This is a genomic window from endosymbiont of Lamellibrachia barhami, assembly GCF_011947365.2.
Lineage (GTDB): Bacteria > Pseudomonadota > Gammaproteobacteria > Chromatiales > Chromatiaceae > QGON01.
Genome location: NZ_JAAVSH020000001.1, coordinates 2,756,117 through 2,804,747 on the forward strand (window position 1 = coordinate 2,756,117; position 48,631 = coordinate 2,804,747).

The window sequence follows — 48,631 nt, forward strand, 5'->3', positions numbered from 1 at the left end:
AAGTAGTACTTCGTTCCGGTGCGTATTGCTGTTTAAGCAGCCACCTCCTGTTGCTGTCCGGCGTTCCCGGTTAAATGGAACTCACGGGTCCGAGTAGCCTGAATAGCTCACTCTCCCTTGGGCCCTGTTCAAGGGCGGCCATTTATCAATACCTGGATATCGATAACGCGCCCGCAGGTCGATTTTCCATCGATTCTTGCCGGTAGAGAGCTTCAGATCGAGTTTGCCTCTTGCCACTGCTATCTGTTTGAGTCCAGCCTGCAGGTTTAGCGTGTCAAGATCGAGTCTGAAATGCACCTGCATATCGGGTTTATCCAGTTTCAACCCGGTCACATGCAGTTTTCCGTTATCGCACTGGATCGATTGGTCAGTGACCAAGCCTCTAAGGCAATCCAGTGTAAGGTTTTCAATAGGCTCAGCCAATTGCGGCAGTTGAATCTTGCCGATCTCAAGCCGGTAGGCACTCTTTGAAGACGGGAACCATTCGAGTTGCAGATCGATGTGTTCAGCCTGCCAGGTAGCGCCATCGATTTTTTCAATGCTGAGAGTGAGCTGATCAACAGCCAGTGCAGAAAAGATAGCGCTGAGGAGAAACAGACCACCCAAAAGGGCAGTCTGTATCGATAAATATCTAGCTCGCAGGAAAGACATCGGTGGAGAGATAGCGATCGCCCCGGTCGCAGATGATCGCAACGATGACTGCGTTCTCCACTTCACGGGAGAGCTTCAATGCCGCCGCCACCGCACCACCGGAAGAGATGCCGGCAAAGATCCCCTCTTTTGCTGCCAGTTCGCGGGTGGTCTCCTCTGCATCCTGCTGTGAGACATCGATGATCCGGTCGACCCGTTTTGGATCATAGATTTTTGGCAGGTATTCCTCTGGCCAACGACGGATTCCCGGAATATTGGAGCCCTCCATGGGTTGCACGCCAACAATTTCGATAGCTGGGTTCTGTGCCTTGAGATAGCGGGAGGTGCCCATGATGGTGCCGGTGGTGCCCATGGCGCTGACAAAGTGAGTGACCTTGCCTTCGGTATCGCGCCAGATCTCCGGTCCCGTGCCTTCGGCATGAGAAGCCGGGTTGTCCTGATTGGAAAATTGATCGAGAACAATCCCCTTTCCTTCTGCCTCCAGGCTGCGCGCACGATCGATCGCCGCTTCCATACTGCCTGCCTTTGGCGTCAGAATCAGTTCGGCCCCATAGGCCTTCATAACAGCCCGACGCTCCAGACTCATGTGCTCGGGCATTACCAGAAGCATGTGATACCCCTTGATGGCGGCCGCCATCGCCAGCGCAATGCCGGTATTGCCGCTGGTTGCCTCTATCAGGGTATCCCCCGGCTTGATCGTGCCACGCTTCTCCGCATGTTGGATCATGCTCAGGGCCGGGCGATCCTTAACGGAGCCTGCCGGATTGTTTCCCTCAAGTTTCACCAATAGGGTGTTGGATGTTTCGCCAGGGAGCCGTTGCAGACGCACCAGTGGGGTGTTGCCGATATAGTCTTCGATTGTTTTGTAGTTCATGACAGGAGTTTAGCGCGATTTCTCTGTCAAGATCAGTGGTGAATCTCAAGGTAGGCCGGTTCAAGCACGGCGGAACCGGCAACCCCAGATTTTCTGTCTGGCTGGGGATGCCCGATCCGCTGTGCTTGACCGGGCCTACTTCTTGAATATTCTGAGATCAGAAATTAACCACTTCTGATGATTTCCAGTTTCCGTCCCCATCTTCGTCGATTGAGAGGGTGTATTGGGCATTGTTGATAATGTCGATCTGGGCGATTGAACCCGCAGAACCGGTCAAAAGCATTGTTCCAAAAAAGGGCCAGACATCGAACGGATTCATCAGCATTGTGACCGGTGTCGTGATCTCCACGTAACCTTCCACCGGATGATAGTATCGACCGGAAATCGCTAGAGAGTTATTCCCTCCATAACCATCGGTAAATACCAGGGTGAAATTTTCCAGCATTTCGACGCTGCCGTCACCATTTATTACCAGCAGATTGGTAACAGTGGTTGTCGTAGCACCATTAAAATGCATTGCCAAGGTGCCGATGAAGGTCACGGAATCAGCGCCGCTGCTGACCACCAATGGCGATGCATCTTTCATAGTCAATGTCATTGAGCCAATGTCATTGATAGTGAGAATGCCGCTGATATCCACTCTGCCGTCGATCATTACGCCGGCTTCGTTACATCCGATGAAGTCCATATAACCGGAGAAACTGTCCTCACTATCTGGTATGTCGAGGAGAAATTGGACAGACCCCGATGAGCAGAAAAAAGTGTCAGATACAATGCGCTCCTGCGAAGAAGCCCGCGAAGCGGTCTTTCCCAGAGAATGGTTTACGACGTTGGTAATAACATTAATGGTACCAAGTATGAATGAACCATTCTCTCCACCCTGAGGACGCCCCGTTGCATTGGCCAGACTACCAACCGATTGGCTTGCACCAAGCCCACCGCTGGCAAACGTTTCGCCGTTCACAACAGTCACATCGGCAAGCGTTCGGCTGCCTGTATAGGCTGTGGATACGCCACCATCATCATCACCTCCGCCGCCACAAGCGCTGAGGACCAGCGAAGCACCCAAAATCATCCCTAAATATCCTGCTTTCATTCCTTTCTCCTAATCAATCTCAAGTAAATTCCCTTATAAAGGCGCGGCATTATACTCAGAATCAAGAAGAAATGGGAAGGCTATTCCCTCAATAGGTTTTTCATCTCACGTACAGCAGCATCCAGGCCCGTGAAAACTGCCCGGCAGATGATCGAGTGGCCTATATTCAGTTCACGAATGCCACCGATCTGTAAAATTGGCTGGATGTTGTGGTAGTCGAGTCCGTGGCCCGCATTGACCTGCAGACCGATCTGGTTTCCATACTCTACAGCCTGAATGATCTTTTCCAGGGCTTCATCCCGGGACCGGCCCAACGGAGCATCTGCGTAGTGTCCGGTATGGATCTCCACCACTGGCGCACCAACCTCCACAGCGGCATCCAATTGCTTCTGGTCTGCATCGATGAAAAGGGAGACCCGAACGCCTGCATCCCGGAGTTCCTCACAGTAATCCCGCATATAGTCGAGGTTCCCCGCTACATCCAACCCCCCTTCAGTGGTGAGCTCCTCTCGTTTTTCAGGTACAAGGCAGCAATCATGGGGACGAAACCTGGACGCAATGGCGGCCATTTCAGAAGTTGCAGCCATTTCGAGATTCATGCGGGTCTGTAGAATATCCGCCAACATCTCTACATCACGATCCTGGATGTGGCGCCGGTCCTCCCGCAGGTGCAGCGTGATCACATCTGCCCCTGCCTGTTCTGCAACCAGCGCAGCCTGGACAGGTTCCGGATAGCGGGTTCCCCGTGCCTGGCGCAGCGTGGCCACATGATCAATATTGACGCCCAGCAGAATCTCTTGTCTGTCACTCATCTCTTTTCCTGTTTTTCTAAACAAAATATATCGTGTTCTTCGTGGTGAGCTACGATTTCTGTGCGAACACTAGTTTGGTCCACGAAACAGCTCGCGGCTTTTTAAAGGCTTGTCTCCAAGGTAAAACGCCAGGATTCGCCTCATTAGTCCGCGCGCCTCACTCCTGGCCTGCGGCGCCAACGGGGATGCCTGTTGCAGACTGAGCAGTGTGCTGCCATGCACAATATTCTGATTATCGGCAGCATTTCCCTCCACCCTAACCGGGCCATGCTCGATATGATAATCGTAGAGGTCATCCGGTTGCACTGCATCGCCGTTTTCCGCCTCGCGATCAAGCAGCAATTCATAACCGGTCTCCCTTAACAGAGAAACCTCGAAGCTGCGTAGCGTATCCTCCAGAGAGGGATTTTCACTCAGTGCTTGCAGTGCTTTGATGTAGTGCAAAAAGAGTGTGGGATGAGGATCATTACGTTCCAGCAGGCGCATCAGCAGCTCATTCAGATAGAAACCGCAATAGAGTGCCTTACGGGCAAGTGTATAGATGTTTCCCTCGGCCTCCGCCTGTCGCAGTGTCTTTATCTCACCCCGTCCACTGACGCCGACCAGCAGTGGCCTGAAAGGTTGCAATAGCGCGCTCTTGGATGAACGCCCGGATTTTACGCCTTTGGCAATAGCGGCAAAGCGTCCATCCTGAGGAGTGAACAGCTCCAACAGAAGACTGCTGTTACGATAGTTACGCCGGTGGATAACAAAGCAGGGCTGAAGTTCCAGTGCAGACAAGGTGAAAAATCCAGCCTAATCTCCATAACCAAGGCGTACCAGCGCCGATTCGTCACTGGACCAACTTCGCTTCACTTTGACCCAGACCTCCAGATAGACTTTGCAGTCAAAAAAGCTTTCCATCGCCTTCCTGGCCTGAGTAGCCGCACTTTTCAGCGCTGCCCCGTTTTTGCCAATTATTATTGCTTTCTGTCCCGGTTTTTCCACCCACACCACAGCGCTGATTCGGTAGAGTCCGTTATCCTCTTCGAAACGCTCAATCTCGACGGAGACAGCATAGGGAAGCTCTTTTGCATAGCGTCGGGTAATCTGCTCGCGCACCATCTCAGCAGCAAAGAATTTTTCCGGCCTGTCGGTTAGTTGATCTTCAGGGAAAAAATTATCTCCGGGCGGCAGTTTTTTCAGGACGCGCGATTCAAGCGTTTCAACATTGCTTCCGTTTTTTGCTGAGATCGGAATGACTTCAGCAAAAGCATAACGCTCTGCCATTTCAGCAAGATAGGGCAAAAGTTCTTCTTTTTTCTTTATTGTATCGACCTTATTGATGGCAAGAATGACGGGCATGGAGCACTCTTGCAAGATCTTCAAAACCTTGCTGTCCTCGCTTGTCCAGCGCAGTGCTTCGACAACAAATATGATGACATCCACATCCGTCAGTGCGGACTTTGCCGTACGATTGAGGTAGCGATTCATCGCATGATCGGCCCGCTCATGAATGCCTGGCGTATCTACATACACGACCTGCCCACCATCCAGGGTCTTGATACCCAGGATACTATGCCGGGTTGTTTGTGCTTTGTGGGAGGTAATTGCCAGCTTGAGACCAATGATTCGGTTCATCAGCGTGGATTTCCCCACATTGGGACGCCCCACGATGGCTGTATAACCACAACGATTGTTGTTGTCAGGCATCTTTCAGTCCCTGCAGCATCTGTTGTGCCGCATCCTGTTCCGCTCGACGCCGACTGGAACCTTCACCCAGGGTTTCATGGCCGGTCTCAGTAATCTGGCATCGAATCTTAAAATTCTGGTTGTGAGGATCACCGCTGATCGACACGACTTCATAGCTTGGAAGGCCATGTTTTCTGGCCTGTAAAAATTCCTGCAGGCGGGTCTTCGGATCTTTCTGCTGTGCAGTGAGATCTATCTTCTCAAGACGTTCCGCAAAGAGATCCAAAGTCACTATTCGGCTTGAATGATAACCACCGTCAAGATAGACCGCAGCAATAATGGCTTCCACGGCATCGGCCAGGATGGAATCTCTTGATTGACCCCCGCTGCGTAGTTCGCCTGATCCAAGATGAAGATAGTCGCCAATCTGATGTTGCCGGGCGATAATTGCCAACGTATCCCGCTTTACCAGACTTGAACGTAAACGACTCAATTGGCCTTCACTGGCATGCCCGAAATGTTGGAAAAGCACATCCGCGATAACGAAACCCAGTATCGCATCACCCAGAAACTCAAATCTTTCATTGTTGAGACCGCCGGCACTTCGATGAGTGAGTGCCTGCTCAATAAGCGCAATATCACTGAACGAGTAGCCTAACGATCTGCAGAGGCTGTCAATTGAGGGTCTCAATTGGCGTTCAGCATGACAGATTCATTGAATGTCATCACCACATCCAGGTTGGCAAAAAGGTGTTCACGCACTTCATAATTTACATCAATGGTTGTACTGCCGCCTGAGCGCTTGATTTTGATGTGATCTTTCTTGACGTTGGTGACATAGTTGATCTCCAGACGCCGCATAAACATCTTGCGTATCGCTGAGACGGGTTTCTGGCCAATGAACGGTTCGCGCTCCAATGACTCAAGAGCAGTTTTTATCGTGTAATGCTCCATATAAACCGGCGCCATCTTTAACCCCATGAGCACAAAGAATCCAATCAAACAGAGAACAAACAGCCAACCGATGCCAGACAGCCCACGTTGTTTTTTGATGGAAAGCATGTATTTCAAACCTCAATATTTATTACGGGGGCGGAATCAAATTTGATCGGAGCAATGGGCCATTCAATACCCTGATACACATCAAATCCGACTCCGAGTCCTTTACATATTTGGCAGACAGAAATAAGTATTGGCTACGAACCTTTGGTCTCTTAATCGATTCCTCTGCCAATCCTCTCCCAGGCAATTGGTGGGAAGCCCTCTTTCATGGAATCCCAGTTCATCCAGATTCCGAAGGCCTTACCGACAAGGTTCTGATCCGGCACCAGTCCCCAACAGCGACTGTCATTACTGTTGTCACGATTGTCACCCATTGCGAAGTAGTGGCCCTCAGGTATGGTAATCGGTCCCCTGATCAATACATTGCAGCCCATGGCAAAGTCACCAGCCATCGGATGCGCCAGAATCGCATGCTCAACGCCGGCAAGGTTCTCCACCGATTTCATAGATCCGGTCTCACGCGCTCCTCCACCAGAGCCGGAATAGACTCCGACGGGTGTCTGCTGCATGGGTTTGCCATTGATGTATAAGGTCTTCATCCGATAATAGATGGTATCTCCGGGGACTGCCACGACCCGCTTGATGTAGTCGATAGCGGGGTTTTTAGGATAGCGGAATACCACCACGTCTCCCCGTTCCGGTGAACCCAGGTCGATAACCTTTTTATTCAAGACCGGCAGGCGTATTCCATATGCAAACTTGTTGACCAGGATAAAGTCACCCACCAGCAGCGTCGGCATCATGGAGCCTGATGGAATGCGAAAGGGCTCCACCATAAAGGATCGCAGGATCAGGACAGCGAAGATAACAGGAAAGAAAGAGCGGGCATATTCAACCATCAGCGGTTCGCTTCTGGTCTCCAATGCTGAAGCCTCTGCTACGCGGCGTCGCTTTCTTGCAGGGGCAAAGAAAAGCGCATCAATCAGCCATATTCCACCAGTGACAGCACTTGCCAACACCAAAAAAGCAGGGAAATCAAAATTCATGGTTACGAAGGAGTTCCTGATTATTAATTATGGAGAGATGCAGATTTCATATTTCCTACTGATATCTGCAATCAATTATCTTTTCCCACCTGCAGCACGGCAAGGAAGGCATCCTGAGGGATCTCCACCCGTCCTACCTGCTTCATGCGTTTCTTGCCCGCCTTCTGCTTTTCCAGCAGCTTGCGTTTACGGGTAATATCACCGCCATAACACTTGGCGGTAACATTTTTGCGTAACGCCTTGACAGTGGTGCGGGCAATGACTTTACTGCCGATAGCTGCCTGAATTGCCACCTCGAACATCTGTCTGGGAATGAGTTCTTTCATCTTTGAGGTCAATTCGCGGCCCCTGGTCTGAGAATGGTCTTTGTGAACAATCAGCGAGAGGGCGTCAACCATCTCACCATTGATCAGAATATCGAGCTTGACCAACGGTGCCGGTTGAAATCGTTTGAACTCATATTCGAAAGACGCATAACCCCGACTCACGGATTTCAAGCGGTCAAAAAAATCGAGCACCACCTCATTCAATGGCAATTCGTACTTGACCGTAACCTGCCCTCCAAGGTACTGCATCGATTTTTGCACACCCCGTTTTTCTATACATAGCGTGATCACGGCCCCCAGATGCTCCTGAGGCACCAGGATAGTGGCGCTGATGATCGGCTCCCGAACTTCATCGATCTTCATTGGATCAGGCAGATTTGCCGGATTCTCGATGCGTATCAACTCCCCATTGTTGAGCAATATCTCATAAACCACTGAGGGAGCAGTTGTGATCAGGTTGAGGTCATACTCACGTTCCAGACGCTCCTGAACAATCTCCATATGCAGCATACCGAGAAAACCGCAGCGAAAGCCGAACCCTAAAGCTTGGGAGGTTTCGGGTTCATAGTGTAGCGAAGCATCATTCAGGCGCAGCTTCTGCAACGCATCACGGAGATTTTCGTAATCATCCGAGCTGACAGGATAGAGGCCGGAAAAGACCCTGGGTCTTATCTCTTCAAATCCCGCCAGTGGCGCTTCTGCTTTGCGTTTTTCGAGGGTAATCGTGTCGCCCACCGGCGCGCCATCGATCTCTTTGATCCCGGCGATGAGATAGCCTACCTCGCCGGTGCCCAGCACAGATTTGTTGAGCCGCTTGGGCGTAAAAACACCCACTTTTTCCACTTGATAGGTCCGCTCCGTGGACATTATGAACATCTTGTCCTTGGGTTTGATGGAACCATTCACCACCCGGATCAGAGAGATAACCCCCACATAGGGGTCGAACCAGGAGTCAATGATCAGTGCCTGTAGCGGAGCATCCAAATCGCCTTCTGGTGGAGGAATCCTCTTGACCAGATCATCCAGCAGATCAGTAATGCCAAAACCGGTCTTGGCGCTGACGTTGAGGGCTTCGGATGCATCGATGCCGATGATCTCTTCGATCTCGTTGATCACCCGCTCCGGCTCCGCCGAGGGCAGGTCGATCTTGTTTAGTACCGGCATCACTTCGAGTCCCTGTTCGATGGCGGTATAGCAGTTGGCCACGCTCTGGGCTTCCACCCCCTGCGCGGCATCGACCACCAGGAGAGCCCCTTCGCAAGCTGCCAGGGAACGGGAAACCTCATAGGAGAAATCCACATGACCAGGTGTATCGATAAAGTTGAGTTGGTAGGTCTCGCCATCCTTCGCCGTATAATCCAGCGTGACGCTCTGGGCCTTGATGGTAATGCCCCGTTCCCGCTCCAGATCCATGGAATCAAGCACTTGCGACTCCATTTCGCGTTCGCTCAGTCCACCGCACACCTGTATGAAACGATCTGCAATCGTGGATTTGCCATGATCAATATGGGCAATGATGGAAAAATTCCGTATGTGTCGCAAATCAGTCATGGAGTCGATGATATCCGGGCCGGTGATAGGAACCTCCGTTCCTGAAACCAGCCCAGGTGAGCGCAGATGCCGCAAAAGGCGACAATCATACCAAATCAGACTCCCTGCAAATAGCGCCGCAGTCCGGCTTCATCGAGAAAATATTCACTCAACCGGATTCCCTCACCATTTTCGAGCACCGGCACAAAGTCGTTATATCTGGCCCGTGTCGCTGGATCGCGGTCTATATCGACCAAATCCAGAGGAAACATCTGCTCCCTCTGGAGCTGCTGTAGTTGTTCCAGCATATCTTCACATAGGTGGCAACCGTCACGATAGAACAGTTTCAGTGGTGTCATTCCTTCGGGACACGCAGAGCCAGGAACATGGGGCCGGAAGTACGGTGTACCAGCAAGGCGACCGTCTTGCCTTCAGGTAACCTTTTGACCAACTGCCCGAACTGCTTCGCATTCTCAACATTATTGTTATTCAACATCATAATGACATCACCTTCCCTGACGCCTGCCTCACGCGCCTCATTACCCGTCACCGAATCGACCATTACCCCCTGACCTGGTGGTAGCGCCAATTGACTGAGATGCTCTTCGGTAAGATCGGAGACAGTCACGCCAAGCCGGTTTTTCGCAACTTTTGGTTTCACCTGCCGGGCCAGTTGAGCACCCTCCTCAGGTGGCAATTCGCCTATATTGACCATGACAATGATATTCTTTCCGCCACGTAATATCTCCAGGCGTGCAGGGCGATCGACGCGACTGCTGCCGACTAGCGGCGGCAATTCGGATGAGCTGCGCAATTCGGTACCATTATATTTGAGTATTACGTCACCCACTTGCAGGCCCGCTTGGGAGGAGGGACTGTCGGGCAACACTCTGGCAACCAGGGCGCCGCGCGGACGGGACATGTGGAAGCTTTCCGCCAGCTCCCCCGTGACATCCTGAATCAGCACCCCCAACCAGCCACGACTCACATGGCCACGGGTTTTTAGCTGATCCGCCACATTCATCGCCACATCGATGGGGATTGCAAAAGAGAGTCCCATGAACCCACCGGAGCGGCTGTAGATCTGAGAGTTCACCCCAACCACTTCGCCCTTGAGATTGAAGAGCGGACCACCTGAATTGCCTGGATTGATGGCAACATCGGTTTGAATGAAGGGTACATAGTTTTCGCTCGGCAGACTTCGCCCCTTTGCACTGACGATACCAGCGGTAACTGAATGGTCGAAGCCAAAAGGAGAGCCGATGGCCAATACCCATTCACCAACTTTCAACTCTTTTGAACTGCCGACCTTCACTACAGGAAGATTGGTGGCTTCGATCTTGATCAGCGCAACGTCACTGCGTTCGTCTGTGCCAATCAGCCTGGCGACATATTCACGCCGATTGTGCATTCTGACGATGATTTCGTCCGCTTCCGCAACGACATGGTTGTTGGTGAGAATATAGCCATCGGGAGATATGATGAAACCTGAACCGAGAGACTGTTTCTCCACCTCGTCCTCTTGCAGATTTCCATGTTCATCGAGAAATCGCCTGAGCAATTCGCCAAAAGGGTTGCCATCCGGGATCTCCGGGATGTTGAATTGGCGCATCTGCTGACGGATGCTCTGCTGCTGGTGAGTACTGATATTGACTACCGATGGCGCATTTTTCGCGGCAAGGCCTGTAAAATCCGGCAGCTGTGCCTGTGCCGGGATGCTCAGCAGAGCAACCATGACAAGAACCGTCCACTGCACCAGAGGGGAAGTAAGGGATTTCATAAACTAACTCCTTGCATAGCCGGGGCACACAAACTTAATTTGTAGTAATTTGTAGGGTCGGAGTCAAATTTGATCAAAGCAACAAGACATTCAATATCGGATGCCCATCAAATTTGACTCCGCCCCCTTCGCCTAAAAATGTACTGGACTAATCGATGCCTGCCGGAGGATAACCGCCTGAAAAGCGCTGTCACGTTCTCCCCCCAAGGCATGCCGTTGAGCCAGAAACAATCCAAGAATCAGTCCCAATAGACCACATAAAATAGCGATGAGTTCCCCGGCAGATTGGAAGTACTGCCCCATCAACTCCTGCCCGGCAAGGGCGAATGAGATCATGAAAAACAGGGGCAACAGGTAAGCAACAAGTGATGCGTTCACCAGTGCCCTCTCCTGCAGGCCAATAACGACTCGTTCCCCGGGTTTAGCATCTATAGCATTGAGAACCCGCAATTGATTGTGTTTGCGCTTGAAGAGTCCGGAGATCACGGAAGTGCCGCAACTGTCTGCAGAGTGGCAGGAACCACAAGCCGCCTTTTGCTGGGTTTCCACCACTGCGTGATCACCTTCGCAGGAGACCACGGTTGCATTTTCCTCAATCATTCTGTGCGCGCAGTATTATGAACACGACGCATGGATTTCACCACACTGAGAAGCGTCACAGCAGGGACTTCTCCTACAGCAGTGACCTGATGGTCGTCCACCTGTCCGCCCCATGCGTTGATTGCGCCTAGGCGTGAAACGCCCTCCAGGGCAGTGGTCTGACCACTCGGTTCGATAAACACCGAGAGAGAGGCAAGACCGTCACTCAATACGTAATGTTCGACCATCTCGCCATCCGTTGAGTTGGGCAACAGATCCTGCACTCTAAGGGTAAAACCAGCCGGTAAATTACTGAACGACCAGTTTGCGACACTGCTTGTGGTTCTTTCTGGCGTATTTGAATTTGCATCGATAGTTTTGCGGGGGCTTTTGTGCACCACAACACCCAACTCTGCAGTACCCACTTCCAGTTCGGTGAACATCGTCTGTTCCACCGCCTCCCCTTCTTCATTCATGAGGTCGGACTTAAGCGGAAGTGCACTTTCCTGATCCAGATAGAAGCGGTAACCGTAACGAAAACCGTCTCGCGGAATGATCGCCACGACCTTGACCTGACGATCAGCGACTCTTGTCTCACCAAGCGTGCGGAACGCATAGCTCAATGAGAGTTGCTCCAGATGCTCAGGTAACAGGTCGAGGAATTTATTCGTTGGTGGCCGCTTGTCGATAGAGACCTGTTGCGATTCCGGCATGACACAAGTAACAGAGTCCCGATCACGTATCACTTCACGGGGCGCACCATTGAGCGAGATCAATCTTTCATGGGGTTGGCCATCGCTTATCGCATGGATGATGCGCATTGTCTCCAGTTGATTGTCATGCAGATAGATGAATGTCCCTTGATATTCGAGAACCCTGACAGCCTCCATCATGCGCTCCAACCACTGGCGCGCTACATTTTCATCGTCAGATGCCGTGACTGACCCGGCAAAGAGGAGCAGAAAGAGCGCAAATCCGCAAAATGCAGTCATGCCAGACTGAAGAAAAGAGGAAACCCCCGTGGGCCGGGAGAGACAAGGAGAACGACATCCCAAACCATTCATGAAGCAATCACCGTGCTCCGTCATAACTCACGAAAGTTGCATATGGCATGATTCCTTTCATGTTGCCGGCTGGAGCATACTCCTGGTGATTTACCAGATAACTGTTCAGACGGGATTCAACTTCAGGTTTGGCCAGCAACTCCCAACGCGTACCTTTCTGACTGGCATAGGTACGCTCATTGGGTGATTGATTTACCGCGACCTGCGGCAGGGGGGTTCCTCCCTGCTCCGGGTTGATAAACTGCGGCGCAACCATCACGGCCATCAGCGCCACTGAAGCAGCGATTGCCGCACCGGCAACGGGTTTAACCCATCTGCGACCGATATTACCCGGAGCGAGTACGACTGGCTCATCCTCCAGACGCTGTCTGATTGAAGCTGCCAGGTTCGGCATCACAGCCGGACCTGTTTCCCGACGCATCACATCACCAATCAGATAGTAACGACTCCAGGAAGCTTGTTGATCCTCGCTGCGAATAAGCTCTTTTAGCGCACCGGGAATTTCAAAGGCGGATAGTTCATCATCCGTCAATGCGGACAGTTTTTCTCGCTCTTTTTCTGTCATTGCCGTAACCACTTATTATGGGTTAATCAAGGGTTGTAAACGTTTATCGATTGCCTCGCGTGCCCGGAATATACGGGAACGCACTGTGCCGACTGGACAGGACATGGCCTCGGCAATCTCTTCATAACTCATTCCTTCAAGCTCACGCAGAACGATGGCTGTGCGCAGATCCTCCGGCAAGGCATCAAGCGCATGCTGTACCGTTATGGTGATCTCTTCAGTCAGCACATGGTTCTCTGGCGTCCCATACTCCTTAAGACGCGAACCTTCATCCAATTGTTCCGCCGTTTCAGGTTCCACATCCCACGAGGGTGGGCGTCGACTCTGGGCTACGAGGTAATTCTTAGCCGTATTGATAGCAATGCGGTACAACCAGGTGTAGAAGGCACTCTCGCCACGGAACCGGGGGAGCGCCTTGTAGGCCTTGATAAAGGCCTCCTGCGTGACGTCCAACACCTCGTGGGAGTCCCGGATGTAACGGGAGACCAGATTGGCGATCTTCTGCTGGTATTTGAGCACCAACACATCGAAAGCCTTCTTATCGCCCTGCTGTACACGGATGACCAGTTCCTGATCGACTTGCCGCTCGCCCATCCGGGCTTTACCCTCCTCGTGACTCGCGCTTCCTTGCGCTCAGTCTCATTGACAACCATAGGATGAATTAGTTCGTGCGATCCCATACTTTATTGACTTGGTTCAATGAACCTTCGATTTGCGCTAGGATGCAGTCTGATTTAAGTGCGCATTATCACTGTATCCACCCCGCCTCGCAAATATGACTAAAGATCACCTCCACGACGTATTGATCATTGGCAGCGGCGCTGCCGGACTCAGCCTGGCTTTGCGGCTGCGAAAAGACCTGAAAGTTGCGGTCATCTCCAAACGGGAGATTGAAGAGGGCAGCACTTATTACGCCCAGGGAGGTATCTCGGCAGTACTGGATGAGGGGGATACCCTCTCCTCCCACGTCGAAGATACCCTTGATGCCGGCGCAGGGCTCTGTGATGAGGATACCGTCCGGCTGGTGGTCGAACACGGGCCCAAAAGCATCGACTGGCTGATGTCCAATGGCGTCCACTTTACCCGCGACGACTCTGCTGTCAGCAGTGGTGGTTACCACCTGACACGGGAGGGAGGACACTCCCACCGGCGAGTTATTCACGCTGCGGACGCAACGGGGAAAGAGGTGGAATTGACCCTGGAATCCCAGGTGATGTCACGCTCAAATGTGGAGATATTCGAACACCACATTGCTATCGATCTGATTGCCGGTGGTGAAAACGGCACCCAAAAAGCCAAACGTTGCCTGGGTGCCTACATTCTCAACCAGAAAAACGGCAAGGTGGACACATTTCGTGCGCGCTTCGTCATACTCGCAACCGGCGGCGCCAGTAAAGTCTACCTCTACACCAGCAATCCCGATGTCTCAACCGGGGATGGCATTGCCATGGCCTGGCGAACAGGCTGTCGGGTCGCGAATATGGAGTTCATTCAATTCCACCCCACCTGCCTCTACCACCCCCAGGCGAAGACATTCCTTATTACCGAGGCGGTTCGGGGAGAAGGCGGTCACCTACTGTTGCCGGATGGCAGTCGTTTCATGCCCAACTTCGATGAGCGTGCCGAGTTGGCTCCAAGAGATATCGTTGCCCGAGCCATCGACCACGAAATGAAACGCATCGGCGCCGACTGCCTGTTTCTCGATATCAGTCATAAACCGGCTGACTTCATCAGGGAACACTTTCCAACCATCTATAAGAGTTGCCTTGATTTCGGCATCGACATCACCCGTGAACCCATTCCCGTTGTGCCCGCCGCTCACTATACCTGTGGTGGGGTAATGACCGATCACCAGGCACAAACGGACCTGCCGGGTCTTTACGCCATAGGAGAGACTGCCTACACCGGGCTGCACGGGGCCAACCGCATGGCCAGCAACTCACTGCTTGAGTGTCTGGTGTTTGCCGAACTGGCTACTGAACATATCCATAGGAATGTAGATAAAACACCCTTCCCGCCGGAACTCCCCCCTTGGGATGAGAGCCGTGTTACCGACTCTGACGAAGAGGTGGTGGTCTCACACAACTGGGACGAGCTGCGACGCTTCATGTGGGACTATGTGGGTATAGTACGCAGCAACAAAAGACTGGAACGCGCCAAACGCCGGGTCGAACTATTGAGAAGGGAGATCGGCGAATACTACGGCAATTTCCGTGTCAGCAACGATCTGCTGGAACTACGTAATCTGGTTGACGTGGCAGACCTGATCATTCGTTCTGCCCAGAGCCGCAGGGAGAGTCGTGGGCTACACTACACCATCGATTTCCCCTACCGGGATGATCAGGTGCAACGCAAAGCCACGGTGCTGATTCCCGACAACTACTCGCCAAAACGAAAAAACTAAACAGTCCAGACCAAGTCACAGAAACATCGTGGTATAATCGTTAAATTGTATATCCTGGATGTCAGAAATTGGGGGCCGTAGCTTTTTTGCCGCCACCGAAACCACGGCAGCCGCGGCAGGCACCAATAAACCCACTGGAGACCTGAAGAACATGGACCATCTCGAATGGACAAAAGACCTGAATACCGGGGTCAATGTCATCGACAAACAACACAGGCGCATCGTTGATTATATCAATCAACTGGTGGATGCCACAGAGACTGGTGATTATGAATCAATTTCCGATGTCTTTGACGGGTTGATCGACTACACGATTACCCATTTTACCTTTGAAGAGGGTCTCCAGGAGAAGGCTGGATACGAATTTCGATCCGCGCACCAGCGGGTTCACAAAGTCTTCATAAAAAAACTCGGCGAATATAAGAAGGATTTCGATGACGGTAATGTTGATGCAGTAAAACAGGTCAACAGAATGCTGCGCAACTGGCTCATCAACCACATCAAGAATGATGACGCAGATTATGTACCCGCTGTGCAGAAGATGCTCGGTACCGAAAAGAAAAGCGGTTGGCTATCCCGTAGTCTGGGCAGGTTCTTTGGTGGTTCTGACGCCTGAATGAGTAAATACAACCCGGTTTTTCATACATCCCCTACTGGATAAGATTTAGATTTCTTTATCGTCGGAAAAATTGACACCTTTCATTTTTCTGACGCCTGTCTTTTCTCGTTTTACCGCCTTTTCCCCTCCACAAATTCCTGATCCTCTGAAATAACGAACAACTTTCCCCAAACGGGAATAAATCGCTGGATGTTGTCAGTGGATTTTACAGTTACCACTTCGATTCCTGGGAAGTTATTGCCTAGCGAGTTAATTTTGAATCTACTTCCCAAAATAATCATTGGGGAACTCTGTTCCTCTTATATTTTTTTGTTTTATTTCAATAATATATACGTTATTCATGGATCCTTTCCAGGGAAACCCCGCCACTGACCTAAAACAAAAAACAAAGATTGGCCCACCCTTTGCAATATCAGTGATGTAAATCAATTTTTTGAGATCACTCAATATGGCAAAAGCAAATTCTTTACTCTCTAAATCCCTGCAAGTGGCTGCGGGGGCTGTGCTGCTTACATTCGCAGGCACGACGCAGGCAATCACAGTTGACGGGGATATCAACGACTGGCTCAGCGCACCGCAGGGGCAGGCTTCAGACTGGGGCAATATATTGCGCAGCTCCATATTCCATGTCGACGAAGATCAGAATAGCTACTATCTCGATCCTGGATATGGCGGTCAGGCCTATGATGTAGAGGCCATATTTGCAGAACAGATGGGAACAAGCCTGAGTATCGCCATCGTGACCGGCCGTGACCCGAATGCGAGCGGCTGGGCTGGCGGCGATATCTCCTTCAACTTCGATTTCGGCGCCGACGCCACCAGCTTCGAATTCGGTATCGTCACCCGCGATCACGACGGCATGACCCAAGGTGATGTCTATGCGGTAAGTGACTGGAATTACGGCATCTGGACAGCGCCAAATGTCTACAATCCCGGCGGCACAAGTCTGTACAAGGAGTCCCATCCCGTCAATATAAAGAGTGGTTCACTACTGGGCAGCGTCAATCTCGAGTATACCGACCTGCTCTACAACGGCAGCAGCCCGAATCAGATCGGCGCATTCTCCGGGGATCACTTCATGATCGAAACCAGTCTCGACCTTGCCATGCTCGACCTGGTCAACCTGGGCCTGGATGACGACCCCTATCGCATCCACTGGGCACCCAACTGCAACAACGACTGGCTGCAACTGGATATGCCAGCCGCACATGTACCCGAGCCGGGAACCCTGCTTCTGTTGACCATAGGCCTGGTGGGAATGGCCGGACGCCGCCGCATGAGCCGTAAGACAAAATAATAAAGATCACAGCAGCAATTTGGGTGGCCCGCAGTTTGTGGCCACCTTTTTTTATGCACAATAAAAAAGCCCGCATCTGTTTCCAGATGCGGGCTTTTTCAAGACAGTATCTATCAGGAATTCAAAGACTGATAGTAATCCATCAGGATCTGCGCCACTTCGGGACGGGAGAACTCAGCCGGAGGCGCGATGCCCTGGCCCAGCATCTCACGTACTTTGGTGCCGGAGAGCAGCACAAAATCTTCTTTGCTGTGATCCGGCGCGTCACGCATCATCACAACCTTGTTGAGCTTCTTGGAATAGGCAGTGTGGTCGGCGCGGAAGATCTCGATATCCAGCATGCCTGCGGGCACTTCGTCATCGAAGATGGTCTGTGCGTCGAAGGCGCCGTAGTAGTCACCAACACCGGCATGGTCGCGACCGATGATGAAGTGGCTGGCACCCATGTTCTGACGAAAATAGGCGTGCAGCACGGCTTCGCGGGGACCGGCGTAGAGCATGTCGAAGCCGTATCCGGTGATCATCACGCTGTTCGGCGGGAAGTAGAGTTCGGCCATCTTGCGGATAGCGGCATCACGAACCGGCGCGGGAATATCACCTTTCTTCAGCTTACCCAGCAGCATATGAATGACAAGGCCGTCACAACCCAGACGATCCATCGCCATGTGGCACAGCTCTTCGTGAGCCAGATGCATCGGGTTGCGGGTCTGGAAAGCAACAACCTTCTCCCAGCCGTGCTCCTTGATCTCGTTGCGAATCTCGACAGCAGTACGGAAAGTATCGGGGAAATCGCTCTGGAAGTAGGAGAAGCTCAATACCTGGATCGGACCGGAGATTGCGACACGGCCTTGGGTATTGAAGGCTTTGACGCCGACGTGATCCATATCCTGAGTGCGGTAGACCTTGTCGGTCATAACCTTCATCTGATCGTCGGAGACGGTTTCGATATTTTCCACATCCATGATGGCCAACACAGGGTTGCCTTCCATGTTGGGATCACGCAGTGCGATGCGCCTGGCATCACCAATGGCATCAACACTATCCACCAGGCAGAGAACCGGCACCGGGAAGTGGCTGCCGTCGGTCAGCGTCATGGATTCTGCTGCGCCCATGGCATCGGCCACGTTCATGAAGCCCTTGAGCGGGTTGAAGTAACCGGTGCCCATCATCACCGCGTTACCAGCGGCCTGCGAACTGACCATGACAGACGGAAGACTTTCCGCCTCGTGGGACAGTTTGTGATGCTCGTCCGGATCGTAGACAAACAGAGGTTGCAGTTCGTCGGAACCTACTGGCTTGATCATGATATTTCGTCTCCTTCGCTTCGCACGAATATTCAATCAACCGGTCGGGCCACACGTGTGATCCGAACCGGCACAGGATTCTCAAAAGAGCGTTAGGTTATCTTGCTGATATTGCTAATTATTAACATCAGAAAGATCGCTTAACTTTATGTTTTAACAATAAAACTACGCATCAAGCGCAGTTTCTGAAATCTAAAGCAGACATACCCTATCACAGCCGGGGATTATCCATCCAAAATTTATTTTTATGTGGTCAGCAAAATTCCAATGGAAGAGACTATTTCTCCGCAAATTTGCACGTTTATCCAATGCAGGGGGAGCTGTGGATACCCTGCATTACTGCCACAAAACTTCCGCCAGGCCACTGTTCCTGCGTAACTGCCTATGAACGAGAGAGCGGAAAACTTCCAGCTCGGTTGAGATATGAAATCTGCTGCGTGCACGGGTAATCGCAGTGTACAACAGTTCACGGGTCAATAGCGGGTTATCCCGGGCGGGCAGTTGCAGAAGGACTTCATTGAACTCGGAGCCCTGACTCTTGTGCACCGTCATGGCGAAAACGGTCTGATGTTCGGGTAGCCGGGCAGGCGCTATCCAGCGGAAGCTGCCATCCGCCACAGGAAAAACCACTGAGATCTCTCCTCCAGCTTGTGGATTCGACAGGGCAATACCAACGTCACCGTTATATAGTCCCAATCCGTAACTGTTGCGCGTAACCATGACTGGCCGCCCCTGAAACCACTCGGAATCCCCGGTGATATCTCCCCGGATACGCAGTTCGGCCTCAATCCGCCTGTTGATGGCAATGACACCGTCGTGACCCTGCTGCAACGCACAGAGCACACGATAATCGTTGAGAGCGGCGAAGATCTCTGACGGCGCCAACTCCTTTCCGATCATTTCAAATATTTTGGCATATCGTCCGGCAGCGAGCTTTGCTGTGTCATCGGTCACTGGAATCCGGCGGATTTCCGCTGCTGTACCGCCCTCTTCAAGCAGTTCCCAAGCCTGCTTGAAGTTTCCTGTGTTCACCGCACCGGCCAGACGTCCGATAGGACTTGCCGAATCGAACCGGTAGCTCTTCTTAAGCACCACCACGGAATCCGCCAGCGCCCTGGGATCACTGGAATCCGGGGGTGGACTCTCCCCGGCGACTCGCTGCAGCTGTTCTGCGAAGAGAGGCGTTGGCCCGCGATAACCACTACAGATATCACCCAGTACCGCCCCGGCCTCAACTGAGGCAAGCTGATCCTTATCACCCAGCAGGATCAGACGGGCGAAATCGGGCAGAGCTTCCAGCAACTTCGCCATCATTGCCACATCCACCATCGAAGCCTCGTCGAGTACCAGCACATCCAATGCCAGAGGGTTGCCTCTATTGTGAACAAAATCTGTACTGCCGTGCCGAACCCCAAGTAATCGATGCAGCGTAGAGGCTTGCGCAGGCAGCGAATCCACCAGTGACGGGGGTAGTTGGTGAGATCCCCGCGACTGCTGAATCGCCTCCTGCAATCGTGCGGCCGCCTTGCCGGTTGGGGCTGCCAATGCGATGCGTAGCGCCTCACCACCCGGCTGTTGGCGCAACAATGCAAGTAGGCGCATCACCGTGGTGGTCTTGCCGGTGCCGGGTCCTCCGGAGATCACACTGAGCCGTTGCAACACCGCTGTGGCAGCAGCCTGTTTTTGCCAATCGATTTCATCGCCGGTATTTGGAAACAGCTGTTTCAGGCCTGTTCGCAACACCGATTCATCCACATCGGGGGCTTGGCGACCCGCCCGCTCATCAAGCAGAAAACCAAGGCGGTGTTCATATTTCCAGTAGCGATGCAGATAGAGCCGCCCTGAAGCATTGAGGATCAATGGCTGATGTTCGCCGGGCGTTCCAACCACCCCACTCTGGCGCAATCGGGCAGACCAGTCGTTCAACGATGGTACGGAGGCTATCACCTGACCGTCGAGTCCGGTCAGTGGTCGATCCGCCATCTCATTGAGATCAAAGCAGACGTGACCTTCGTTGGTTGCCCGACTGGTCACTGCAGCCGCAAGCGCCAGCAATTCTGATGGCTGATCCGACTTCTGCAGCAGGAGTTCCGCAAAATAAACATCCAGATCGCTCAACAACCCCTGACCCTGAAGTTGTCCGATCAGTCGTCTCTCATCTCTCATGCCTCAGCCCCCGGCATTGCCAGATCCAACGCCTCGATAAAGGCCCTCGGCGGCCGTTCCCGAAAAACGCCGAAATCAGCCCCGGTTGCAGGTTGCATACCCCGCAGAAAAAGATAGAAGACGCCACCGAAATGCCGGTCGTAATCGTAATCGGCCAGACGCAGTTGCAGAAAGCGGTGCACGGCAAGGGTGTAGAAAAGATATTGCAGCGGATAGTCGTGCGTGATCATGGCGTTTTCCAACTGAGCCTGACCATAGTCAGAGGTTTCAGTGCCCAGCCAGTTCGACTTGTAATCCAGCAGATAGAATCGCCCGTTCGCCTCAAAGATCAGGTCGATGAAGCCTTTCATAAAACCCTGGATCGAACCGAACCGGATACCGGCTGCCGCCTGCTGGATTCGCTGCGAAATTGCAAACTGCTCCTCTCCCAGAATGTTTTTCAGTCTGGCCGAATCAAATCCGGCTAGCGGATAGTGAAACTCCATCTCGTTGATTCGTTGTCTGCTGCTGACATCGCACAACCGCAGCCCGGTTTCATCCAACTCGGTATTCACCACAGACTGCACCATCCTCTCAATGACAGGTGTCCAGTGCGTTTCGATAGCGTAATTTTGCAGCTGCTGCTGAATAACAGTTTCCAGCCCCGGATCGCCTGCAGCAGTAAAATCGAGGTGTTCAAAGATTGCGTGCAGACAGGTTCCAGGCTTGGGTCCTTTGGGAAATCCATGGATATCGTGAGCGGGGGCCAGGGTGACGACCGTCTCAGAGCGAACCGCATCACGATCCGGCAGGTCGGCTCCATGACCCGAGACCAGCGCGGAGAAACTGGTGATCCAGGGCCCCGGTCTGATTTTGCCGCCAAAGACTCTGGCCGAAACAAGCTCCCGGGTGAGCGCCAGGGGAAACTGGGCAACCTCGTTGATCTCCATCAACGGCTGGATAAGAATGTTTCCACCAGACTGCTCCACCAGCTCATCAAGCCGTTGAGCCACTGCTACGTCACTCACTTCTTTGTAGGTTTTTTTCCACTGGCTGATCGGTTCATCGGAGGATGATTCCCCCGGATGCAGCAACCAGGCCAGTGGTGAATTTCCGCTGTTTTTTACCTTGCCCCAAGCCAGATAGCAGCGGTGCTTGGCACGGGTCAAGGCCACGTAGAGCAGCCGCAGGTTCTCAGCCAGATCCTCTTCCGCCTTGTGAATCTTGTCTTTTTCAAAGTTGGCTGACCCCAGTTCCAGGACAGGTTCGAAATCAGCATCAGGATCATGGAACAGGTAGGACTTTTGGCCCTTTCGGAATCCGGGCTGTTCATCCCAGAGGAAGGGACAAAATACCACCGGATACTCCAACCCCTTGCTGGTGTGCAGGGTTACGATGCGCACCAGGTTGCCGTCGCTTTCAAGACGCAGCAGCTTCTCTTCATCGACGGGCGCTTCGCTTTGCCGTTGCTGGCTAAGCCATTTTACCAGACCCTCCATACCTGGCTGCATCGACCTGTCATGCTGATGCAGCAGCTCACCCAACTGATAGAGATTGGTCAGGCGCCGTTCTCCGTCCTCGTATAAAAGCAATCGGTTTTCCACCCCCCGTCGTATCAACAGGCGGCGAAACATTCGCACGAATCCCTGGTCTCTCCAGGTCTGATGGTAGTCGAGAAAACTTTCCACCTGACCACCGGTTGCCGTCTCATCCCAGGTCAGCGCATCGATCTCTTCACCACTCCAGCCCAACATATCGGTGGCCAGAGCAGCCCGTAGCAGAGATTCACGCCGGGGATCGAAACAGGCGTGCAGCAGGCGTTCCAGCTCTTCCGCCTCAAGGCCATGAAAGATATTGTCCTGGGCACTGCGCACACTGTGAATACCCAGTTCCAACAGGGCCCCGGAAACCTGCTCGGCCTGTTTATGTTTGCGCACCAACACTGCGATGTCGTTGCCGCACAGGGGGACTTCATCAATAGTCGCTTTGCCTGTCCGGCCCAGCACAAGCAGTCTGTCAATCTCCCGGGCAGTGGTCGTTGCCACCGTGTGACGCAGCTCATCGACCTTCATCTCCTCCATTGCCAGCTTCCAGATCCGCATGGGCTGGGATGTCTCCCCCCTCACGACCAGCCCTTTCTCTCGCCGGTTGGCGGCCTTAACGGGATGAAACGGTATCTCTTTGTAGAAAAAAGGTGCGGGAGCGTTTTCGAACAGGGCGTTCACCGCCTTTATCAGCATTGGCGTTGAGCGCCAGTTGAAGGTCAGGTGATAACGGTCATCGGCATCGTTGCGAGCCCTCAGATAGGCAAAGATGTCAGCGCCACGAAAGCTGTAGATGGCCTGTTTGGGATCGCCCACCAGAAAGACCGGCAGACCTGACTTACGATAGATGCGCGAAAAGATCTCATACTGCACCGGATCAGTGTCCTGGAATTCATCCACCAGGGCCGCCGGATAGCGTTGCTGCAACGCCCTAACCAGATGTGTCCCACTGCTACCCGACAGCGCCTGATTGAGCTGCAGCAGCAGATCATCATAGGACCATTCACCCGCTTCCGCCTGCCGCCTGGGCAGCTCGTCAAGCAGAAAACTATAGAACTGCAGATAGATGGTTTTGATCCTGTCAGCATAGGCGCTGGTGATTGCAGACTTCAGATCTACGAACTGTTGGCAGCAGTCGAAGAATTCGTGCTCCGGCGCCTGATGTCCCTTTTTGATCGCCCGCCTGATGGAACTGGAAGAAAATTTTTCCAGTTTTTCAAAGGCACCAACCGCTGGACTCTCCTGTGACAGCCAGCTATCCATCTCATCGCACAAGAGTGAGATGATGCTGGATTTGTAGGATGTCTGTTTGAAAACGGCTGCGTTACCCAGCGTTTCACGAATCCAGTCTCCATCCACCTGCCATATTGGTTGCAGCTGCTTGATGATTTGCGCCGCCTGCGTCTCCAATCCAGCGGGGTCGGCAGGAGACTCAGCCCCACGCACCAGCAGATAGGGTTTGCCCAAGCCATCATGAACCGCAGAGAGCAGACCCTCCGGTGTGCCGATCTCCGCCCTTACCCGATCAGTAATACCATCCGGTAAGCCTTCCAGTTCCCGCCGCCAAAAATCATCCGCGATCTGTTGCACACGAGCCGTTTGATCCGGAACCAATTCTGCATCGAAGGATTGGCCACTCCCAAAGGCATTTTCAGTCAATACCCGCTGACAGAAGCCGTGGATGGTATAGATCGCTGCCCGATCAAATCCTGCAATCGCCAGATTAAGGCGTTTGACCATCACAGCATGATCCGGCTGAGTCTGGAGCAGATAAATGAGTAGCGGATCATCCGACTTTCCACAGGAAAAGGCCTCCCTCACTTCCAGCAGACGCCCTCTGATACGTGCCTTCAACTCTGCGGTCGCGGCATTGGTATAGGTCACCACGAGAATGGAATCCGGATCGACCCCATGTTCGATCAACAGACGCAGATAGAGTCCGGTAAGCGTATAAGTCTTGCCGGTTCCGGCGCTGGCCTCCACCAGGTTCAGCCCCTCCAGCGGTACGGTATTGAGATCCATCAGTTTCACTCCACCAGTTCCATGTGATCCATGAGGGGCAAAAAGACGGCGAGACTGATCTCATGGAATGCCTCATCCAGCATCTCTTCGCCAGGCATCAGCAGTCTGTGGTGGGGTTTGCTCCCGTGTGCCGGAGGATCGTTGAACCAGCGCTTTTGGGCTTGGTAGAGGGCCATAGGCCGGTCTTCCGTCGACCGCCATTTCTCAGCATAGGACCAGGAGGTGCCCGCGTAGAAATGCAGTGGCGTCAGCATACCCTGCCGGTAGAGCGCCACCAGTTGCTGCAGATGGGCTTCCGGGTCGTCCGGTGCAATAAACCTCCCCTCCTCATCCGGTGACAGCCAGATTGCCTCCCATGCCACCCCTTCAGGCCTGATAAGATTCAACGCCAGAAATCGAATCCAGAGATCCAGTCTTTGATGGGGATATATCTTGCCTGCGCTGTATTCGAGAAGGCCTGTAGTGCGCAATCCGTTCAGCCGACCGGTCAGCCGCAGGCCGTCCAGCATCAGATCGACATCCAGGGGCGGCATCTCTTCACCAAAAGCCCCCGCATTCAACCGTTCCACCATTATCTGGGCGGATCCGCAGAGCTGTTGAAAGTGACGTCGTCCGGGTTTTCCGTGTGGCAACTCACCCCGGAGATCGAGCAGTTGATAGAAGGATTCCGCTGACTCTCCCGAAAGTAGCCGTTCCACCAGTTCACGCTCAACGGCTTCGGCGGTAAATTTTTCCATCTCGAAGGTTTCACGTGCATCAGGAATATCCCGGGCGGTTTCCAACCTGAGGTTGAGTCGCCGGGCCGCAAATGCCCGCGCAGGACCGGCACTGTAAAAACGCCTCAGAAGATGCAGATCCACTGAATCTGTTACCGGCTCCATTTTGGGTAGCGGCGCGACCACCAGCGGCTGGCGCTGTTTTTTTCCATGCCCAACTAACTGGGCTGCCTCTTGCATCCTCGATGAGTAACTGAAGAGATGTCCTCCCGATTGAAAATAGTTGGGGCTGAAGGGCTGAAGCGGGTGCGTAAAGGTCATACTATCCAAACCGGACTTGCCCACCTGAGACGCCACATAGTCCCGCAGCTCTTCCACCAGCACCGAAGGCGGCAGTGCGCTGATGTCTTTGAGACTGCGGCCGACATAGCTGATATAGAGCCGTTCACGGGCAGAGATCAGGGTCTCCAGAAACAGATAACGATCATCGGCCCGTCGTGAGCGGTCGCCAAAACGAAACTGCTTCGCCATCAGGTCAAAATCCAGGGTTGGGGGTTCCCTGGGAAAAGCGCCGTCGTTCATCCCGATCAGGCAGATCACCTTGAAGGGCAGGCTGCGCATGGGGGTGAGTGCGCAGAAATTGACCCCGCCACCAAGAAAGCCCCGGCTTGAACCGTGACTGAAGAGCAGTTCAAGTTGCTGACGAATCAGGGAGAGAGAGACCTGGCCCTGAAAGCCGGCCTCTTCCGCCTCTTCTCCCAGTCGCACAAGGGTGTCCCGAACAAGTTGCAGCGGCTGCTCCGCGCTCTCATCGGCGGCAAAAAAACGATCCAGAATCCGCTGCAGGCGGTCACACCATATGGCAACCGAGACCATACCAGAGAGCCTATCCTCCAATTCAAACAGGGATCGGCAGAAACCCAACAGTCCACTCAACCAAACAGATTCCGAACCTTCTGCACTCTCCGGGAGTGGAATGCCCTGCCACAAGGCTTCATCGTTTGATGACATAGCGTAACCCAGTACCAGCTGCTCCAGCCCGAAGCGCCAGGTATTCCGCGGGTCGGCAGGCAGATCAAACGCCAATTTACTCTCGGCGTCACGTCCCCAGCGAATTGCCGCCTGTTCAATCCATTCGACGATGCGTTCCAGACCCGCTTCATCAAGGCCGAACCGCTGCTGAATCGCCGGAAACTCCAGTAACCTGAGAATCTCATCGACCCCATAGCGGCCGGCAGGGACCGAAAGCAGATCAAGGAATGCCGTGACATAGCGATTTTCAAGCCCTTGGGTCCGGTCGCTGATGCGGTAAGGGATGGCAGGGCAATCCCCCGGCTCGGAGAAACGGGCTTCGATAAGCGGCGCATAGGTATCGATATCGGGCGTCATCACCAGAATATCGGCGGGAGTCAGGTCGGGCATCTCCTCGAACATTGCCAACAACTGATCATAGAGGACTTCAATCTCCCGCATGGGACTGTGGCAGCGGTGAAATGCAACGGAATGATCTCGTTCATCTTCAATGGTTTCAGGCTGTTCGAGATGCAGAATCTCACGCTGTAACCCGACCAGGCAGCCATCCCCTTCGGCAGCTTCGAACCACTCTTCAGAGCCTGGATCGAACTCATTTATCGTGGAGAAAAAATCTCTGCCCTGTCGTCCCAGAGAGGCAAGCAGCGGATTGCCAACCTCCAGGTAGAGGTCTTCGGTACCGGATGACGCCAGCTCCCGCCTTACTTTCTCCCTCTCGGGCATGATTTCAAGCCAATGGGCCTCGCAGGGATTCAGCAGGAAAAGATGGATATCTATCCAACGGGAGAGCTGCCGGATAATCTCAAGATAGCCCGGAGAGAGCGTAGGCACCCCAAAGAGAAAGAGCCGCGCAGGTAAACCGCGGGAAGGATTTGCAGCATCGCCCGACATGGCCTGGAACAGGGATTCCTGCAGATGCACCCAATGAACAGCCTCGTCCGCGGCCAACCGGCGCCATATTTCCGCTTGCCACTCATCCCCCGCAACAGCAGACTCACCCTTATCCCATTTGCAGATCCAGTCGGGACGATAGACCAGATAGCGGTCGAACAGACCTGCCAGTCGGTCCGCCAGTTGGAAGCGACGCTTCTCACTCTCCTTCCTTAGGTAATGGCTAACTGGCGCAAATACCGGCTCTTGGCCAATCTCATCGAGCAGTTGGAATATTCGCCATCTGAGCAGGGAGGGTTCAAACCGGTTGAATTCACTGACATCAGGAAGAAAGGCACGAAACACCTCCCAGACGAAAGAGGCAGGCATGGGAAATCGGATATTGGCACAGATTCCCAGTTTTTGCGCAATTTCAAGGGAGAGCCACCCCCCCATGCCGGGGTGCTGTACAACCAGCACCTCCTCCTCCAGAGGGGAGGCCATCGGTTCAGCCAGCAGCGTACTCAGCCGCAGGGACAGAATCTCGAGTCGATTGGATTGATAGAGTCTCAACATGAGACCCTATTCTACCCTCTCTGGGACTCAAATCATGAGCCTGTGGCAGTTACTGGGATATTAAATTTCGTAGGCCCGATCAAGCGTAGCGGATAGAGGGTAGAGAGTCATGAGTAATAAATCAGTGCCTTTGCTCCGCAGGCATATGCGGCGCCAGCACAACATCCAGTACCTCGGCCACCTGGGCCGGAACTTCCTTCATCACCGATGCGACCTTATCGCTGTCCAGGCCAGTGGCCTGCCAGACCTCGGGCCGTATCTGATCAAGAATTTCATCCAGTGACTCGCCGGTCATTTCACCTTGTGCGAGCAAGCCCGCGAGGTTTACCAGGGAAGCTTCAAGCCGGCAGTCACCCGCGTTCAACGGTTCATGGTGAGTTCCAGCGACGGTAATCAGACTTTCCGGCAGTTTCCAGGTTTTCAGCAATGCTGCACCGGCATCCATGTGGGTAAAACCGAAAACATCCGCCTCAGTGTCAGTAAGAATGGCATCGTCCCCCCCGGTAATCAGCAATACATCCCGCGACTGCTCCGGCAGGCGCAAGTAGATAACCAGCCTGCCGATATCATGCAGCACACCCATTACGAACAGGCGTTCACCATGCAAAACATTGCACTTGGCTGAAAGCGCCTTGGCAATAATCCCGGTCGTCACTGAGTATCGCCAGAACTCTGTCATATCGACCAAATCAGCTGGGATGCCGGTAAAAATCTCAGCCGCTGAGGTAACCAGAACCAGGTTGCGCAGACCTTTTGTGCCAATGATCGTGACGGCTCTGGAGATGGTCTCCACCGGAGCCCGCATACCGTAGAAGGCACTGTTGACCATGCTCAGGAGGCGTGCGGAAAGGTCGGTATCCTGAGAGATTACCTCCCCGATATCTTTTGCTGAATAGAGCGGAGAATCAGCCATCATATTGACCTTGATACAGACATCCGGCAGCGAAACCAGATGCTCTATCCCATCGACCAGTTCCTCGGCATTCATTTAAATCACCTGCAGTTAACCCTAATTCACAATTTTATCGGCCAGCCTGCCGGTTTCTTGAAAATCAGGGTTGGCCAGCCCAAGAGGCGAATTCAGCTGAATTCAGTTAAATTATCAGAATGATATTCCCCCGATTTCCCCACTGCTTTTCGTTCCTTCTGTTAGCCAGCCAATTGGCCCTCTGCGAACTAATCGCTACTTATGAGAAAACCTGTCTAACTTTCTGTTCATAAATCAGTTTCGTCTGTGCTAACCTTACTGGGAAAGACTGCCAATGGTACTCCGGTGTTCCCGCATGAATATAGAGACGATTGGGGAGAGTGTGCGGGTTAAGCCTTAATTTAATGACCTGATGCCGGCTGCTACCGGCACAAGTCAGATTTAGTCAATCGCGTTGAAGGATCAAGTGATGGTGCCATCACCGGAATCACGAAAAAGTAAATATCAGACCCAGTTTCAACCACTCATGAGCCGCTGCAAGGACATGGTGCTGGTCTATGTTAGCGCTCTGCTGACAGAGTTGTTTGCCAACACAGACAAGGCGTTGATGAGTTTCGCTCAAAAAGCGGAGAACGATCTGATGCAGAATCGCTTTTTTGAAGCGATCAGCCTGATTCGGAACCGCCACGGCTTGGTGGAACATGAGTTCAGAGAGCAACTCAGCGCAGGTTTTGATAATTTCTGGGCCAGGAAGCGGGATAGTGATCCCTTCTCCGATCTGAGCAGCGATATCGAACTCGAGCTGGTCGATGACGACTCCATGGACCAAACCACGGCCATCGAAAACATGGTCAGTAAAGCGACCATCGGCCATCGGTCTCAACTCTACGCACTTAGCCAGCGTCTTGCCGTTATCAACGGTGGCGAGGCGATAGAAAAAAACAGAACCCCTGCCAGTCCTCAGCATCTTGTCAACGCTTTCGCCAGTGCTATCGACAGTCTGGGTCTCGAATCCAACATCAAGCTTATTGTTCTCGCGCTTTTCAACAAGTACGTTTTGCAGCAGCTAGGCTCTCTGTATGAGGATTTCAACAACAACCTCAAGGATGCCGGTGTACTGCCCCACCTTAGACATACTATTCGAAATCCACAGGCAGCTGGTCAACGCGGCGGTAAGGATGGAAGTACCCAGCAAACCGAGGATCAAAACGCCGTAACCTCAGAACAGGATCTCGGGGAAGAACTCTTTGACTCAATCATTGGCCTCCTCGCATCCCGGCGTGGCAGCCCACCCCATAGACACTCAACAGCTCGGCAGGGAAGTGGCAGTGGCTCAACGGGTAGAGTGAGTGGCGCCAGCGGGCACTCCGGCGGCGGGCAGCTGCCCACTACCACGAACCTTGTCTCCGTACTTAATGATATTCAGCCAGCCACAAGATCAGATTATCTGCCCGATGCTTCGACGGACGCCCCGTTCATTCCGAACATTGAACTCGATGAACAGTTCCTTACCCGTATCAAACAGACACTGCTCGAGGAGCGAAACAAACTCTACAGTCAGATCGACACCGATCAGTTGGATACAGTGGATGAAGACACCATTGATCTTGTCGGTATGCTGTTTGAATATATGTTGAATGATCCTGTCCTTCCCGCAGTCGCCAAGGCACTGATCAGTCACCTGCACACCCCCTATCTGAAAGTCGCCATTATCGACCGTCATCTGCTCACCGACAGCAATCACGATGCACGTCAGCTACTCGACTGCATGGTTGAAGCGGGCAGCCACTGGATCGATGAGCACAATCTCAAGCGTGGTATATATCCAGACATGCAGTCGGTAGTCGATCACGTGCTCAAAGAGTTTTCTGACAACATCAAACTCTTTTCCGATCTACTGACCAACTTCAAGGCGAGAATGGATGATTTTCGCCGGAAAACCGAAGTTCTGGAAAAACGGGCCCAGGACTCAGCCAAGGGACGGGAAAAACTCAACGATGCAAGGCAGAGGGCAGGCCAGGAGATGAAAGCCCGAACCTTCGGTGCCTTCCTGCCTCAGGTAGCGAGGGACTTTCTGGTTCAAACCTGGACGGACAAACTGATTTTCATCCTGCTGCGCCACCCCGATGGTGAGATGAGTGAAGACTGGAAGGACGCACTACATGTTGCAGATGAGCTGGCTTGGGTCTTTGAAGAGAAAAAGACCCAAGATGAGCGGAGGGAACTTGAGAAGACGCTACCCTACCTGCGTAATACGATTGAAGAAGGACTTGAGTCTCTAGGCGGCTACCATCAAGAGAAGAGTCGAGCACTTTTCGAACTCCTGGCCAATGCAGAAAGCGCTATGTCAGCCGGTTCATCTGCGGTCAGTGAACCCAAGAGTGTCAGCACACCAAAAGCGCCTGAAGCAAAACCTTTTCAAACCACTCAACCAGAGCCTCCTATACCTGTTCCGGAATCCTCTGAGTCCAAAGAACAGATCTCTGACGATCTCCTGAAGATGATGGACAAGTTACGCAAGACCGAGTTCGGCACCTGGTTTGATCTCAGCAGTGGTCCCAATGATGTCAAGCGGGTGAAACTCTCATGGCTCAGCCCGTTGACATCCTCATGCATGTTCGTGGACAGGGCTGGAGTGCAAACCGCCATAAAACCCCTGCGCAAACTGGCACAAGAGATCATGGACGGGAAATCGAAGATTCTCGAAGAGAGCAGTGACCCATTTGTCGAACGCACTCTACACGCCATTCGCAGAATGCTGCAACGCTCTCTCAAGGCTACAGAAGAGATTGCCGAGAATATTACTAACGATAACGAGACGGGAGAAGACGCTTGGTCAAAGATTCCCGGCAGTAACTATAGGGATCCAGTCGATGGTTGAGTACCGTATCCTACCGCGCAAGATAGCCAATGAGGTCCTTGAAGTATCGGACCAGATAACAGCAGCCTACATGGGGCAGGTGGTAAATATCACCGTTGAAGGTTTCATGCTGCTCAGCGCCAACCCCATCAAGACGGGGTCCATTTACCAGTTGGATATGCGGCTCCCGTATCTGGTGAAGGGTCATAGCAAGATTTTGTTTGGTGCTGAAGCACTCTGGTGCAGCGAAGCCGCGCAACCCGATACCTTTTGGACCGGCTTTCGCATCATCGACATCTCGGATGAAGTGACCACTGTCATCGATACCATGATTGTGGACTGGGCAAGCATCTCCTGATCAAGCTGGATATCATCCTCCCGTTCCGTGATGCGGCGACCACACTTGATCCCTGTCTGAAGTCCATCAGGCAGCAGTCCTTCCAGGACTTTCATCTGCTCGCCATCAACGATCGCAGTCGTGATGACTCCTGCAGCGTGGTTCAGCAACACGCCAATTGCGATAAGCGGATACGCCTGCTGCACAATTCCCATCCAGGTCTGGTCAATGCCTTGAACTACGGCCTGATGCAGGCCACATCTCCACTGATTGCGCGCATGGATGCTGACGATCTGATGGATCCGGAACGTCTGCAATTGCAAGTGGATTATCTCCGGCAAAATAGCGCCATTACCCTGGTGGGATGCCAAGTCAGACTGTTCCCGGAGACTTTGATCCAGGCAGGTTACCGTGAATATATACGTTGGCAAAATCAGTGCCTGGATCCTGATGAGATTGCTGCGGATATCTACATCGAATCCCCCTTTGCCCATCCCAGCGTAATGTTCCGACGCAAAACCATCATTGAGACAGGTGGCTATCGCGAAGGGATGTTTCCTGAGGATTACGATCTCTGGTTCAGGTTGCACTTTGCCGGTTACCGGATGGCCAAGCTACCGCAGATCCTGCTCGACTGGCGGGAGAGTGAAAACCGTACCTCCCGGCAGGATCCACGTTGCAGCAGGGAGGCGTTCGATCGGTTGCGTGCACACTACCTCGCCCGGGATCCACAACTGCTGGCCCGACGCGACGAGCTGGTGATTTGGGGTGCCGGGCGCAAAACCCGTAAGCGCTGTCAGCGACTGTTGGAGCAGGGTTTCCAGGTAAAGGCATGGATCGATATTGATCCACGTAAGATTGGAAACCGTTTGCAGGGTGTCCCGGTCGTCTCGCCTGAGTGGCTTCTGCAGGAGAACAAACCCTTTGTTCTCGTCTATGTCACCAACCACGGTGCGCGGGATCTCATCCGGCAGGAACTTGAGGATATGGGGTACCGGCGGGGAGTGGATTATCTCATGGTTGGATAAAACAGTTTCTGATTATTCGAGTTTCGGAGTTCAAGCCATTCTGAAAATGAGCATCCGGTAGGGTGCAACCTCTTCGCAGCAAGTTGCAGAGCCGGTTCGCTACGCTTGAATCAGCCTTCAGTTGGCCGATCCCTGCAGGTGGCTGCGATAGTACCCCATCACCTTTTTCACATACTGCTGTGTTTCGGGATAGGGGGGGATTTGATTATCAAACTTCTTTACCGCACCCTCACCGGCATTATATGCCGCCAAGGCCAGCTTCAAATCAAAACCGAACTGCTGCAGAAGATCTTTCAGATAGCGCGCACCACCCTCCAGATTCTGCCGGGGATTGAAGGCATCGTTGACGCCGTAACGTCTGGCGGTTTTCGGCATCAGCTGCATCAGTCCCTGAGCACCCATCTTTGAAACCGCACGGGGATTGTAGGCCGATTCTGCCCGCACCACCGAATGGAGTAACCCCGGATGCAGACGCATGTTTTTGGCAGTTGCGTCAATCAACGGTGACAGTTTTGATTTGTTCTGTTTGAATTCTGCAACAGAGTAACCGCCGGAGGCGCTGGCTGCAGGAGCTGATTTCCACAAGAGGCGATAACTGCCCGCCATGGGATGATCGGTGAAATGGATGTGCCCGTCCGGCGCTCGATATTTGAAGATCTGCGCCATCAGAGAAGACGAGAAAACCAGCAGGCAGAAGATCAATAGTGATCTGCCTGCCGTCATGGAGCATTTCATCCTGCTTCTGACCCGTTTCATCTCAATATAATCTGTTCATTCATTGCGAAAACCCGATGTCTGTCTGACAACAGCAAAAGCCCTTGAATGATCAGATTTTCGGCACATAACCACTATTCTTGAGGAAAACCGATAATAATTCCAGGGAGAGAAGTCACAAAATGGGTAGATTCACCGTCCACAACACTTCTTGTACTTCTTACCACTACCGCAGGGACATGGGTCATTGCGGCCAACTTTTGGTGACTCCCTCACCTCAGTCTTGGGCAGTACGAGTTCACCATCGACAAAATACCAGAGACCGTCGGATTTGCTGAAATGACTCAATTCATGATGTTTGCGCAGCAGATCCCGCTCTTTGTAGGAGGCGATGAACTCAACTGTACCCTCTTCGTCATCTGTCCCACCACCTTTCACCTCGACAATTTCCAGGTCGAGCCACTGTGAATTCAGTGCCCAGCGCCGGGTTGCTGCTACATCGTGATCCTTTCGATGATCGGGATGGAGTGACTCATGCAGGAATTCCGGTTGCTGAGTGGCAAACGCACTGTAGCGGGCACGCATCAGCGCCTCTGCAGTCCCCGCAGTCTGGCTGGCCTCCAGAATCGGTTGACAGCAGGTTTCAAAATCCCGGCCGGAGCCGCAATAGCACTGAGTCATGAGCAGTTGTTCCTGTGAATTAAATATGCGCGGGAAAGATAGCACGGCGCCCCCATGCAACCCAATAGTTGTCTGAACCAAATGATGCCGGATCCGCTACGCTTGATTCGGCCTAAAGTCCCAACTCTTTCCAGCGCTTTTCGATTCGTTTCAGGGATATGGGATAGGCGGTTCCCAGCTCTTGGGCGAACAGGGAGACCCGCAACTCCTCAAAGTGCCAGCGCATCTCATCGATCCTCTCATCGCTGCGCCCGTTTTTCCTGCACTGTTCATCCCACTGCTGCCACTGCTGATAGGTCTTTGCCATCTCCCGGATCTGCTGTTGATCACGGGCTGCAGCGCTTTGCAGCTTTTCCAGACGCTTTTCCAGCGCCTGTAGATAGCGGGGGAAACGGCCAAGTTGCTCCAACGGTGTCACTCCCAGAAATCCTTTGAAAACCAGACGGTCGAGTTGTTGTTGCATGTCGGCAGCGGATGCCATCCAGTTGATCTGCGTCGTGCCGGAGAGTTTTTTTCTGACCTTCTGGTACCATTCGATGATTTTTCCAACCTCCTGACAGGCGTCGTTGGCCACCGTCATCATCGCATTGCGACAGCGCTCTATTCGGTCGAGAAAAATCTCCTTGTCCCGTATCTCAGGCAACCCGTCCAGAAAGGTACGGTCGAGGATATAGGTAACCAACTCATCCTCCAGATTCTGCTGCTTCTCGACGGGTAGCCCCTCCGGCGCCTTGGGCACTTTGGCATATTGCAGGCGCATGCGCGCCAGGTTGGGCAGGTTTTTGCGCAGATAGCGGATCTCCTTTGCCAGCTTGAGTTTAATCAACCGCCGCACACCCGCCTTGTGGCTCTGGTGGGCAGAGGCTTCCGAATCAAGCAGACGGATGGCAACGCTGTCGCCCTCGTCCACCAGCGCAGGAAACCCTTTCAGGGTGATGCCGCCGCGTTTTACAGAGAGGCTGGGCTGCAGGGGGCCAAAATCCCAATCAGTCAGCCCCTCCTGTTCGAGATCGGGTGAGGCAAGTTGCTGGAACCCTCTATGGCTTGTCCGATGTGCTTTGTGCAAAAGATCAAGATTCCGGCCTGATCCAATCTGTTTTCCTGTTTCGTCGACGACCTTGATCTGCATACGCAGATGCTCCGGCAGTTCGTCATCGGACCAGGCATCCTCCGGCACATGGACGCCGGTAATCTGCTTCAGACGCTCACCGAGCACCTGGATCAAAGGCCTGTCGGAGGGCTCAATCCCCTGCAGACAGGCATCGGCAAAGTCGGGGACCGGCACGAAGGACTTGCGCAGGGATTTTGGCAGCCCCCGAATCAGCGCAATGACCCGCTCCCGCAGCAATCCCGGCACCAGCCACTGACATCTGGCCTCGGTAACCTGACCCAGGACATCTTGCGGCACCACCAGTGAAATCCCGTCCTGCTGCTGCCCGGGATCAAAAGAATATTCCAGGGGAAGCGCCATGCCATTGATATCCAGATGGTTGGGAAACTGACCATCCGGGACGATAGAGGCATCCTCCCTGATCAGGTCGGCCTCACTGAGATAGAGCCGTTTTGATTCCTGTTTCGATTGCTTTTTCAGCCACTTCTCGAATGCCGGCGTAGTACAGATCCCCTCGGGGATGCGTTGGTCGTAGAAACCGTAGATGCGTTCCTCATCCACCAGGATGTCACGTCGACGGGATTTTGCCTCCAGATCATGGACTGCAGCGATTTTCTCCTGGTTGTGCCGCCAGAAAGGGGCACGTGTCTGGAAATCCCCCTCCACCAGTGCGGAGCGGATAAATATCTCCCGCGCCAGTTTTGGGTCGATGGGACCGAAGTTGATCCTGCGCCGGGGCACCAGCGTGAGTCCGTAGAGCGTAACCTTCTCGTATCCCGCCACCTGCCCCCGCCGCTTCTCCCAATGGGGCTCAGAATAGTTGTGCTTGAGCAGATGTCCGGCACAGGCCTCGATCCACTCCGGCTGAATGGCTGCGTTGGTACGGGCATAGAGTTTAGTGGTCTCCACCAGTTCTGCCGCCATCACCCATTTGGGCGGCTTCTTGAACAGACCGGAGCCGGGAAAGATAAAGAAGCGGCTATTGCGCGCACCCAGATAGTCCCGCTCCTTTGACTTGAATCCAATATGGCTCAGCAGGCCGCTGAGCATGGCGCGATGCACCTGCTCATAACCCACCTCTTCACTGTTCTCTTTGAACCCCATGCCGTGCATCTGCAGACGCAGTTGTGTGTGGATATCGTGCCACTCCTGCACCCGTGTCCAGGAGAGAAATCGTGTGCGGCAATATTTTTTGAACTTGTTGCGCGACAGGTGCTTACGTTGGATCTCCAGATCCAGCCAGAGTTGAAAATAACCGAGAAAATCGGACTCGGGGTGGCGGAACAGGGCATGCGCCTCGTCCGCCTGTTGCTGCTTGTCCAGCGGACGGTCCCGCGGGTCCTGTACGCTGAGGGCGGCTGCGATTACCATCACCTCCCGCAGGCAGTGGCTGTGGGCCGCCGCCAACAGCATACGTCCGATACGCGGGTCGACAGGCAACCGGGCAAGTTGCCGGCCAAGCTTTGTCACCCGCTGATCGCCACCGATCGCACCGATCTCCTCCAACACCCTGTAACCGTCCTTGATGAGGCGGCTGTCGGGTGGATCAACAAAGGGGAAATCGTCGATCTCCCCAAAACCTAACAACTTCATCTGCAGGATGATCGCTGCGAGATTGGTTCGTTGGATCTCCGGTTCGGTAAAAGGCGTGCGGGACTCGAAATCCTCTTCCGAATAGAGCCTGATACAGACACCTTTGGCGACACGACCACAACGCCCCATACGCTGGTTTGCGGAGGCCTGTGAGATGTGTTCAACCGGAAGACGCTGCACCTTGCTCTTGTGGCTGTATCGGCTGATACGTGCAAAACCGGCATCGATGACGTAGCGGATGCCGGGCACGGTAAGTGAGGTCTCCGCTACATTAGTGGCCAGCACGATGCGCCGCCCTCTATGGGGTTTGAAAATCTGTCCCTGCTCTGCCGGACTCAGCCGGGCATAGAATGGCAGCACCTCGGTCAGATCAAGTTTATGCTTGCGCAGGTTCTCGGCGGTCTCACGAATCTCCCGCTCGCCACTGAGGAAGATAAGGATGTCTCCCCGATCGATACGGGAGAGTTCATCCACCGCATCCATGATAGCGGCCTGCATCGGATCATCCCGTTCGCTGCTCCCCTCCTCTTCCGGAGTCTTGTAGCGAACCTCCACCGGAAAGGTCCGCCCAGAGACCTCGATCACCGGCGCATCGTTGAAATGTTTGGAAAAATGGTCGGGATCGATGGTCGCCGATGTGATGATCAGCTTCAGATCCGGGCGCTTGGGCAACAGATTCTGCAAATAACCGAGCAGGAAGTCGATATTGAGACTGCGCTCATGCGCCTCATCGATGATCAGGGTGTCGTATTGATTCAGGAAGGGGTCCTGCTGTATCTCCGCCAGCAGGATGCCGTCGGTCATCAATTTGACATGGGTGTTAGGCCCCACCCGGTCGCTGAAACGAACCTTGTAACCAACAGAGGTGCCGGTCTCCACCCCCAGTTCCGAAGCGATGCGGGATGAGAGGGTCCGGGCCGCGATCCGGCGCGGCTGAGTATGACCGATATACGCCCCCACTCCGCGGCCCAGACTAAGACAGATCTTCGGCAGCTGGGTCGATTTGCCGGAGCCGGTCTCACCACAGAGCACGATAACCTGATTCTCGGTGATCAGCGTTTGTATATCTTCGAGGCGCGCGGTAATGGGCAGTTCCGGAGGGAAGGCCGCTTCGGGCAGGCTCTCCCGCCGTTGCTGCAGCCGCGCCTGCGAGGCCAGAATATCCCGGTTCAGCTTGAACAACCCCTGATCATAGGGTTCTCCTGACTTGCGCCGTCGTTGCAATCCCCGCAGACGCCGGACAAAAAGGTGCCGGTCGACCTGCATACAGGTTTCGATATCCGATTGTGACGGAAATGGCTGAGAGGTGCTGTTGTCGACCAAGGTGGCAGTTGCTCATCTGACTGAAGACTGGGATGCGCTATTTTGTCACTCCCAAGCCAAACGGGGAATCCTATATTCGCCAATTTTAGTCAGTATGCTGTCCGCGATGTTTTGGATACTATATCGCCACATTTATTACCCTGGAGGCACACAATGGAAACCGACTTCTGGATTGAACGCTGGCGGCAGAATCAGATCGGCTTCCACCAACATGAGATCAACACCCACCTCCAGACATTCTGGGGCAGTTTGAAGTTGAAAGGCCAAAGCCGGATCTTTGTTCCCCTATGCGGGAAAAGCCGAGATCTGCTCTGGCTCCGCGCCCAGGGACATGAAGTGCTAGGTATCGAGATCAGTCCCATTGCCGTACGGGATTTCTTCCAGGAGAACAATCTGACGCCCCAAATTACCCAAGCCGGTGCTTTTACTGAGTACTCGACCGACGGACTTACCCTGTTGCTCGGTGACTTTTTCGATCTGAGACAAGACGACCTGAAAGGCATAGGAGGCATTTACGACCGGGCATCGCTAGTCGCCCTGCCGCCAGAAATGCGGGCGCGATATGCCAGACATCTCATTGAGATCAAACCTCCTGCCGCAACAACGTTGCTGGTTACCATGGAGTACGATCAGGCCGAGATGCAGGGACCCCCTTTTGCGGTCCATGAAGATGAGGTGCGATCGCTCTATCAGGCAGACTATCGGATAGAAACCCTCTTCAGTCAGCAGATTCTGGATGAAAATCCGCAGTTCCGTAATAAGGGACTGAGCCAGCTCACCGAGAAGGTATTTCAACTACATCGATAACCATTAAGTCACCTTCACTTCGATCTTCTCCCCCGTTTCAGGATCAGACAGATGGACTGCACAGGCAATGCAGGGGTCGAAACTGTGAATGGTGCGGAGGATCTCCACCGGCTGCTTGGGATCGACCACCTGGTGGTTGTCCTGCAGTGCAGCTTCATAGGCGCCAGGCTGTCCCTGGGCATCCCTGGGACCGGCATTCCAGGTACTGGGCACGACCGCCTGGTAGTTGGAAATCTTACCGTTTTCAATCACCACCCAGTGACCGAGTGCGCCGCGCGGCGCCTCCATGAAACCCACTCCCTGACAGCGGCTCGGCCAGGTTGAGGGTTCCCAGAGTGCCTCGTTGAAGGTCTTGGTATCTCCCGCCTTGATATTGGCGATCAGTTGGTCCTGCCAACCCTGCATGGCATCGGCGATGATCTTGGTCTCCAGGGTTCGGGCGGCTGTTCTGCCAAGGGTGGAGAAGAGCGCCCTGACTGGCAGATCCAGGGTCTTGAGGGTCATATTGACCAGTTCCCTGGTCTGCTCGTGGCCTTTGGCATAGAGCATCAACACGCGAGCCAGAGGCCCGACCTCCATCGGTTTTCCTTTCCAGCGCGGAGATTTAATCCAGGAGTAGGACTCATCCACATTCAAGTGTTTATAGGGCGGTTTCGGACCTGTGTAGTTAAGGTTGGTCTCGCCATCATAGGGATGTTTAGGCGCATCTTTGCCGTCACCCTGGTCATACCAGGAGTGTGAGACGAACTCCTGAATCTCGTCAGGATTGTTCATATCCAGAGGATGAACAGTGGAGAGATCACGATTCAGGATCACACCGGCGGGCAGGAAGTAACTGGATGGATCATCCATGGTGGTGGCCGGCAGGTCGCCATAACAGAGGAAGTTCCCCACACCCTCGCCTCTTTCGCCCCAGTCCTTGTAAAAACCGGCGATCGCCAGTGTGTCCGGCACATAGACCTGATCCACGAACGTCTGCATCTGGGTAATGACATTCTGCACCTGTGCCAATTTCTTTGCGTTGATCGCGGAATCGGAATTGAGATCGATCGGGGAAGCCGTCCCGCCGACCAGGAAGTTCGGGTGTGGATTCTTGCCGCCGAAGATGGTGTGCAGCTTCACTACATCACGCTGCCAGCTCAACGCCTCCAGATAGTGGGAGACTGCCATCAGGTTGGCTTCAGGCGGCAGTTTGTAGGCGGAGTGACCCCAGTAGGCCTTGGCAAAAATGCCGAGCTGTCCGGATTCGACAAAGCCCTTCAGCTTCTGCCTCATGTCGGAAAAGTAGCCGGGCGAGGATTTGGGCCACTTGCTTATCGATTGGGCAAGTTGGGAAGTCGCTCCAGGGTCGGCGGAGAGCGCAGATACCACATCCACCCAGTCCAGCGCGTGCAGGTGATAGAAGTGCATCACATGATCATGGATATACTGCGCGCCAATCATCAGATTGCGGATCAGTTGCGCATTGGGCGGGATCGGATAGTTCAGCGCATTCTCCACTGCCCGTACCGATGCGATGCCGTGAACCAGGGTGCAGACACCGCAGATACGCTGTGCGTACGCCCAGGCATCACGCGGGTCCCGGCCCTGCAGGATAAGTTCGATGCCGCGCACCATAGTGCCGGAGGAGTATGCACTGACGATCTTATCGCCAGCCATCTCCGCTTCGATCCTGAGGTGCCCTTCGATCCGTGTAATCGGATCAACGACGATACGTTCGCTCATTTTCTCTCGTCTCCTGAAGGGGTTTCTCCCGCCCCACAAGTCCGGTCAAGCCGAACCTACACTAGCTATTCGTTCTCTTCTACCAGATGTTCCGCCAACATCTCGGTCAGTCCGACCACCGGAAGTTCCACCCGATACTCTTCAAGGCCATCTTCCAGCATCAAGCGGCAATTGGCACAAGCCGTAACCAACTTGTCCACATTCAGCTCATCCAGCTGGCTCTTTTTCCTCGCGAACACCTTGAGCCGCAGTTCATCTGCCCGCTCATTGGCACTGACACCGCCACCACCGCCGCAACACCAGTTCATCTCACGGTGGTCACTCATCTCCACGAAGTTCGCCGCAACCTGCTTAAGCAGATTGCGCGGGGGTTCCAACACCCCGCCCTTGCGCACGATCTGGCAGGGATCGTGGAAAGTCAGCCGCGCCTCATCCATACCCTGGGTCTTCAGTCTTCCAGCGACTCTCAACTCATCCAGCAGTTCGAGAATATGCACCACCTTGAAGGGGTAGCGCCGGCCGATCAGATTCGGCCCTTCCCAGCGGATGGCAGTATAGGCGTGGCCACACTCGGGACTGATGACATATTTGACCTTCAATTTCTCAGCGCCTTTCACCACCCGTTCGACCAGTTCTGCGGCGATATCGCTACTGCCGATCTGGATGCCTGCATTGGTCGCTTCAAAAGCCTCTGAGCAGATTGTCCAGCTGACGCCAGCCTGTTTAAAGATCCTGGCCAGTGCCTCAATGTATTCAGGAAAGTTCATGATTTCCATCGAGGAGAGTAGCGCCAGATAATCAGCACCCTCCACATCGACCGGTATCTTCAATCCCGTATCCGCCTCGATATGTCTGATCTGTGCCTGCACGGCGGGGAATTTCACCCCCATAGGACTGCCGACCTTGATGGCACGGGTACTGGCGCCTTTCATGCCTTCGGGTGCATTACCCGAGGCGACAAAACCTTCCCGCTCCTTGCGGATCATATAGGCGATATCGTTGCCCACCGGGCAGACCATGGAGCAGCGTCCACAGAGAGAGCAGGCGTCATAGACCAGCGGCTCCCACTCCTGCAACAGTTCATCGGTCACCGGCTGCGCCAGACCAAGCACCTTCTTGATCCGCCCCCAGAGAGTAAACTCCTGCTCCCAGATACGGCGCAGGGGTTCAAGCTTGTTGATGGGGGTGTAACGGGGATCGCCGGTTTCCGTGTAGAAGAGACAGGCCTCCGCACATAGTCCACAGTTGACACAACTGGAAAAGAAGGCCGCTACCGGCGCATCGATCTCTTCACGCAATGCATTGAGTCCACGTTCCAGGGTTGCCTTACTCATGACTGCACCCCCCGGCGCCCGGCCATTGCACCGTTATACCAACGGGCCAAGGGGAATGTGAAGGTATGCATCAGTTTGGTAAAGGGGAATAAAACCATCAAAAACTCAATGCTCAGGATATGTATCCCAAGCACAAGTGGATAGGGCGCCAGCACACGGTGATAGGCCAGGTAGCCGGTCAATAACGGCAGAAATGTGGCCAACCACACCAGGTAGTCTTCGGGTCCGCTGAGAAATCGCTTCACCGAATGAGTGATGCGGTCGATCAGCATCGCAACCAACGTCACCATTGTCACCACTGCCACGGCGTCCACGATATGGTTGGAGAGTCCCGGCCACTTGATGCCCAGAACGCTGTGCAGCAACTCGATATGGGGAACGAAAAACAGCAGACAGATCAGAAACCCGATATGCCAGATGTAACCACCAATAACCGTAAATGGAGACCGTTTGAAGCTACCTGCTTCCGGTAGTGTCCGAGTCACGATAGTGCGTAAGCCGGGGCCAAACTCCCCGCCCTTTGGCTCCGCAAGATCCTGTTTCCGCCCAAGCAACACTATCTCCAGCAGACGGACGACAATGCCGATGACAAACACCGCCAGGGCGATATCAAAGGCAGGTCCCTTCACCCACAACAGAAAGTCGATCGGGCTGCTCATGATGTTTTTTCCAGATCATCCACAGTGACGGTTTCGTGCCTGGCAGCCGCATCCGCCTTGGCATTGCGGTTGAGCATACCGGCTGCCGCACCGACGGCCACACCGGCTACCGCACCAAGACCGATGTTGCGGGCAATATCCCCGTCGGGAATGGAGATGGCGTTATAGAAACCGCCGCCGTCCCAGAAATCGGGTTCGGAACAACCCAGGCAGCCATGGCCTGACTCAACCGGCCAACTCGTGCCCTGATTCCACTTGGTGGTGGCACAGGCGTTGTAGGTCATCGGGCCCTTGCATCCCATGCGGTAGAGACACCACCCTTTGCGTGCGCCTTCATCGTCAAAGGTCTCTGCAAACAGGCCCTTATCGTAAAACGGACGACGATAGCAGCGATCATGAATGCTTTGGCCATAGAAGACTTTCGGCCGACCCAGATCATCCAGCTCGGGCAGACCGCCAAAAGTCAGGAAGTGCGCCAGCACACCAGAGATCACCGTTGGAATGGGTGGGCAGCCGGAGACATTGACCACCGGCTTGTCTTTGATGATCTCCGAGACCGACACTGCCCCGGTGGGGTTGGGATTGGCATGTGGCAGACCACCAAAGGCCGCGCAACTACCCACTGCTATGACCGCTGCGGCCCCCGCCACGGTCTCCTTCAGCATATCGAGGTTGCTGATACCTGCAATTGTAGAGAAGCCAGGGTCTTTCAATGGGATCGACCCATCGACCACCACCAGGTATTTGCCGAAATTCTCATGTATGGCTGCTTCACGTGCAGCCTCTGCTCCCTCTCCGGAAGCCGCTTGCAGAGTGTGGTGATAATCGAGTGAGATGTGGTCGAAGATGAGATTTTCTATGGTGGGGGCGTGGGCTCGGGTGAGAGATTCGGTACAGCCTGTACACTCCTGAAAGGAGAGCCAGATGACAGAGGGACGCCTGGCCTTTTCCAGCGCTTCCGCAATAGCCGGCACCATGGCCGGAGGCAGTGCCATCATCGAAGCGGTGGCGGTACAGAATTTCAGAAACCCCCGCCTTGACACACCCCGCTGCCGCAGGCTTTCGCCGAGTGTTTTAATCTCTGTATTTGAATCAGCCATCACGTCTTCTCCCGTTCATAGGATTGCTCAGCGACGCGACCCCATCTGGAGTACGCAAACGATTTTCGAGCCGTGAAATAGAGTCTGTGAGATCTGCAACCTGGGTAAAAAGGATCTCAGGCACCCGGGCAATCTCAATCTGAAGGGCGATGCGCTCGCCCTCAGTATTTCTATGATCAACGATCCAGACACCGGCGAATGCGGTTTCATAGATATCGCTGGCGCCCAGGGCTTCCAGCTTGACCGCCACCTCCCCATGGCCCAGTAGGTCGAGCAACAGCGCTTCATCACCGGGACCGAAGGGGATCGATCTAAGATCAATGGTGGTGGATTCTTCTGTTTCGCCAAGACGGCGCAGGGCATGGAGGATTTCATGCAGGACGGGGACAGCATTGCCATGTTGAGCAAGCCGATCAACAGGCGCCTCTACACGTACATCAATGTCCTGCAGTTTTTGCATATGAAACACCGTTCATTTCATCTATTAGTAGATTATCTCTAACCGATAGAACCAGTACTGATCCAGATCACTTAGAGGTCGAAATCCGGTGATTTTATTGGGAAATATTGGTGCAGTATTTCTTGCTATAGCTAACGCCATTCACAAAGTATAGACAGAATTTCATCGATTGCCTTATCGATGGCAGGGAAAACCGTTTTGCTGGGTGATTCCCCCCACTCCAGCGACTCCGGCTCAATGCCCACAAGTACTCTCTGAGCAGGTAACTGTTCCGTCAGACGCGAGATATCCAACAGATCCGTCAATCCAACCTCATGCACACTCTGCCGGTTGCCGCTGAGATAATGATCCATCTTTTCGTTGCGAAATACCCTGACTGTGCCTGGCTGACTCTCCATCCTGGCCGCATCCACCACGATCAACCCATCCGCTCTGGCAATCGGTTCCGCCAGGGTGAAACTCAGGGTTCCGCCATCCAAATATTCGACACCCTTCAACTCGCCATGCAACGCCTGCATGCGTTTCACCACATGCACACCAATACCCTCGTCGCTCAGTAATGTATTGCCTATACCCAGAATAAGGACAGATTCAATTGACAAATGCATGCTCCTTGGGAGAATGGCTGATAGAAGTTTTCTTTCCATAGGTTATAGCAACAGGTAGCTCTCTGACCATGTGTCTCGGCATCCCAATGCAGATCAAAACGATCGATCAATATACCGCCCGCTGTGAGGCGAAGGGAGTTGAACGTGACGTCAGCCTCTTCATGCTGCAGCATGAGACGCTGGAACCTGGCGATTTCGTGGTGGTGCATGTCGGTTATGCGATCCAGAAAGTCACGCCTCAGGAGGCCCGCTCCGCCTGGGAGATCTACGATGAGATGCTGAAGACACTGGACGAGCGGCCTGGGAGCCTCTGAATGAATCTGAGCAAGATGAGTTGGCGATCAGAATATGCCAATTTGAGGCGCAAATCGCACGTAATAGCCAGCTATTGCGAAGGTTTGCAACGAAAAAGTGGCGGATTCTGGTGTCAAGGCACTTGATCATGATTCGTTCAGAGGCTCCCTAAATGCATGAGCTTGCGGTCTGTCAGGCGATGCTTGAACAGGTCGCCGATATCGCATCCCGGGAGCAGGCATCGGAGATCACCCGGATAGTGGTTCGTATCGGTCCCTTGTCCGGTGTCGTGCCGGAACTGCTGGAACAGGCCTTTTCCATTGCCCGGGCCGGAACTATCGCAAACCAGGCTGAACTGATCACGGAGTCAACCGGCATTCGAGTGCGATGCAGCCAGTGCGGTGCTGAAACAGATGCAGGAATCAACCGGATGATCTGCGGCGAGTGTGGCGACTACCGTACCCAACTGCTCAGTGGTGATGAGCTGTTGCTCGCCAGTGTAGAGTTGAACCGGGCAGAGCAGGCGGTGGAATAAACCGCTAGGATTAAATGGTAGGAACGGCGCCCCGCCGCGATTTTTCCATCTACGGAGTTATCGCGGCGAGGACGCCGCTCCTACAAGTTATACCCCGCTTGCTTGCAGTGGGGCAGTTTATTATTTCTCTGGAGAGCAGAAAGATGTGTGACACCTGCGGCTGTAACGTCACCCAGGGTAATCGCCACCTCATCGAGGCCGGCGGCAAACATGAGCATACCCACGACGGCAAGGTTGCCGTAGAGGTGCTGCAAAACCTGCTCAGTGAAAACGATCATCAGGCTGGCCACAATCGGCAACACTTCGACAATCATGACGTGCTTGCCATCAATCTGATGTCGTCCCCCGGCAGCGGCAAGACCAGCCTGCTCGAAGCCACCATCGATGCACTCAATCAGGAGTTCCGCATCGCCGTCATCGTGGGCGACCTGGAGACAGAAAACGACGCTGAACGCATACGCAGCAAGGGCATCAGTGCCGTGCAGATCACCACCGGCACCGCCTGTCACCTGGATGCGCACATGGTGCACTCAGCGCTCCACCAGTTAAACCTGGACGATCTTGACATCGTCTTCGTGGAAAATGTCGGCAATCTGGTCTGCCCCGCCAGTTTCGACCTTGGGCAACACCTCAATGTCACCCTGCTATCGGTCACCGAGGGGGATGACAAACCCGCCAAATACCCCGTCATCTTTCGGGCCGCCGACGCGATACTCATCAGCAAATCCGACCTGCTTCCCTATCTGGATGATTTCAAGCCGGAACGGGCGGAACAGGCAATCCGTATTCTCGCCAGTGAAGCACCGGTTTTGAACCTGTCTGCCCGCAACAGCAGTACGCTGGACAACTGGCTGGCCTGGCTGCGCAAGTCATTCGCCATTCAGGCCGCACGCAGAGCAGCGGGTGAGACCACTAAACCCAGCATCCAGCCAGAGGGTCTCCAACTGCACGCACACGGTTAGCTGTAATATCCATGTCACTCAGCGCCAAAGACTGGCTACAGCAGATCCGGACTCTCCAGCTCCCGGAACGGATCCGCATCATGAATGTTTGCGGTGGCCATGAACGTTCCATTTCCCAGGCGGGTCTTCGTGGCGCCCTGCCAAAGCAGATCGAACTGATACCCGGCCCCGGCTGTCCCGTCTGCGTCTGCCCGGAGGAGGATGTCTATCAGGCGATACAACTCGCGCTCAATGAGCAGATCATCCTGCTGGCCTTTGGGGATATGCTGCGGGTCCCCGTCAATGTACCGAAGGGGGAACCCCGTTCCCTTGATCAGGCCCACGCTGCCGGTGCCGACATCCGTCCCATCGCTTCACCCATCGAGGCGTTGAAAATTGCGCGGGAGAACCCTGAGCGCAAGATAATTTTTTTTGCTGCTGGATTCGAAACCACTACCGCACCCGTTGCCGCTCTGCTCGTGGAGGGCATCCCCGAAAATCTCTCCATTCTGCTCTCCGGGCGGCTCACCTGGCCTGCGGTCTCCATGCTGCTCGATTCCGGGACTCCTGGTTTCAACGCACTGGTGGCCCCCGGCCATGTTGCCACCATTATGGGGCCTGAAGAGTGGGAGTTTGTGGTCGACAAGCACCATATCCCCAGCGCGGTTGCCGGTTTTACCCCGGAGAGTCTGCTGGCCGCCACCTACTCCGTGCTGCGGCAACAGATCGACCAGCGGCTGTTTCTCGACAACTGCTACCCGGAGCTGGTTCGTCCCGGCGGCAACCCCAGCGCCCGCAAGCATCTGGAGACCGCACTGGATGTGGTCGATGCAAACTGGCGTGGCATCGGCACGATCCCAAAATCGGGTTACGCATTGAAAGAGGTCTATGAAAGATGGGACGCCCGAAAACGCTATCCGGATTACGCTTCAGAGAGCCGCCGCCGCGCCGGACAGATGCCACCTGGGTGTGACTGCGCCGCAGTTGTACTTGGCAAAAAATATCCCAATGAGTGCAGGCTCTATGGCGAGGCCTGCACTCCCAGAAACCCCGTTGGCCCCTGCATGGTTTCCGATGAGGGAGCCTGCCGGATCTGGTGGAGCAGTGGGCTCAGGGACAAGAGATAGGAATCCTTGATTACCCCTAATCCTCACCTTAAGCCTGTTATGGGCCGCAGTCCCCCAATGTCAGGCCACCCGTTCCGACAACTGCTCCATTTGGTACAACGGTACCATCCGGAAGTGTTGATCCATCGAGCACCTTGGCATCTTTACCGATTCGTACATTAGTTCCGATCTGCACTGACTTTCCTACTTTTGCACCCGTCATGACTTTCGTGCCCTTGCTGATGTTTGTACCAGCTCCGATCGCTGCCGCTTTGCCAATACGGACGCCAGCAGGTTTCTTTCTGGTTCTCCAACCGCCTAGTGCCTTCCCTGAGCTTGCGAGAGCCACACCCTTGTCGAGACACGCCTTCTGCACAATCTGAGAACCTTCACCCACGAAACTGCCGTCGCCGATGCGAGCAGCTTTACCCACGGTGACCCTTGATTCGACATGCACCTGTTTACCTATAAGCGTCTTTTCATTCACAACTACATGACTATCGATGCGTGTGGCGGATCCGATCAGCGTATCCATCCCCACCTTATTCTTGCTGCCAATGAACACGTTGCTGCCCAGAGAAGCTTTGCGCTTGATAACCACCTGATCACTGATTGTGGTACCTGCTCCAATAGATGCAAGCGGACCAATTTTCGACTTCTCACCGACCTGCACATAGTCACCAAGCTTCGCGCCATTGCCTACCTTGGTGAGTTTCGCCAGCACAACGCCATTTCCCAGGACAGCATCATCTGCAACATCCGCATCGGGAGAGACCTCGGAAAAGAAGGTGAAATAGGAGGGTCTTGTCAGCCCCCCGTCTGAAGCAGCTACCCGTGCAAACGCGCCCGTCTCACCATCAAAGCTGAGAACTTCATCGGTAAAGAAGCTTCCTACATAGAGGTTCCGGTCGGGACCGAATACAAGCGCACTGGGGCCGTCCAGTCCGGCAGTCCCAGCTGGC

42 protein-coding genes are annotated in these 48,631 nt (G+C 53.8%); 11 read left to right on the top strand and 31 right to left on the bottom strand.

The genetic code is table 11. From position 1 onward, the window contains the following. Positions 1 to 81: 81 nt before the first annotated feature. From G9Q73_RS12460 to rpoE, 16 genes are all read right to left on the bottom strand, one after another. Positions 82 to 606, bottom strand: a complete 525-nt coding sequence (locus G9Q73_RS12460) for a hypothetical protein (RefSeq protein WP_177420072.1) — start codon at positions 604 to 606, stop codon at positions 82 to 84. A gap of 25 nt (positions 607 to 631) precedes the next feature. Next, positions 632 to 1,525, bottom strand: a complete 894-nt coding sequence (gene cysM, locus G9Q73_RS12465) for a cysteine synthase CysM (RefSeq protein ID WP_177420073.1) — start codon at positions 1,523 to 1,525, stop codon at positions 632 to 634. Between the two features lie 157 nt (positions 1,526 to 1,682). Next, positions 1,683 to 2,621 (bottom strand): hypothetical protein, encoded by a 939-nt coding sequence (locus G9Q73_RS12470; protein WP_177420074.1) that lies wholly within the window; start codon positions 2,619 to 2,621, stop codon positions 1,683 to 1,685. A gap of 80 nt (positions 2,622 to 2,701) precedes the next feature. Next, positions 2,702 to 3,433, bottom strand: a complete 732-nt coding sequence (pdxJ, locus tag G9Q73_RS12475; protein ID WP_177420075.1) for a pyridoxine 5'-phosphate synthase — start codon at positions 3,431 to 3,433, stop codon at positions 2,702 to 2,704. Positions 3,434 to 3,502: 69 nt separating this feature from the next. Continuing rightward, positions 3,503 to 4,213 carry a DNA repair protein RecO gene (gene recO / locus G9Q73_RS12480; RefSeq protein WP_177420076.1) on the bottom strand — a complete coding sequence of 237 codons (711 nt, stop codon included), beginning with the start codon at positions 4,211 to 4,213 and terminating at the stop codon, positions 3,503 to 3,505. Positions 4,214 to 4,228: 15 nt separating this feature from the next. Continuing rightward, the gene (gene era, locus G9Q73_RS12485) at positions 4,229 to 5,125 is read right to left on the bottom strand and encodes a GTPase Era (protein WP_177420077.1); all 897 of its coding nucleotides are present in this window, start codon (positions 5,123 to 5,125) and stop codon (positions 4,229 to 4,231) included. Continuing rightward, positions 5,118 to 5,795, bottom strand: coding sequence for a ribonuclease III (gene rnc / locus G9Q73_RS12490; protein ID WP_177420078.1), 678 nt, complete (start codon positions 5,793 to 5,795; stop codon positions 5,118 to 5,120). Before rnc ends, era begins: the two co-directional genes overlap by 8 nt. Next, positions 5,792 to 6,166 carry a DUF4845 domain-containing protein gene (locus G9Q73_RS12495; RefSeq protein WP_177420079.1) on the bottom strand — a complete coding sequence of 125 codons (375 nt, stop codon included), beginning with the start codon at positions 6,164 to 6,166 and terminating at the stop codon, positions 5,792 to 5,794. The genes rnc and G9Q73_RS12495 overlap by 4 nt, the downstream gene beginning before the upstream one ends. Before the next feature lie 152 nt (positions 6,167 to 6,318). Then, complete coding sequence (lepB, locus tag G9Q73_RS12500) at positions 6,319 to 7,152, bottom strand: signal peptidase I (protein ID WP_177420080.1); 834 nt, start codon at positions 7,150 to 7,152, stop codon at positions 6,319 to 6,321. A 71-nt stretch (positions 7,153 to 7,223) separates the two neighbouring features. After that, the gene (lepA, locus tag G9Q73_RS12505) at positions 7,224 to 9,029 is read right to left on the bottom strand and encodes a translation elongation factor 4 (protein ID WP_177420081.1); all 1,806 of its coding nucleotides are present in this window, start codon (positions 9,027 to 9,029) and stop codon (positions 7,224 to 7,226) included. A gap of 95 nt (positions 9,030 to 9,124) precedes the next feature. After that, a complete protein-coding gene (locus tag G9Q73_RS12510) occupies positions 9,125 to 9,367 on the bottom strand; it encodes a glutaredoxin family protein (RefSeq protein WP_177420082.1) in 243 nt (80 codons plus the stop codon). Continuing rightward, positions 9,364 to 10,788 (bottom strand): DegQ family serine endoprotease, encoded by a 1,425-nt coding sequence (locus G9Q73_RS12515; RefSeq protein WP_177420083.1) that lies wholly within the window; start codon positions 10,786 to 10,788, stop codon positions 9,364 to 9,366. Before G9Q73_RS12515 ends, G9Q73_RS12510 begins: the two co-directional genes overlap by 4 nt. 132 nt (positions 10,789 to 10,920) lie before the next feature. Then, positions 10,921 to 11,388 carry a SoxR reducing system RseC family protein gene (locus tag G9Q73_RS12520; RefSeq protein ID WP_177420084.1) on the bottom strand — a complete coding sequence of 156 codons (468 nt, stop codon included), beginning with the start codon at positions 11,386 to 11,388 and terminating at the stop codon, positions 10,921 to 10,923. After that, complete coding sequence (locus G9Q73_RS12525; protein WP_177420085.1) at positions 11,385 to 12,359, bottom strand: MucB/RseB C-terminal domain-containing protein; 975 nt, start codon at positions 12,357 to 12,359, stop codon at positions 11,385 to 11,387. Before G9Q73_RS12525 ends, G9Q73_RS12520 begins: the two co-directional genes overlap by 4 nt. A 79-nt stretch (positions 12,360 to 12,438) precedes the next feature. Beyond that, positions 12,439 to 12,996 (bottom strand): sigma-E factor negative regulatory protein, encoded by a 558-nt coding sequence (locus tag G9Q73_RS12530; RefSeq protein ID WP_177420086.1) that lies wholly within the window; start codon positions 12,994 to 12,996, stop codon positions 12,439 to 12,441. A gap of 15 nt (positions 12,997 to 13,011) precedes the next feature. After that, positions 13,012 to 13,590, bottom strand: coding sequence for an RNA polymerase sigma factor RpoE (rpoE, locus tag G9Q73_RS12535; RefSeq protein ID WP_177420087.1), 579 nt, complete (start codon positions 13,588 to 13,590; stop codon positions 13,012 to 13,014). 181 nt (positions 13,591 to 13,771) lie between these two features. On the opposite strand from rpoE, the gene nadB reads away from it, so the two are divergent. The 3 genes from nadB to G9Q73_RS12550 all read left to right on the top strand — a co-directional run bounded on the left by nadB (position 13,772) and on the right by G9Q73_RS12550 (position 17,316). Then, positions 13,772 to 15,400, top strand: a complete 1,629-nt coding sequence (gene nadB, locus G9Q73_RS12540) for an L-aspartate oxidase (RefSeq protein ID WP_177420088.1) — start codon at positions 13,772 to 13,774, stop codon at positions 15,398 to 15,400. Positions 15,401 to 15,458: 58 nt separating this feature from the next. Continuing rightward, positions 15,459 to 16,016: a bacteriohemerythrin gene (locus G9Q73_RS12545; protein WP_246345244.1), complete on the top strand. Its 558-nt coding sequence runs from the start codon at positions 15,459 to 15,461 to the stop codon at positions 16,014 to 16,016. 451 nt (positions 16,017 to 16,467) lie between these two features. Further along, positions 16,468 to 17,316, top strand: coding sequence for a PEP-CTERM sorting domain-containing protein (locus G9Q73_RS12550; RefSeq protein ID WP_177420089.1), 849 nt, complete (start codon positions 16,468 to 16,470; stop codon positions 17,314 to 17,316). Positions 17,317 to 17,429: 113 nt separating this feature from the next. On the opposite strand, the gene sat is transcribed toward G9Q73_RS12550, so the two are convergent. The 5 genes from sat to G9Q73_RS12575 form a co-directional block, all read right to left on the bottom strand. Beyond that, complete coding sequence (gene sat, locus G9Q73_RS12555) at positions 17,430 to 18,620, bottom strand: sulfate adenylyltransferase (protein WP_177420090.1); 1,191 nt, start codon at positions 18,618 to 18,620, stop codon at positions 17,430 to 17,432. A 336-nt stretch (positions 18,621 to 18,956) separates the two neighbouring features. Then, on the bottom strand, positions 18,957 to 20,786 hold the full coding sequence (gene recD / locus G9Q73_RS12560) for an exodeoxyribonuclease V subunit alpha (RefSeq protein WP_177420091.1): 1,830 nt from the start codon (positions 20,784 to 20,786) through the stop codon (positions 18,957 to 18,959). Beyond that, on the bottom strand, positions 20,783 to 24,331 hold the full coding sequence (gene recB / locus G9Q73_RS12565; RefSeq protein ID WP_177420092.1) for an exodeoxyribonuclease V subunit beta: 3,549 nt from the start codon (positions 24,329 to 24,331) through the stop codon (positions 20,783 to 20,785). The genes recD and recB overlap by 4 nt, the downstream gene beginning before the upstream one ends. A gap of 5 nt (positions 24,332 to 24,336) precedes the next feature. Further along, complete coding sequence (gene recC, locus G9Q73_RS12570) at positions 24,337 to 27,525, bottom strand: exodeoxyribonuclease V subunit gamma (RefSeq protein WP_177420093.1); 3,189 nt, start codon at positions 27,523 to 27,525, stop codon at positions 24,337 to 24,339. A 121-nt stretch (positions 27,526 to 27,646) separates the two neighbouring features. Next, positions 27,647 to 28,513 (bottom strand): HDOD domain-containing protein, encoded by an 867-nt coding sequence (locus G9Q73_RS12575; RefSeq protein WP_177420094.1) that lies wholly within the window; start codon positions 28,511 to 28,513, stop codon positions 27,647 to 27,649. A 409-nt stretch (positions 28,514 to 28,922) separates the two neighbouring features. Between G9Q73_RS12575 and G9Q73_RS12580 the strand changes: the two genes are divergently transcribed. The 3 genes from G9Q73_RS12580 to G9Q73_RS12590 are packed head-to-tail and all read left to right on the top strand — an operon-like array spanning position 28,923 to position 32,678. After that, entirely contained in the window at positions 28,923 to 31,334 is a 2,412-nt protein-coding gene (locus G9Q73_RS12580) for a DUF1631 domain-containing protein (protein WP_218649957.1), read from the top strand. Beyond that, entirely contained in the window at positions 31,327 to 31,671 is a 345-nt protein-coding gene (locus G9Q73_RS12585) for a PilZ domain-containing protein (RefSeq protein ID WP_177420095.1), read from the top strand. The genes G9Q73_RS12580 and G9Q73_RS12585 overlap by 8 nt, the downstream gene beginning before the upstream one ends. Before the next feature lie 14 nt (positions 31,672 to 31,685). Beyond that, positions 31,686 to 32,678, top strand: coding sequence for a glycosyltransferase (locus G9Q73_RS12590; protein WP_369408957.1), 993 nt, complete (start codon positions 31,686 to 31,688; stop codon positions 32,676 to 32,678). Positions 32,679 to 32,795: 117 nt separating this feature from the next. On the opposite strand, the gene G9Q73_RS12595 is transcribed toward G9Q73_RS12590, so the two are convergent. From G9Q73_RS12595 to hrpA, 3 genes are all read right to left on the bottom strand, one after another. After that, positions 32,796 to 33,401 carry a lytic transglycosylase domain-containing protein gene (locus tag G9Q73_RS12595; protein WP_177420096.1) on the bottom strand — a complete coding sequence of 202 codons (606 nt, stop codon included), beginning with the start codon at positions 33,399 to 33,401 and terminating at the stop codon, positions 32,796 to 32,798. Positions 33,402 to 33,584: 183 nt separating this feature from the next. Next, on the bottom strand, positions 33,585 to 34,073 hold the full coding sequence (locus tag G9Q73_RS12600; RefSeq protein WP_177420097.1) for a YchJ family protein: 489 nt from the start codon (positions 34,071 to 34,073) through the stop codon (positions 33,585 to 33,587). A 112-nt stretch (positions 34,074 to 34,185) separates the two neighbouring features. Further along, on the bottom strand, positions 34,186 to 38,043 hold the full coding sequence (gene hrpA / locus G9Q73_RS12605; protein ID WP_177421437.1) for an ATP-dependent RNA helicase HrpA: 3,858 nt from the start codon (positions 38,041 to 38,043) through the stop codon (positions 34,186 to 34,188). Between the two features lie 210 nt (positions 38,044 to 38,253). On the opposite strand from hrpA, the gene G9Q73_RS12610 reads away from it, so the two are divergent. Then, positions 38,254 to 38,907 carry a thiopurine S-methyltransferase gene (locus tag G9Q73_RS12610; protein WP_177420098.1) on the top strand — a complete coding sequence of 218 codons (654 nt, stop codon included), beginning with the start codon at positions 38,254 to 38,256 and terminating at the stop codon, positions 38,905 to 38,907. Positions 38,908 to 38,910: 3 nt separating this feature from the next. Here the strand turns inward: G9Q73_RS12610 and G9Q73_RS12615 are convergent, their stop codons facing one another. From G9Q73_RS12615 to G9Q73_RS12640, 6 genes are all read right to left on the bottom strand, one after another. Further along, positions 38,911 to 40,632, bottom strand: a complete 1,722-nt coding sequence (locus tag G9Q73_RS12615; protein ID WP_177420099.1) for a nickel-dependent hydrogenase large subunit — start codon at positions 40,630 to 40,632, stop codon at positions 38,911 to 38,913. A 65-nt stretch (positions 40,633 to 40,697) separates the two neighbouring features. Next, entirely contained in the window at positions 40,698 to 41,966 is a 1,269-nt protein-coding gene (locus tag G9Q73_RS12620) for a (Fe-S)-binding protein (RefSeq protein WP_177420100.1), read from the bottom strand. After that, positions 41,963 to 42,625 carry a hypothetical protein gene (locus tag G9Q73_RS12625; protein ID WP_177420101.1) on the bottom strand — a complete coding sequence of 221 codons (663 nt, stop codon included), beginning with the start codon at positions 42,623 to 42,625 and terminating at the stop codon, positions 41,963 to 41,965. The genes G9Q73_RS12620 and G9Q73_RS12625 overlap by 4 nt, the downstream gene beginning before the upstream one ends. Beyond that, complete coding sequence (locus G9Q73_RS12630) at positions 42,622 to 43,725, bottom strand: hydrogenase small subunit (protein WP_177420102.1); 1,104 nt, start codon at positions 43,723 to 43,725, stop codon at positions 42,622 to 42,624. Before G9Q73_RS12630 ends, G9Q73_RS12625 begins: the two co-directional genes overlap by 4 nt. After that, positions 43,718 to 44,185, bottom strand: coding sequence for a hydrogenase expression/formation C-terminal domain-containing protein (locus G9Q73_RS12635; RefSeq protein WP_177420103.1), 468 nt, complete (start codon positions 44,183 to 44,185; stop codon positions 43,718 to 43,720). The genes G9Q73_RS12630 and G9Q73_RS12635 overlap by 8 nt, the downstream gene beginning before the upstream one ends. Positions 44,186 to 44,316: 131 nt before the next feature. Beyond that, a complete protein-coding gene (locus G9Q73_RS12640) occupies positions 44,317 to 44,787 on the bottom strand; it encodes a HyaD/HybD family hydrogenase maturation endopeptidase (RefSeq protein ID WP_177420104.1) in 471 nt (156 codons plus the stop codon). A 74-nt stretch (positions 44,788 to 44,861) separates the two neighbouring features. On the opposite strand from G9Q73_RS12640, the gene G9Q73_RS12645 reads away from it, so the two are divergent. The 4 genes from G9Q73_RS12645 (at position 44,862) to hypD (ending at position 47,690) form a co-directional block, all read left to right on the top strand. Continuing rightward, positions 44,862 to 45,107, top strand: a complete 246-nt coding sequence (locus tag G9Q73_RS12645; protein WP_177420105.1) for a HypC/HybG/HupF family hydrogenase formation chaperone — start codon at positions 44,862 to 44,864, stop codon at positions 45,105 to 45,107. A gap of 152 nt (positions 45,108 to 45,259) precedes the next feature. Then, entirely contained in the window at positions 45,260 to 45,622 is a 363-nt protein-coding gene (locus G9Q73_RS12650) for a hydrogenase maturation nickel metallochaperone HypA/HybF (RefSeq protein WP_177420106.1), read from the top strand. Between the two features lie 143 nt (positions 45,623 to 45,765). Beyond that, a complete protein-coding gene (hypB, locus tag G9Q73_RS12655) occupies positions 45,766 to 46,584 on the top strand; it encodes a hydrogenase nickel incorporation protein HypB (protein ID WP_177420107.1) in 819 nt (272 codons plus the stop codon). 11 nt (positions 46,585 to 46,595) lie between these two features. After that, on the top strand, positions 46,596 to 47,690 hold the full coding sequence (hypD, locus tag G9Q73_RS12660) for a hydrogenase formation protein HypD (RefSeq protein ID WP_177420108.1): 1,095 nt from the start codon (positions 46,596 to 46,598) through the stop codon (positions 47,688 to 47,690). Between the two features lie 37 nt (positions 47,691 to 47,727). Here hypD and G9Q73_RS12665 read toward each other — a convergent pair. Next, positions 47,728 to 48,631, bottom strand: a 904-nt coding sequence (locus G9Q73_RS12665) for a hypothetical protein (protein WP_439654692.1), incomplete at its 5' end; no start/stop codon positions are given.

Excerpts from the sequence above, each read along its gene's own strand:
- G9Q73_RS12510 (WP_177420082.1), bottom strand. The coding sequence starts at position 9,367 with ATGACACCACTGAAACTGTTCTATCGTGACGGTTGCCACCTATGTGAA.
- era (WP_177420077.1), bottom strand. The coding sequence starts at position 5,125 with ATGCCTGACAACAACAATCGTTGTGGTTATACAGCCATCGTGGGGCGT.
- hypD (WP_177420108.1), top strand. The coding sequence starts at position 46,596 with ATGTCACTCAGCGCCAAAGACTGGCTACAGCAGATCCGGACTCTCCAG.
- G9Q73_RS12550 (WP_177420089.1), top strand. The coding sequence starts at position 16,468 with ATGGCAAAAGCAAATTCTTTACTCTCTAAATCCCTGCAAGTGGCTGCG.
- G9Q73_RS12470 (WP_177420074.1), bottom strand. The coding sequence starts at position 2,621 with ATGAAAGCAGGATATTTAGGGATGATTTTGGGTGCTTCGCTGGTCCTC.
- G9Q73_RS12610 (WP_177420098.1), top strand. The coding sequence starts at position 38,254 with ATGGAAACCGACTTCTGGATTGAACGCTGGCGGCAGAATCAGATCGGC.
- G9Q73_RS12635 (WP_177420103.1), bottom strand. The coding sequence starts at position 44,185 with ATGCAAAAACTGCAGGACATTGATGTACGTGTAGAGGCGCCTGTTGAT.
- nadB (WP_177420088.1), top strand. The coding sequence starts at position 13,772 with ATGACTAAAGATCACCTCCACGACGTATTGATCATTGGCAGCGGCGCT.
- recB (WP_177420092.1), bottom strand. The coding sequence starts at position 24,331 with ATGGATCTCAATACCGTACCGCTGGAGGGGCTGAACCTGGTGGAGGCC.
- recD (WP_177420091.1), bottom strand. The coding sequence starts at position 20,786 with ATGAGAGATGAGAGACGACTGATCGGACAACTTCAGGGTCAGGGGTTG.
- sat (WP_177420090.1), bottom strand. The coding sequence starts at position 18,620 with ATGATCAAGCCAGTAGGTTCCGACGAACTGCAACCTCTGTTTGTCTAC.
- G9Q73_RS12495 (WP_177420079.1), bottom strand. The coding sequence starts at position 6,166 with ATGCTTTCCATCAAAAAACAACGTGGGCTGTCTGGCATCGGTTGGCTG.
- hrpA (WP_177421437.1), bottom strand. The coding sequence starts at position 38,043 with ATGCAGGTCGACCGGCACCTTTTTGTCCGGCGTCTGCGGGGATTGCAA.
- rpoE (WP_177420087.1), bottom strand. The coding sequence starts at position 13,590 with ATGGGCGAGCGGCAAGTCGATCAGGAACTGGTCATCCGTGTACAGCAG.
- G9Q73_RS12645 (WP_177420105.1), top strand. The coding sequence starts at position 44,862 with ATGTGTCTCGGCATCCCAATGCAGATCAAAACGATCGATCAATATACC.
- recC (WP_177420093.1), bottom strand. The coding sequence starts at position 27,525 with ATGTTGAGACTCTATCAATCCAATCGACTCGAGATTCTGTCCCTGCGG.
- cysM (WP_177420073.1), bottom strand. The coding sequence starts at position 1,525 with ATGAACTACAAAACAATCGAAGACTATATCGGCAACACCCCACTGGTG.
- pdxJ (WP_177420075.1), bottom strand. The coding sequence starts at position 3,433 with ATGAGTGACAGACAAGAGATTCTGCTGGGCGTCAATATTGATCATGTG.
- hypB (WP_177420107.1), top strand. The coding sequence starts at position 45,766 with ATGTGTGACACCTGCGGCTGTAACGTCACCCAGGGTAATCGCCACCTC.
- G9Q73_RS12595 (WP_177420096.1), bottom strand. The coding sequence starts at position 33,401 with ATGACGGCAGGCAGATCACTATTGATCTTCTGCCTGCTGGTTTTCTCG.
- G9Q73_RS12575 (WP_177420094.1), bottom strand. The coding sequence starts at position 28,513 with ATGAATGCCGAGGAACTGGTCGATGGGATAGAGCATCTGGTTTCGCTG.
- G9Q73_RS12630 (WP_177420102.1), bottom strand. The coding sequence starts at position 43,725 with ATGGCTGATTCAAATACAGAGATTAAAACACTCGGCGAAAGCCTGCGG.
- G9Q73_RS12580 (WP_218649957.1), top strand. The coding sequence starts at position 28,923 with ATGGTGCCATCACCGGAATCACGAAAAAGTAAATATCAGACCCAGTTT.
- G9Q73_RS12515 (WP_177420083.1), bottom strand. The coding sequence starts at position 10,788 with ATGAAATCCCTTACTTCCCCTCTGGTGCAGTGGACGGTTCTTGTCATG.
- G9Q73_RS12530 (WP_177420086.1), bottom strand. The coding sequence starts at position 12,996 with ATGACAGAAAAAGAGCGAGAAAAACTGTCCGCATTGACGGATGATGAA.
- G9Q73_RS12525 (WP_177420085.1), bottom strand. The coding sequence starts at position 12,359 with ATGACTGCATTTTGCGGATTTGCGCTCTTTCTGCTCCTCTTTGCCGGG.
- lepB (WP_177420080.1), bottom strand. The coding sequence starts at position 7,152 with ATGAATTTTGATTTCCCTGCTTTTTTGGTGTTGGCAAGTGCTGTCACT.
- G9Q73_RS12545 (WP_246345244.1), top strand. The coding sequence starts at position 15,459 with ATGTCAGAAATTGGGGGCCGTAGCTTTTTTGCCGCCACCGAAACCACG.
- G9Q73_RS12620 (WP_177420100.1), bottom strand. The coding sequence starts at position 41,966 with ATGAGTAAGGCAACCCTGGAACGTGGACTCAATGCATTGCGTGAAGAG.
- G9Q73_RS12520 (WP_177420084.1), bottom strand. The coding sequence starts at position 11,388 with ATGATTGAGGAAAATGCAACCGTGGTCTCCTGCGAAGGTGATCACGCA.
- G9Q73_RS12615 (WP_177420099.1), bottom strand. The coding sequence starts at position 40,632 with ATGAGCGAACGTATCGTCGTTGATCCGATTACACGGATCGAAGGGCAC.
- G9Q73_RS12625 (WP_177420101.1), bottom strand. The coding sequence starts at position 42,625 with ATGAGCAGCCCGATCGACTTTCTGTTGTGGGTGAAGGGACCTGCCTTT.
- lepA (WP_177420081.1), bottom strand. The coding sequence starts at position 9,029 with ATGACTGATTTGCGACACATACGGAATTTTTCCATCATTGCCCATATT.
- G9Q73_RS12650 (WP_177420106.1), top strand. The coding sequence starts at position 45,260 with ATGCATGAGCTTGCGGTCTGTCAGGCGATGCTTGAACAGGTCGCCGAT.
- G9Q73_RS12585 (WP_177420095.1), top strand. The coding sequence starts at position 31,327 with ATGGTTGAGTACCGTATCCTACCGCGCAAGATAGCCAATGAGGTCCTT.
- G9Q73_RS12600 (WP_177420097.1), bottom strand. The coding sequence starts at position 34,073 with ATGACTCAGTGCTATTGCGGCTCCGGCCGGGATTTTGAAACCTGCTGT.